54 protein-coding genes and 1 CRISPR repeat array (1 of these 55 running past the window's edge) are annotated in these 57,671 nt (G+C 40.8%); of the genes, 24 read left to right on the top strand and 30 right to left on the bottom strand.

Annotation, left to right across the window (positions count from 1 at the left end; genetic code table 11):
- Positions 1–98: 98 nt before the first annotated feature.
- A CRISPR array of direct repeats spans positions 99–418; the repeat unit is 36 nt; unit sequence CTTTGGCTTTTTATAAGTCGAATCAAAATGGAAACT.
- A 553-nt stretch (positions 419–971) separates the two neighbouring features.
- Together F7734_RS25000 and F7734_RS25005 are read right to left on the bottom strand one after the other, a co-directional pair.
- Positions 972–1,376, bottom strand: coding sequence for a type II toxin-antitoxin system PemK/MazF family toxin (locus tag F7734_RS25000; protein WP_155747308.1), 405 nt, complete (start codon positions 1,374–1,376; stop codon positions 972–974).
- A complete protein-coding gene (locus F7734_RS25005; RefSeq protein ID WP_155747310.1) occupies positions 1,361–1,642 on the bottom strand; it encodes a hypothetical protein in 282 nt (93 codons plus the stop codon). Before F7734_RS25005 ends, F7734_RS25000 begins: the two co-directional genes overlap by 16 nt.
- A gap of 555 nt (positions 1,643–2,197) precedes the next feature.
- Between F7734_RS25005 and cas1 the strand changes: the two genes are divergently transcribed.
- The 6 genes from cas1 (at position 2,198) to F7734_RS25035 (ending at position 5,597) form a co-directional block, all read left to right on the top strand.
- Positions 2,198–3,238, top strand: a complete 1,041-nt coding sequence (gene cas1 / locus F7734_RS25010; RefSeq protein WP_155747312.1) for a CRISPR-associated endonuclease Cas1 — start codon at positions 2,198–2,200, stop codon at positions 3,236–3,238.
- Between the two features lie 2 nt (positions 3,239–3,240).
- Entirely contained in the window at positions 3,241–3,519 is a 279-nt protein-coding gene (cas2, locus tag F7734_RS25015; protein WP_155747314.1) for a CRISPR-associated endonuclease Cas2, read from the top strand.
- A gap of 368 nt (positions 3,520–3,887) precedes the next feature.
- Positions 3,888–4,160, top strand: coding sequence for a hypothetical protein (locus F7734_RS25020; RefSeq protein WP_155747316.1), 273 nt, complete (start codon positions 3,888–3,890; stop codon positions 4,158–4,160).
- Positions 4,161–4,194: 34 nt separating this feature from the next.
- The gene (locus F7734_RS25025) at positions 4,195–4,488 is read left to right on the top strand and encodes a hypothetical protein (protein ID WP_155747318.1); all 294 of its coding nucleotides are present in this window, start codon (positions 4,195–4,197) and stop codon (positions 4,486–4,488) included.
- A 465-nt stretch (positions 4,489–4,953) separates the two neighbouring features.
- Entirely contained in the window at positions 4,954–5,208 is a 255-nt protein-coding gene (locus F7734_RS25030; RefSeq protein ID WP_155747320.1) for a hypothetical protein, read from the top strand.
- 173 nt (positions 5,209–5,381) lie between these two features.
- On the top strand, positions 5,382–5,597 hold the full coding sequence (locus F7734_RS25035) for a hypothetical protein (protein ID WP_155747321.1): 216 nt from the start codon (positions 5,382–5,384) through the stop codon (positions 5,595–5,597).
- Between the two features lie 31 nt (positions 5,598–5,628).
- Here the strand turns inward: F7734_RS25035 and F7734_RS25040 are convergent, their stop codons facing one another.
- Complete coding sequence (locus tag F7734_RS25040; RefSeq protein WP_155747323.1) at positions 5,629–7,347, bottom strand: hypothetical protein; 1,719 nt, start codon at positions 7,345–7,347, stop codon at positions 5,629–5,631.
- On the opposite strand from F7734_RS25040, the gene F7734_RS25045 reads away from it, so the two are divergent.
- Positions 7,310–7,645 (top strand): DUF2887 domain-containing protein, encoded by a 336-nt coding sequence (locus F7734_RS25045; RefSeq protein ID WP_155747325.1) that lies wholly within the window; start codon positions 7,310–7,312, stop codon positions 7,643–7,645. The two genes, F7734_RS25040 and F7734_RS25045, sit on opposite strands and share 38 nt — an antisense overlap.
- Positions 7,646–7,952: 307 nt before the next feature.
- Here the strand turns inward: F7734_RS25045 and F7734_RS25050 are convergent, their stop codons facing one another.
- From F7734_RS25050 to F7734_RS25085, 8 genes are all read right to left on the bottom strand, one after another.
- Complete coding sequence (locus tag F7734_RS25050; RefSeq protein WP_155747327.1) at positions 7,953–9,788, bottom strand: RAMP superfamily CRISPR-associated protein; 1,836 nt, start codon at positions 9,786–9,788, stop codon at positions 7,953–7,955.
- A gap of 124 nt (positions 9,789–9,912) precedes the next feature.
- Entirely contained in the window at positions 9,913–10,332 is a 420-nt protein-coding gene (locus F7734_RS25055; RefSeq protein ID WP_155747329.1) for a hypothetical protein, read from the bottom strand.
- A 73-nt stretch (positions 10,333–10,405) separates the two neighbouring features.
- On the bottom strand, positions 10,406–11,242 hold the full coding sequence (gene cmr4, locus F7734_RS25060) for a type III-B CRISPR module RAMP protein Cmr4 (protein ID WP_166482134.1): 837 nt from the start codon (positions 11,240–11,242) through the stop codon (positions 10,406–10,408).
- A 2-nt stretch (positions 11,243–11,244) separates the two neighbouring features.
- A complete protein-coding gene (locus F7734_RS25065) occupies positions 11,245–12,486 on the bottom strand; it encodes a type III-B CRISPR module-associated Cmr3 family protein (protein WP_155747332.1) in 1,242 nt (413 codons plus the stop codon).
- Positions 12,487–12,565: 79 nt separating this feature from the next.
- Positions 12,566–15,697, bottom strand: coding sequence for a type III-B CRISPR-associated protein Cas10/Cmr2 (locus F7734_RS25070; protein ID WP_155747334.1), 3,132 nt, complete (start codon positions 15,695–15,697; stop codon positions 12,566–12,568).
- Positions 15,698–16,934: 1,237 nt separating this feature from the next.
- On the bottom strand, positions 16,935–18,164 hold the full coding sequence (locus tag F7734_RS25075; RefSeq protein WP_155747336.1) for a hypothetical protein: 1,230 nt from the start codon (positions 18,162–18,164) through the stop codon (positions 16,935–16,937).
- 348 nt (positions 18,165–18,512) lie between these two features.
- Entirely contained in the window at positions 18,513–19,754 is a 1,242-nt protein-coding gene (locus F7734_RS25080; RefSeq protein ID WP_155747338.1) for a cysteine desulfurase-like protein, read from the bottom strand.
- A 303-nt stretch (positions 19,755–20,057) separates the two neighbouring features.
- On the bottom strand, positions 20,058–20,741 hold the full coding sequence (locus tag F7734_RS25085) for a 2OG-Fe dioxygenase family protein (RefSeq protein ID WP_155747340.1): 684 nt from the start codon (positions 20,739–20,741) through the stop codon (positions 20,058–20,060).
- 718 nt (positions 20,742–21,459) lie between these two features.
- On the opposite strand from F7734_RS25085, the gene F7734_RS25090 reads away from it, so the two are divergent.
- Positions 21,460–22,212 carry a Uma2 family endonuclease gene (locus tag F7734_RS25090; protein WP_155747341.1) on the top strand — a complete coding sequence of 251 codons (753 nt, stop codon included), beginning with the start codon at positions 21,460–21,462 and terminating at the stop codon, positions 22,210–22,212.
- 5 nt (positions 22,213–22,217) lie between these two features.
- Here the strand turns inward: F7734_RS25090 and F7734_RS25095 are convergent, their stop codons facing one another.
- Positions 22,218–25,058 carry a tetratricopeptide repeat protein gene (locus F7734_RS25095; protein ID WP_155747343.1) on the bottom strand — a complete coding sequence of 947 codons (2,841 nt, stop codon included), beginning with the start codon at positions 25,056–25,058 and terminating at the stop codon, positions 22,218–22,220.
- Positions 25,059–25,147: 89 nt separating this feature from the next.
- A complete protein-coding gene (locus F7734_RS62225; RefSeq protein ID WP_155747345.1) occupies positions 25,148–25,294 on the bottom strand; it encodes a hypothetical protein in 147 nt (48 codons plus the stop codon).
- Between F7734_RS62225 and F7734_RS25105 the strand changes: the two genes are divergently transcribed.
- Positions 25,288–25,458: a hypothetical protein gene (locus tag F7734_RS25105; RefSeq protein ID WP_155747347.1), complete on the top strand. Its 171-nt coding sequence runs from the start codon at positions 25,288–25,290 to the stop codon at positions 25,456–25,458. The genes F7734_RS62225 and F7734_RS25105 overlap by 7 nt on opposite strands.
- 84 nt (positions 25,459–25,542) lie before the next feature.
- On the opposite strand, the gene pflA is transcribed toward F7734_RS25105, so the two are convergent.
- From pflA to F7734_RS25130, 5 genes are all read right to left on the bottom strand, one after another.
- Positions 25,543–26,310 (bottom strand): pyruvate formate-lyase-activating protein, encoded by a 768-nt coding sequence (pflA, locus tag F7734_RS25110; RefSeq protein ID WP_155747349.1) that lies wholly within the window; start codon positions 26,308–26,310, stop codon positions 25,543–25,545.
- Positions 26,311–26,422: 112 nt separating this feature from the next.
- A complete protein-coding gene (locus F7734_RS25115; protein WP_155747351.1) occupies positions 26,423–27,475 on the bottom strand; it encodes a nitroreductase in 1,053 nt (350 codons plus the stop codon).
- Positions 27,476–27,721: 246 nt separating this feature from the next.
- Positions 27,722–29,950: a formate C-acetyltransferase gene (gene pflB, locus F7734_RS25120; RefSeq protein ID WP_155747353.1), complete on the bottom strand. Its 2,229-nt coding sequence runs from the start codon at positions 29,948–29,950 to the stop codon at positions 27,722–27,724.
- 176 nt (positions 29,951–30,126) lie between these two features.
- Positions 30,127–30,561 carry a molybdopterin dinucleotide binding domain-containing protein gene (locus F7734_RS25125; RefSeq protein WP_207714202.1) on the bottom strand — a complete coding sequence of 145 codons (435 nt, stop codon included), beginning with the start codon at positions 30,559–30,561 and terminating at the stop codon, positions 30,127–30,129.
- 253 nt (positions 30,562–30,814) lie between these two features.
- Entirely contained in the window at positions 30,815–31,318 is a 504-nt protein-coding gene (locus F7734_RS25130) for a molybdopterin-dependent oxidoreductase (protein ID WP_155747355.1), read from the bottom strand.
- A 468-nt stretch (positions 31,319–31,786) separates the two neighbouring features.
- Here F7734_RS25130 and F7734_RS25135 point away from each other — a divergent pair, with 468 nt between their 5' ends.
- The 6 genes from F7734_RS25135 to F7734_RS25160 all read left to right on the top strand — a co-directional run bounded on the left by F7734_RS25135 (position 31,787) and on the right by F7734_RS25160 (position 34,529).
- Positions 31,787–32,032 carry a hypothetical protein gene (locus F7734_RS25135; RefSeq protein WP_155747357.1) on the top strand — a complete coding sequence of 82 codons (246 nt, stop codon included), beginning with the start codon at positions 31,787–31,789 and terminating at the stop codon, positions 32,030–32,032.
- 60 nt (positions 32,033–32,092) lie between these two features.
- A complete protein-coding gene (locus tag F7734_RS25140) occupies positions 32,093–32,335 on the top strand; it encodes a hypothetical protein (RefSeq protein WP_155747358.1) in 243 nt (80 codons plus the stop codon).
- 60 nt (positions 32,336–32,395) lie between these two features.
- The gene (locus F7734_RS25145; RefSeq protein WP_155747359.1) at positions 32,396–32,647 is read left to right on the top strand and encodes a hypothetical protein; all 252 of its coding nucleotides are present in this window, start codon (positions 32,396–32,398) and stop codon (positions 32,645–32,647) included.
- Positions 32,648–32,698: 51 nt separating this feature from the next.
- Complete coding sequence (locus F7734_RS25150; protein WP_155747361.1) at positions 32,699–32,914, top strand: hypothetical protein; 216 nt, start codon at positions 32,699–32,701, stop codon at positions 32,912–32,914.
- A 364-nt stretch (positions 32,915–33,278) separates the two neighbouring features.
- Positions 33,279–33,803: a hypothetical protein gene (locus tag F7734_RS25155; RefSeq protein ID WP_155747363.1), complete on the top strand. Its 525-nt coding sequence runs from the start codon at positions 33,279–33,281 to the stop codon at positions 33,801–33,803.
- Between the two features lie 66 nt (positions 33,804–33,869).
- Positions 33,870–34,529 (top strand): DUF1232 domain-containing protein, encoded by a 660-nt coding sequence (locus F7734_RS25160; protein WP_155747365.1) that lies wholly within the window; start codon positions 33,870–33,872, stop codon positions 34,527–34,529.
- Positions 34,530–34,551: 22 nt separating this feature from the next.
- Here the strand turns inward: F7734_RS25160 and F7734_RS25165 are convergent, their stop codons facing one another.
- Positions 34,552–35,763 carry a pentapeptide repeat-containing protein gene (locus F7734_RS25165; protein WP_155747367.1) on the bottom strand — a complete coding sequence of 404 codons (1,212 nt, stop codon included), beginning with the start codon at positions 35,761–35,763 and terminating at the stop codon, positions 34,552–34,554.
- A gap of 485 nt (positions 35,764–36,248) precedes the next feature.
- Between F7734_RS25165 and F7734_RS25170 the strand changes: the two genes are divergently transcribed.
- On the top strand, positions 36,249–38,276 hold the full coding sequence (locus tag F7734_RS25170; RefSeq protein ID WP_155747369.1) for an FAD-dependent oxidoreductase: 2,028 nt from the start codon (positions 36,249–36,251) through the stop codon (positions 38,274–38,276).
- 109 nt (positions 38,277–38,385) lie between these two features.
- On the opposite strand, the gene F7734_RS25175 is transcribed toward F7734_RS25170, so the two are convergent.
- The 3 genes from F7734_RS25175 to F7734_RS25185 form a co-directional block, all read right to left on the bottom strand.
- Positions 38,386–39,138 (bottom strand): slipin family protein, encoded by a 753-nt coding sequence (locus F7734_RS25175; protein ID WP_155747371.1) that lies wholly within the window; start codon positions 39,136–39,138, stop codon positions 38,386–38,388.
- Between the two features lie 44 nt (positions 39,139–39,182).
- Positions 39,183–39,917, bottom strand: a complete 735-nt coding sequence (locus F7734_RS25180; protein WP_207714203.1) for a serine/threonine protein kinase — start codon at positions 39,915–39,917, stop codon at positions 39,183–39,185.
- A 269-nt stretch (positions 39,918–40,186) separates the two neighbouring features.
- The gene (locus tag F7734_RS25185) at positions 40,187–40,522 is read right to left on the bottom strand and encodes a hypothetical protein (protein ID WP_243147071.1); all 336 of its coding nucleotides are present in this window, start codon (positions 40,520–40,522) and stop codon (positions 40,187–40,189) included.
- Positions 40,523–41,132: 610 nt separating this feature from the next.
- Between F7734_RS25185 and F7734_RS25195 the strand changes: the two genes are divergently transcribed.
- Positions 41,133–41,948, top strand: coding sequence for a PEP-CTERM sorting domain-containing protein (locus tag F7734_RS25195; protein WP_243147072.1), 816 nt, complete (start codon positions 41,133–41,135; stop codon positions 41,946–41,948).
- A 114-nt stretch (positions 41,949–42,062) separates the two neighbouring features.
- Here the strand turns inward: F7734_RS25195 and F7734_RS25200 are convergent, their stop codons facing one another.
- From F7734_RS25200 to F7734_RS66245, 4 genes are all read right to left on the bottom strand, one after another.
- Positions 42,063–43,436: a glycoside hydrolase 100 family protein gene (locus F7734_RS25200; protein ID WP_155747375.1), complete on the bottom strand. Its 1,374-nt coding sequence runs from the start codon at positions 43,434–43,436 to the stop codon at positions 42,063–42,065.
- 320 nt (positions 43,437–43,756) lie between these two features.
- On the bottom strand, positions 43,757–44,959 hold the full coding sequence (locus tag F7734_RS25205) for a sorbosone dehydrogenase family protein (protein ID WP_166482135.1): 1,203 nt from the start codon (positions 44,957–44,959) through the stop codon (positions 43,757–43,759).
- Between the two features lie 129 nt (positions 44,960–45,088).
- Positions 45,089–45,211, bottom strand: coding sequence for a hypothetical protein (locus F7734_RS65485; protein WP_279239758.1), 123 nt, complete (start codon positions 45,209–45,211; stop codon positions 45,089–45,091).
- Between the two features lie 216 nt (positions 45,212–45,427).
- On the bottom strand, positions 45,428–45,805 hold the full coding sequence (locus F7734_RS66245) for an SDR family NAD(P)-dependent oxidoreductase (RefSeq protein WP_347566280.1): 378 nt from the start codon (positions 45,803–45,805) through the stop codon (positions 45,428–45,430).
- Between the two features lie 645 nt (positions 45,806–46,450).
- Between F7734_RS66245 and F7734_RS25215 the strand changes: the two genes are divergently transcribed.
- From F7734_RS25215 to F7734_RS25240, 6 genes are all read left to right on the top strand, one after another.
- The gene (locus F7734_RS25215; protein ID WP_155747377.1) at positions 46,451–47,170 is read left to right on the top strand and encodes a hypothetical protein; all 720 of its coding nucleotides are present in this window, start codon (positions 46,451–46,453) and stop codon (positions 47,168–47,170) included.
- A gap of 134 nt (positions 47,171–47,304) precedes the next feature.
- Positions 47,305–47,556: a hypothetical protein gene (locus F7734_RS63835; protein WP_155747379.1), complete on the top strand. Its 252-nt coding sequence runs from the start codon at positions 47,305–47,307 to the stop codon at positions 47,554–47,556.
- A gap of 14 nt (positions 47,557–47,570) precedes the next feature.
- The gene (locus F7734_RS25225) at positions 47,571–48,602 is read left to right on the top strand and encodes a hypothetical protein (RefSeq protein ID WP_155747403.1); all 1,032 of its coding nucleotides are present in this window, start codon (positions 47,571–47,573) and stop codon (positions 48,600–48,602) included.
- A 248-nt stretch (positions 48,603–48,850) separates the two neighbouring features.
- The gene (locus F7734_RS25230) at positions 48,851–49,234 is read left to right on the top strand and encodes a response regulator (protein ID WP_155747381.1); all 384 of its coding nucleotides are present in this window, start codon (positions 48,851–48,853) and stop codon (positions 49,232–49,234) included.
- Positions 49,235–49,264: 30 nt separating this feature from the next.
- Positions 49,265–50,680 (top strand): ATP-binding protein, encoded by a 1,416-nt coding sequence (locus F7734_RS25235; RefSeq protein ID WP_155747383.1) that lies wholly within the window; start codon positions 49,265–49,267, stop codon positions 50,678–50,680.
- Positions 50,681–50,799: 119 nt separating this feature from the next.
- On the top strand, positions 50,800–51,921 hold the full coding sequence (locus F7734_RS25240; RefSeq protein ID WP_166482136.1) for an AI-2E family transporter: 1,122 nt from the start codon (positions 50,800–50,802) through the stop codon (positions 51,919–51,921).
- Between the two features lie 15 nt (positions 51,922–51,936).
- Here F7734_RS25240 and F7734_RS25245 read toward each other — a convergent pair whose 3' ends face one another.
- Positions 51,937–53,166: an HhoA/HhoB/HtrA family serine endopeptidase gene (locus tag F7734_RS25245; protein WP_155747385.1), complete on the bottom strand. Its 1,230-nt coding sequence runs from the start codon at positions 53,164–53,166 to the stop codon at positions 51,937–51,939.
- 532 nt (positions 53,167–53,698) lie between these two features.
- On the opposite strand from F7734_RS25245, the gene F7734_RS25250 reads away from it, so the two are divergent.
- Positions 53,699–54,949, top strand: coding sequence for an MFS transporter (locus F7734_RS25250; protein ID WP_155747387.1), 1,251 nt, complete (start codon positions 53,699–53,701; stop codon positions 54,947–54,949).
- 136 nt (positions 54,950–55,085) lie between these two features.
- Here the strand turns inward: F7734_RS25250 and F7734_RS66250 are convergent, their stop codons facing one another.
- The 3 genes in view from F7734_RS66250 to F7734_RS25260 are tightly spaced (at most 18 nt apart) and all read right to left on the bottom strand, a layout consistent with a single transcriptional unit that may run on beyond the window.
- Positions 55,086–55,778 (bottom strand): hypothetical protein, encoded by a 693-nt coding sequence (locus F7734_RS66250; RefSeq protein ID WP_347566281.1) that lies wholly within the window; start codon positions 55,776–55,778, stop codon positions 55,086–55,088.
- Positions 55,718–56,317, bottom strand: a complete 600-nt coding sequence (locus F7734_RS66255; RefSeq protein WP_347566282.1) for a protein kinase — start codon at positions 56,315–56,317, stop codon at positions 55,718–55,720. Before F7734_RS66255 ends, F7734_RS66250 begins: the two co-directional genes overlap by 61 nt.
- Positions 56,318–56,335: 18 nt before the next feature.
- Positions 56,336–57,671, bottom strand: partial view of a VanZ family protein gene (locus tag F7734_RS25260; RefSeq protein ID WP_155747389.1) — the 3' portion only. Its footprint extends 197 nt past the window's final position; 1,336 of the gene's 1,533 nt are visible here — the last part of the coding sequence; its start codon lies off the right edge, out of view — the gene reads right to left on this strand; the stop codon is at positions 56,336–56,338.

Raw genomic sequence — 57,671 nt, forward strand, 5'->3', positions numbered from 1 at the left:
AACTAATTTATATTTAATTATACTTTGTCTTTCTATATCTAAATATAAATATTATTCTTCATCTTCATATGTTTATTTGTGGGTCATAATAGATACAGCTTTGGCTTTTTATAAGTCGAATCAAAATGGAAACTTGAATCAGGAATATTATTAAATACAATATTTTGTCTTTGGCTTTTTATAAGTCGAATCAAAATGGAAACATTATAAGTAATAATGCTAGCATGCAGAAAATATAACTTTGGCTTTTTATAAGTCGAATCAAAATGGAAACTGTCTTCATTTAAAATACCAAGCCAACGCATAAAATCTTTGGCTTTTTATAAGTCGAATCAAAATGGAAACTAATCAGAAGATTATTTACGGCAAGCAGTTTTAACGGCTTTGGCTTTTTATAAGTCGAATCAAAATGGAAACTTACTACATGTACTACGCCCGTTCCACGAGATAATTTATTTCTTGGAAAGCCCTTAGCTCAACATTTACCTAGACCGTGGGAGCGCTATTTAAAACCTCATTATGATAAGATTGTCACTTCAAGTACGTATAAATGTGCGAACCCACAGTTTATTATGTGTTACGCCAATAGAACTACTAGTTAATTCAGCATCAACAGTGCGTGGTAGGGTAATTTCTTCATAATATTTATCTTGCTCGTCCCAATAACCGCACACTTTATAATTACATAAAGAGAGATGTTATTTAACAAGTGTAGTGAATCTATGTTTTGTAATATATCAGTCAAATCATGCCAAACTGGGTGATTTTTTAATTCAATATTACTCATATCTGATTTGGAATTAATGTTCTGTTGCTAAACCAGGACAGTACAAGACTCCATCTATAAATTTGGCATGAAACCGAAGATCGCCGCCTTTACCAAGGTTCATAACGATACGGCTGAAGCCGTTAAGCGAAGCTTAACGCGCTTAGTAGAGAGCTGTATCTTGGATATTATCACCGCGATCGCTTTACGATTTCGGGCGGTTACCTCGTTCTAAAGCTTTTGACGTTGGAGGTGGAGGTTCTGATGGCTTCTGTAAAATTTCAATGATTTTGTTAATAACTTCATTAATTTTTTCATCCTTAAGATTCCCTATGTATCGAATGACATTGCTTTTCTCAACCGTTGCAATAATGTTAGGGCGAATATAGCAAGGACTTAAGTTAAGTTGACCGACTCTGAAGTCTTGGTCTTCTAACTTAATTTCATAGTCTCTACCTGGTTTACTGGTAATCGGACAGACTATAATATTGTTGCTGTCTGATTCTGCAACAATCAAAGCTGGTCTTTTTTTTGTTGCTGATGCATTGGAAAAGGGGAAAGGAACTGAAATTACATCCCCTCGGACAAAGTGTTCTATAGATCCTTCCAAGCTTCGTCTTCCTCTGGATTGAGCCAAATTTTGTTTAGTGATGTCTCACTCAACTCAAGAAAATCTTTCACTAATTCTTGAGAATCATCTGAGTCACTATCTTGTAAGCCGTTCACTCGTTCAAGTGATAGTCCTGTCAATTTTGCAACTCGATCTTTATCAATTCCGTCCCGTAACATATTGAGTGCAACTTGGTTTAATCCCTGTTGCAAACCTTGTTCCCATGCTTCGCGTAACGTTGCTCTTTCAATTACAGAGTCCTGCATATTCGTTAGTTGTTACTTTGTCGTGCTCTTTTCAATATCTTGGATGTTACTACCACGATACTCCTTCAAAGTGGTTTTCGACCATCGTATTTACCAAGGTTGATAGCGCAGGCTAAAGTAAACGCCATCATCCTGAAGATTATTACCCCCAGGGCAAACGCATCTAAATTCTGTAATCCATGCCCAGCAAGGGTTTCAAATTTTAGTTACAAAACTAAACAATGGGTGAAACCTTTGCTAAGTAAGGATTCTAAAAATAAGATGCCTTTGCCCTGACTATAATTATAATCCCTAAATCCATATCAGGGAAGCAGTGACTGATTAGTAAGGGTGAGTTTTTCATGACTTATCCCAAGTCATATAACTCATATACAAACTCATATAAAAATCGTTTTTACTCAGATACATACTCATATAGGCATCTGAGAAGATGGAATTAAGTCAAAAGTAAAAGATAAAAGGTCGGTCACTGGAATGAATTTCCCCAAATCAAGCTAGCGACAAACCTAAAAACTCTTTCTTCCTTTGACTTTACACTTTTACTTCACCAAACTCATGTCTACCATATACATTACAGATCCAAACGCCTCGTTCAAACTTCAAAACAAGTATTTGAAGGTCTTTCAACAAGAGAAGCAGCGTTTCTTAATCCGCATTAGCAACATTAGCCAATTCATCATCTTTGGTAATTTGATATTACCAAAAGATATCGTGCAGATTATCCGTTTAAATCAAATTCCAGTCTTGTATTTAACCCAAACGGGTGAATATATCGGACGTGTAGAAAACCCATCTCCAGTCCAAACGAAATACCTAAATTACCAGCGCCAACGCTTGCGCGATACTGAATTTAACCGCGCAACTGCAGAAAGTATAATTTGGGCAAAACTGCACAATCAACACGCTTTTCTGCAAAATTGGACTCGTCAGTATACATTGCAAAATACCGACCCCACCATCAAACGTGCATTAAATTATTTGGAACTGTTGATGGATAATCTATCAGTTGCACCATCTATTAATGAATTGCACGAGTATATTCAAGAAGCAGACAAAATCCACTACTCTGCTGTTGCTTACCTACTTGCATTCCATAACCAATGTCCCCACGTAACTACAAAACAAATTAATAAATTCTTAAATCTGGGACATCAACTGCTACATCAATATATTTACACCCATCTCCAAACCGCAGGGCTTCACCCAGATTATGGAATTTTACACTGCGATCGCGATCGCGAACTTCCCTTAGCATGGGACTTGAGTGCAGAATTTCACGCCCCCATTGTTGACGATATGGTGTTGTATTTTACCCGTCATCTTGCTAACGCTAATGGGAATGGGAATAAATATTACACTCCCATCCAACGTTTTCTGCAACATTGGGAAGGAAAATTGAAAACTTGCGTGCTGCATCCCTATGCAGGAGAAATCACTTACCGCCAGTGTATAGATTTGCAGGTAAAGGAATATATTTCATCCTTGCTAGGGGATGTGGAATATTATCGCCCCTTGGCATTGAAATTTCACCCAAATCCTCACAATTTCACCAACATCGTTGAAACCCAGAAACCGATACTAACCTTGGTGAAGTAGTTATGTTTTATCTCGTTTGCTACGACATTGTTAGTGACACCCGTCGCAATAAAGTATCAAAACTTCTTGAAAGCTATGGGTTGCGGGTACAAAAGTCTGTGTTTGAGTGTGTCTTGGATGAGAAACAATTTGAAAGCTTATCCAAATATCTGAAACGACTTGTGAACCGACGCGAAGACCAAGTGAGATTTTATCCCATGAGCGCACACAGTCGTTGCAAAGTTGCAGTCGTAGGGACACAACCCGAATTGAGCATTGATGATGCAGCATTTATTGTTTGAGTAATACCATTTTGGATTTTAGATTTTAGATTTTGGATTGAGAAAGTCATATCTAGACTGGGTTTGGGCTAACTACATATCAGAAACTTACTTCTTTTTCCACAAGATTACCTATTTACAGCAGTTTTCACCTAAGTGAACCACACTATGCTCTTGTAGTCTATTAACCGGAAAATTGCTGTAATTAACCTTACTAGGCGCAGAGGTCACAGAGAAAGGAGTTAGAGAGATATAGGATGTAGAAACGTTGCATACAATGTCTCTACAATCCAAAATCCAAAATTCACAATCCACAATCCAAAATCCAAAATCTAAAATCCAAAATCATTTGGGCTTTCGGTCAAGTTTGGATATATGGAAACAATTGAATGCAAATTCAATCTGTCAAGTTTTGTTTGATTTTTGCTCCTAAAGCCCAAAAACAACTTGATGATTTACCAAAAAAAGACCGCAAGCAATACGACAAAGCTTTTGAATGTTTCGCTCATAATGGTCCTGCTTATCGCAGTTTGAGAACCCATCGCTATCGTAACAAAGACAGTAGTGATATTTGGAGTTCTTCTGCATCTATGGCAAAGCGGTTTTATTGGCGTTATGTCAAAGGAGAAATGATTGAGGTAACACACATAGATTCACATTAGACATTCCAATCTCTCACTCATTACGCTACTCATCATGTCCAATCCCCGTCAAATAACTGCACGCGAACTGCATTTAATTCTACTTTACAGTCATTGGGAGTTCGGTATGTCACCAGCAGAATTTTATTCAAAGTGGGATGTCAGTTACGAACAGATAGCTTTGATATGTTCCCGTTCTGATTCTACTGTACGTAGTTGGTTTAGGAAAGGTAAAAAACAACGCCATCCAACGCGCAATGATTCGCTACACCTGGCTTTTATGGACTTATTGCTCGAACACTTTGAGGAGATTCCCCATGAAGTACTGCAATGGTTACATTTTAATTAGCCTTGTATGCACTGATTGAATTATTTGTCAATAGCATCTTGCTCTGTCTTTACAAGTTTGTGCTAGCTAGAGTGGTGTGAGTTAATTCAAAGTTAGCGATCGCGAGTAATTCGCATTGTTGAGCGAGTTCTCAGGAGTGTGAAATACTTCAGAAACATCGTATTTGGATTAACTGGCTTCACTTGAAGTCGATGTAATGGAAACGGAAACAAAATATCTCAGTTTTTACTGATATTAAATCTTGTGGGGTGGGGGAGGACGCCCATTTTATTACGTCCTCGTCCGCCCGTTTTATTACATCCTCGCCTGCTTATTTCGTTGACTATGTCTATAAACAGGGCGCTGAAGCGCAACTACAAACCTAAAAGCCCCTCTATGCTCTATCTGCGTTTTTTCGACTGACTATGCAGTATCATGAGAATATATAGGTAAAAAATCGCTCTCGTTGCTTTGGGAAGTGTGGTAATGACAGAAAAGACAATAGAGATTATTCAATCTCAATTGCTGGAAATATTGTCTCAATTGCCTTTGTCTTCGCAAGAGGAAGTCTTAGACTTTACTATTTCTCTGTATCAGAAAAAACTGACTCAGCAATGGAACGCTATTTCTGATGAAGAAGCAGCAATGCTAAAAACTGAGTTCGCTGAGGAAGATTTAGCTTTTGCACAAGCCGCTTTAGCTGACTATCTTCTCCTGCTTCAGAATTCACAACAACAGTAGTAGTTGTTCCTGTAACTAGTAATTTGCGACGTGCTAAAGTACTAGGTACATTGATACAGAGAGTTAAAGCACAACTACACATCCAAACATTATCTATGCTTTAGCTTAGTTTTTTCGTATAATAATATTACCTTCAGGCGAAAGTAGTTTTACACAAGAATCTGTGGCTATCTATGGTGTCTCATGAGTTAGTAGAACAATTACGCAGGCTCAATCGCGTAGATAAACTAGAAGTCATTCAACTCTTAGTTGCGGATCTAGCTTCTGAAGAAACTAATCTTATCAAATCTGGGGCGTCATATCCTGTTTGGTCTCCCTATGATGCGGTAGAAGCTGCTAATATCATGTTAGAAGCATTAAATCCGGAAACTTCTCGAAATCATGGGTAATTCAGCACGATATTCTTTCAAAGCTTGAATTTCAGCAGAGGTTAGCTGATGAGTGAAGTAGATTTCGAGTTTCAATTAACTGACTGACTACCCAATCGCGAATATCTGAGTAGATATAGTAAGATGTATTATTAAGACCAACAAATTTATTTTTAGGCTGATTGAGCATCCATGAAGTTTGATTGCTAATATTAGTTATTTCTACTAATATTTCATCTGGCTCGCAGGCTACGCTGGCAAATTGTTCATCTTTATTGAGATTTTTCTTATCCCGAGCTAATGACTTCTGCATACTTTCTAGAGAAACACCTTTGGCACTATGAACAATTTCGTTTCTCTTTTCAATCCAATAATCTAACTTTGTTAAAGACTCAGTGATTTTCTGCCAAGCTGTTTTTTCTTTTAAATTACCTCTATATTGAATCAGAGCATTGACAAAATTACGTTTACTAAATCTTCCGGGTAAGCGATAGGGAAATTTATTATTACATTTGCTTCCCTCGTTCTTTTCAAATTGTTTCCATAAATCAGTCTCAACCTTACTTTTATTCAGGAACCAATCATCAGGATAATTAACTTTATCAAAATACTGCAATCCTTCTAATCCTTGGATTAAGTCATGTAAAGTTTCTTCACAGAAAGAGGCTAGTCTAGATAAGAAATTGGCAATTTGATTAAGCTCCCAATAGATACGACATTGAGTATAAAGATTTAACAGTCTATCATAATTATTATCTGCTACTAAGTTAAACAATAATTTGCGGAAAGGATGACTTTCTGGTCTTTTCAAATCTTGACTTGCTTTGAAATTATCCAAATTAAAGCAATCAACTGCAATTTCTAAAGCAGCAATAATCTGTTCAATCTTGACTTGGCTGTTGTTGACATTAGAATCGGCGATATTTTCTTGAATTAAAATTTGTAAGTATCTTTGCCAATCCTGAAGTAATTGAATCGAACCATCAAAATCCCAACGTTGTAATAGCTTGTTTATAGCTTGATATTTTTGACTGCGAATATATTGCCAGTAAGCATTTAATTTACAAGATGAGGGTTCTCCATTTAAAACCTTGATAATATTTAACTCCGGTTCTAAATTAGCTTGAAATTCAACCATAGATGCCATTGCTTGGATTCGCAAAGCAGTTTGCATTTGTCCCGTACCACCTTTAATACTAATCAAAATCTTGTTTTGTCCTGGGCTAACTCTACTAAAAAACTTATAGTAAAGATTAAACAAAGCATCTTGCTCCACTGCTTTAGTCTTAATAATTTCTGAATGAAGTGTTAAATCTGGTATTTCTTTTTTTAACCACTTTTGTAAGATGTTAAATAAATATATCGTATCTTTAAGACGACCAGATTTTTCCTCTTCAGATTGGTCTGTCACGAAACAATAAACTTCTGTTACTTGAAATTTCTCTATTGCAGTCGTTATAATGCCCCAAATTCTACCAGGACGCAACCTCTGATGCCAAAAGTCAGGATTTTGTTCGTAGGCTTTGAAGATTTCTTGAGTCAAATCTCGAAAAGAAGCAAATTTATCCAATTTTAATTCTTCGCATAAAAATTCTTGAACAAAAGCTTCGCGTTGGTTCCATAATGCTTCCTCGTTAGAGCCGGAAGGAGGTAATATAATATTCGGTTCGTAGCGGTCAAAGTTGATAGGAAAATAGTATCCTTCTATTTTGACAGATAGGTCGGAAGTGCAAATGGTAACACAAGCAAAACAATTAATTGAACGGGTCAAGGCTTCTGAGCCAAGCACTCTCCCGAAGGATGACATAATGGAGGTAATCACAACCATCGCCGTTTACAAGTTTATTAATCTGAGTCGTGTTGAGGTGGAAGCCATGTTGGGAATTGATTTAGAGCAAACTAGAGTTTATCAAGAAGCAAAAGAAGAAGGTCGTCAAGAAGGTCGAGAAGCATTAACATTGGAACTGGTATCGCGAATGTTAGCACGCGGTATGACACAACAAGAGGTAGCAGATTTACTAGGGTTAACTCTTGCACAAGTCCGACAAATCGTCCAAGCAGAATCTTAAGAACGACTGAGGTTCAAGGCGTTATTCGCGACCAGATTATTTGACGAAATAATCATTAAGAAGGATTGATACTTAAAGAATTTGTGCTGGTGCGATCTGAGTATGCATTGTCCCAGCCAAAGGTTGGGAACCAGAGAAAGTGCAAATACGAACTTTTAATTAACTGGTAGGAATCTAAACTTACGTGAGTTCGACGATTTACCCCCCTTAATCCCCCCTTATAAAGGGGGGAAATTGAATTTCCAATTCCCTCCCCTTTACAAGGGGAGGGTTAGGGTGGGGTCGCTTTAATTTCGTCGAACTCACATTAAACTTCTCTAGAGTCTGTCACGGGAGATTGTTTTTGCCTTAACTTGTCAAAATAGCGTTGGCGACGGGGGTTGTTAACTCCAAAAATCGTCACAACATCAAAACCTTGATTGCTAAAACCTGTCTCCTTGAAAGGACTACCAACACGCGCAATCCAAATAGGCGATCGCTCGTTAATTGAACCGCACAATTGGCGATCGTAACCGTTTTCTCCTCTTGCTTCCTGATGCAATAATGCTAAAGCTGGAGGTTTACCACCCATCATGTTACCTTGAACGCAGATAATACGACAATTGCTGTCAATCGCCTCAGCCCAATGACCATTATTTTCTGCTGTTCTAGGTTGGGTAGAATTGCAAACTAACCCTGTTAATGTTGACAGATGTGTATAAAAGTAATTCAGACGACTGCAAAAACGTTTCTGAAAACTATCTAACTGCGGCGGACAAAACCAATAGTTATTTTCTTGATTTAAGCTGATTAGCTTAACACTCGAACCACGCCACCAAGGAGCAAAATCTCTATCTTGTCGGGAATAACAAGGTCGTCTTGCTCCTTGACCGACACCACCCATATGAAATGTCAACCAAGTTAAACTGGCTAGGAGATTGGTAAGAGCATTTTGCTGTTCTGGGAGCAATTTTTTAAACACTGGTGATTGTCGTACAATCAACGTCCCTGTTGCAAATCCGCACTCCTCTTCTCTATCGCTCGCGTTATCGCGTACAACTCTACCATCAGGAATTTCTAACTGAAACATTCCCATTCTAGCTTCAGGGTCAATACCTCCAAAAACTCTTAATTCCCAATCTTTAACTGCACTTGCATCTAAGACTCCCAGGGCTAACGTCCGGAACCAGTAACGCAATATGGAACGAAATGCAGGAGGACGAACCTCCGATTGTGCAATACCTGGAGGTTTCCACTCAGGTCGATCTCTTTTTTCTTGCCAATTACTAAAATACTGTCTCCCGTGAATTAATTGTCCGCGCAGTTGGAATCTTACCGAGAGAATTTCTTTAGCTTTCTTTGGCTGTTCCTGTTGAGCGATAATTTCAAACGTTCCGTAACCGCTATTCACTCTAGAACCAATACCTTGAGCAAGCCCTTTAAACAACCAGCGCTGTACGTGTTTGAGAATAGTAGAATCTGCTCCACTCGCCAAACGCAATCCAATGATAAATCTGGGTTTGCGAAGCGATAAAAAGACATTCGGATTCGCCCTGTACTGCGGAATGCGATCGCTATCCCAAGTCCAGATAGAATTTGCCATATCAGGTACCAATCCTTCCATCTCGTCTTCATCTTCCGTATCCGCAAACGGTAACGGATAAGCATCTAAAAAAATCACCCTTCCCATACAAGCCGTAGGTTCAATCTCGCCAAAAATATCCCGGACTTGTTCTGGAGTCACGCGAGGTGCTTTAGTAGAGAGTTCGCGCTCCGCCATTTCTCGCGCCACCCCTTTTAAAGTTGTACTGGGGATATATGGTATTCCCAAAGCATCAAAAGCAGGTAGCAACATTGACTCCGGACCCCGCATTCCACCCACACGAACCCGCCAAGTTGCTTTCACTTCAAAGTGTACTTCAGCCATTCGTCGCGTTCGTTCTGTAAGTTGTAGCAAGCGATCGCGATAATCGCTACGACTCAGTAATTCATCCAAGAGTTCTAGAACTTCACCATTATTGACCAAGCTAACTTGCGAATTGTTATTAGGATTTTCTCGCAAAAGCCGCATCCAGCGCAGATATTCAACAAAACTTGCGTCACTTCCAGGATTGGGATTGCGATGTAAAGGATGATTTAGCCAAGGGTTTGTGGGAATTGGCATTGTAACTCCTAAAGTGTTGATTAAACCTCTTGCAAAAATCTTTTTAAAAATCACGCAAAGTCGCAAAGTCGCAAAGATTTTCTTAGCGCCTTGGCGTCTTTGCGTGAAAATTCATGATAATTATTCAACCGGACATGATATTACTTGTTTTCTGTTTGGCGTATAATGACTCCGCCCAAAATGAAAACTCACGCGCCACCTGAAGCGCTACTCCTGTCACTCCCAAGTATTCTGAAGCTGACATTCCAGTGAGTCTCTCTAAACCGGCTGAACCTTCAAGTGGGTTTGAGCGATCGTTAGGAAAGACTAATTGGTTTAGGGTTTTAAAGAAACACCTCACAACCTTCTGCTTTTGTGCTTGATTGACTAATGCAGCATCTTCACCTTTTAATCGCAATAATCCCCAAGTAGAAATATAGGTATATAATTCAACGGCTTGATTTTTCTGTTCGTCGTGATGTTTGGAATCTTGGGTGCTATCTTTGACTTCTTTGAGGTTTGTATAAACCTTTATGGAAATTTTACGAGGGTCGTAATTTATCATTTGTTTTCCTATTTGTAGTTACTCTTTCTTCTCCTCTTTCTCTGCGCTCTCTGCGTCTCTGCGGTTCATTTAATTAAGTAATCTTCGTTCGAGACAAGAGTAATTCTGGTGTCCACAATTCCACCAAACCTCGTCCCAGACTTTCTTGTCCGCCAAACTGCCAAATATTTTGGTTGTCAAATACTTGCTTTAATTCAGTACAAGCAGTATGACCGTTACCATTAGCAGTTGTTGTACTTCCCCAAGGAAAATACATCAAAGTTTCTGGTGGAATTGCTTCCTCGTAGCGAAAACCCGCATTTTCTGCAAGGACTTTACCTTCTCCTAAATTTACCCGTACTTGCTGCCATAAACTTGTTTGAATGAGAACTTTACAGTCAGTATTGGAGAGAATTAATGCCTTATCAATTGTCTCTGATACCGCATTTCCCTTGGGAATGTAATCTTTCCAATTTGACCATTCATGAAGTTCTATAGCTTGGAAAATTGCATCTTTTAAATAAAGTTGATTCCTATTACCACCGCTAAAACTATTTGCTTGAGGTAAAGGTAAAGTTGGATCGTGCAATCGCAGCCAGCGTCTTAGTAAAAATGGCGATGTAATCCACACAATACCGTGACTGAGGGAAGGAATTGGAAACCAGAGAATTGCAGCATCTCCAATCCAAAGTGCTCCTTGAGTTAAGTTATTATCTCCATGTTGCTGTACGTCCTCAATTGTGTTTCCCCATAAAATTTTCTGTCTCTCTTTTGGGGTACTCGCACGAATTCTCCCCCTAATTCCACCCCCAGACATATAAGGTAAATCTGTATGTGCTTCGCGAGCAATTCCAACTGTATTCCCTTCTTGACTTGCTCCTCCAGTGTGTAATGGTGATAACAGATATATATAAGATAAGTTAGTCTTCACAGTCACTTGCTCCAAAGTAAAATTCCGTAATTTAAACTAGCTAGCGTATCCAACCACTTCCACTCAGGCTGAGTCTCCATCTGAATTTTCGCCCGTTCCTGCGATCGCAACTCATAACTTGGCAAAACGCGACCAATATCACCTACCCCATGCTTAAAGCAATACACTGTACCGGGTGGTACAAACGCCCTTTGGGGTAACATGGGTGTTTTCGCAAAGACAGATTTACCGCCCCAAAGAATTGCGCGATCGCTCGCACAACCCACAAGATATTCACCCCAAGCATGGGGATAAACACCGTATATATGTTTTTCTGGGTCACTTTGAGCAAGCCCTGGAGTCAAAAGGTAAGCTTTGCGACTCCCATCAGATGGTTGTCTAAAGGATTCAATCTTCTCCCAATCGGGTAAACTATCAAGAGGAAACACCAAAGCATGGTGTCCTTCACCGCCCAATCGCACAACAGATGATTCAATTGTGGCATCCATTGCAACAACCAATTGCCAATGAGTGTGCAAGCGGACTGCAACTTCAGTAAAATAACCATCTTCATCTTTTACCTGTCGCTGACCTGGTTCCATTTGAATGTGCGGTAACACTTGGATGCTCCAAGGGTCAGAATGAAAATCTTCAGGGTTGGTTAAACTTTCTCCTTGGAGGTAACGAACTAAAGCAGAAGCCTTAATCCAAGAAGAGGGACGACCGCTAATCCATTCATCCTTTCCCCTTTCTGCAAGGCTATTGCTTGGGTTCTCATTCTCGGAAACTGTGGGAGGAACCATTGGTAAAAGTTGTCGTTTGGGCTGAGTTCCAGATTGATTGTGAGAAAGGGAACCCGAACCACAAGTAATATATTGCCACTCCGGGTTACCAAGATCTAATGGTTGCAAGCAAACAAGACGCGACCATTCCTTCAATTCTCCAATTTTGTCATATTCTGGATTTTCCTCCGGGTTCTGACTGCGTTGCTTCAGACACAGCAAGTCTTTGGGAGTTGGGAGCCAAAGTTCTTTCCCTGATAACGTATCGCGCAGCAAAAATGGTCCCAGAAATTGCAGCTTTAATTTTGACGGTTGCTTATCCGCGATCGCTTCACCGGAATTAACAACCCAACGTAACGCTTGAAAAACCGTATTTGGCATTGGCGGAAACATTCCCTTCGCCCAAGCACCTTCCCCAGGGGAAAAAGGTTTTGCTTCACGAAAGAGTAAGACATTGAGTGGCTCAATTGCGTACAATTGCATAATTTGTCATTTGTCATTGGTCATTTGTCATTGGTCATTTGTCATTAGCAATTAGCCATTAGCAATTAGCCATTAGCCATTAGCAATTAGCCATTAGCCATGCAGTGAATCTCAACAACATGGCAATATCTTGGGGTTGACTTCCTAAAGCGAGAGTTTTGCTTGGGCGAGTGGTTTCTCTCGTACACCAAGCCCACTCTTCCCATTCATCCAACCACTTCAAAAGTGCATCTTCCACTGCTTGGGGAATTTCTACATCTCTGCTGGATAACACCACCTTGGCAACTTTTTGAAATAGGCGATCGCTTGAAGTAATCTCAGCATGACGGGGTAATTCCTCCGCTAAACGATACAGTACCGGACTCAGATCGAGGTTGTCGTACCTTTGACTTGCTTGGATAAAATCCCACCACCCTGACAGTAAATGACCTTTCATAAATGCTTCCAGAGTATTACCCGAACCGTAAATGACTCGGAAGCACAAACCATCTTTGTCAGGAATTTTTTTCCCTTCACCAGAGTTTTCTCTATTGGGAACAACTCCACCTACCAGCTTCTTCGCTCCTTCTTTTTCCGCATCCCATAGTTTTTCTAACACGGTTGGTAACGGAACGCTTTTGTGAGCAATGACGATTCCCAAACTCATTGTTGCATCTTCACCCATTGTAAATAACGGACGGAGGGGAATAGCAGATGGTTTTTGATTTATATTTTGTGTATTCCATTGCCAATAACCACCTTTATCAATAAACTCTCCTTGTGGGTCTTTTGCACCGCACCAAGCCGCACGAAGAGAAAGCAAAAACCCTGGTAAATCTGCAAGGGGTAGAGCAACCATTACATCATCACCACCACTATAAATCACCCTTCCGCAAAAACGCTGCTCGGTAATATAAGGGACTAAACGGTTAGAGAAATCTAGTAAAGCTCGATTGAGTCCAACGTGAGTTGCTGGTCCCATGCGTTTGCGAGTTTTTTCAAGTAATTCCTTTAAATCTTCATCGTTGATGTTGCTTCTATCCAATAAATCCTCAACAAGATATTTTTGGTAACACTTTAACTTACGTCCGTTAACATAACCCCCCATCCCATCACCATCGCCAAGTACCAACACCCACCAATCTGCAGGACTCGCATCACCAAAGTGTTTTTTTTGTACTTTATCGATCGCACCTCGCAGTGTGTTTGTTTCACTTGGATTTAAATTCATGTCATCAGCCAGCCACTTGCTAGAAAACATGACCCCGTTATAACCATTACCGTAATTTGTCCTCTCTTTTAAAGCCGCATCTGCACGTTTGACTTGGAAAGGACGACGGGTGCGAGAACAAAATATATCGTGTTTTAACTTGAGTTCTTTGTAAATTTCGCGTCGTAAATCATCCCAATATTCCTCAACTTTTTCGGGATAATCGGTAGCAAAACGTGCAGCAGCTATGGAACAAAGATTGGGAAAACGAATCAAATTTTCATAGTTATCTTCGTTGTTGTTCTCGCTATCATTTAGAACTCCCAACGATTCTGCGACACCACCGTGTTTCCAAGACATCCGCTTAGTTAATTCAATAGCATTCAATTTTTCCGAACCATTAAAGAATCCAGGATAAGCAAGTCCCATGACACGCCAAAATAAACGTAAGGATTCTGAAGGAATTCCCAATCCATTTTGAAACTGTTGGTAAACAAACCGAGGATGCACTGCACTATATTGACCGGAGAGAGTTGAACGTTCCCCAGGTGCAACGGGAATTTGCCAAGCACGAGTGTTTTTAATAGCTTGAATTGTATTACCAAGACGCGCTTGTAAGCTTCCCCATAAAGAACCAACATTAATTTTATGATAAGCTTTAAGTTCGGCTTGGCTGGGGATGTCGATAATTGGTCTGGCAATTTGATTTTGTAATTTTACCCATTCTGTTATCAATTGTTGGCGTTGATTTTCCTCCAAATTTGTTGTATCAATTTCTAAGGGTTGTTTGGGATGTCCTAAGGGAATGCCAACAAAGTACGTTTCCCAAGTATTTTCAATTTGAGCATCCCATAATTTGTTCCATTCCCAACATCCTTGTTGACGAAACTGCTTGAGTTCTTTCTTTAAATTTTCTAACTCAAAATTTGGAAATTCGCTAGATATTTGATGACAAATTTCTTCAATAGCATTTTCCTTATCTAGTAAATTTCTGACTTTTTCTTTAATACAGGCTCGTACTTTCTGGCTCATCTCAAGCCATTTTGCTTTGAGAAGTTCGTCAAGCGTCTTGCCTAATTCAGCGACACTTTTTTGATTGGGAACTAAAACAGTGATAACATTGGGAAAACCTGCTGTACTTAAACTTTGGGCTTGTAAATTATCTTTAAAATGAGTCGCAGGGTCATGATATTGTGTAAAATTCTGAATTTTTAGAGTCTCATTTCTAAATATGAACGCATCAATAATTTCCTGATTCCACAGGGAAGGAGTAATCACTGCATCAGGTCCATAAACTTTTGCGGCTTCAAAACAAAGTAATGCACTGAAATAATGCAGCAAAAATGAACCAGCCCAAAAGTCAAGAAACTTCCGCGAGGATTTGATAAATTCTTGGACTGGAGAAAAATTAAATAAGAGTAAATAGGGAAGTTGATTCAACGTCTCTCCAGGTTTTTCCACAAAAGGAATAGAATCCGTTGAATTTCCTTCTTCCTGTTCCTCTGATTGAGCTGGGGTTAAGTTGGACTCGTGAAAAATTGCTCCAGTGAGTGCAGAAACTGTACTCTGGTAACTGTGCAACGGACAGTCTGGTAAGATGCGGTGTGTGGGAATCAGCAGAGCATTTTCTGAATCTTGACGTGCGAGTTGTTCGGGAAAGTACCGCCAAAACCACCAAAATACTTTGATGACATCCTCTTCGCCTGCAATTGTACTGATATCTATGGGCGTATTAAATGCTGAAACATTAATATTTTGTTCCTGTCCGCTAATGGGGTGGCGAACTGCGATGTTATTTTTCTGTCCATAGGCTGCAGTAGAATTCAGGTTAATTCGATCTGAGGAACTACTAATACTTGTCGTTGTCTGAGCGCCTACACTTTCCCACCAGTCCTGCAATTCCTGTAAATATGGTGCCAAACACTTTAATCTCTCATAGATATATAATGTATCTGTACCAAGCCAATCGACTGTTTCAAGCGATCGGACTAACGCATACAGCTTGCGGTGATAAACATTCATGGTTATTACCAGTGACTTAATTGCAATTTATACCATTGCCTTGCAATTCGTTCTCGTTTTTATGCGAATGACAAATAAAAGTATATATTTATACAAAAATTTTGACTTTTGGTTACTTAAGTATTATTTAAGGTTTAGAACCATACTATGTTCTTGTGGTACAGGCGAGGACGCCCACTCCACACTCTGGTTGTCTATAATTCCTATCCCGCTCAACTATTACTTAATTAAATGAACCGCAAAGACGCGAAGTACACGAAGAAAGAGGAGAAAAAGAAAGCCAGTTAGAGGATGTTTGAAAAGTCATGATTGATGTATCAAATATTTTTACCCCACCCTAACCCAGACCGATGTATTAGTCCGGGAACCGGATTTCTCTTATTTCCCCCCTTTCCAAGGGGGGACTAAGGGGGGTAATAATGTGATTAAAATGACAACAAACCACTTTTCAAACAACCTCTTATAGCAGTCCTAAATCATTTGTAAAATAAATTAACCGCAGAGGGCGCACCAGAGCGCAGAGAGAGGTATCAGAAATTTTTACGACTCGTTTAGGATTGCTATATAAAAAGCCAAAGTTTGTTTGTGGAAAAGTGAAGCCGCAGTGTTGCATTTCATTTCCATTTTAATTCGACTTATAAAAAGCCAAAGCCTTTATAATGCTCACACTATCAAAAATGGTAATGATTTCCATTTTAATTCGACTTATAAAAAGCCAAAGTCTACCGCTCAAAAGCATTGCCCTGAGCCAATCCTACAACAGTTTTTCGTGGGATGCAAATTTTTCGAGAGATAATTGACAATATCTGTCATTAAAGACCTTCCAAGAACGCCTCAAACTGTTACCTGGAGAGTGATTTGTGGGATAGAACGAGAGAATCAGGGTTTCAGCCATTGTTCCTATCCCACGAAAAGTCAATGAAAATAATAAATTAAGTAACAAAATGTGAGAAGTAAAAAGTAAAGAAAAGGTAAAAACAAGACCCCTAACTTCATTGATGATGCAGTTGGTTAATGGTAGGTGACTATTTTTTACGTCTGGTTCCGGTAGTTCTACCTGGGAATGTAGACTGCGTGGCTCTATAGAGCGCTTCTTGTAATGTACACCGGAGGCGGAGCCTCTAGTAAGGCATTCCCAGGCTCCGCCTGGGAACGAGGTGGGGGGTTGGGGGGTCTAACTTTTTATTTGCTAACAGCATCTATTGAGAAGTTGGGGAGCTAAGTCGTGATGTATGCGCTAAAGCGCTACTACGAACGGTAACTTAACAACGATGGGACAAGAAGTATCTTGATATATCTCTGCTCTTAATGGTTTGTGTATGAGTTCATACCAAAGATGACCTACTCGTGCATCGAATCCTTCTGGTTGACCTCTCATAAACAGATGTACGCACTTAGCATAATTGCTGGGTAACAACTGCCACGAAAAATGGCTTTTATGACCAATGTGTGGATGAGTTAAAAAATTTAAATGCACGTTTGTCATTAAACCGTATGCTGGATAGGGAGGCTCGCTAGACCCAATGGCAAACCAATCAAATACGGGAAAAACTTGCTGGATATCTTCTGTCCGTCCCATGTTCATATGGGCAAAGTAACGAGCAGCAAAATCGGGATAAACGACTTCTTGCCGATCGCTAACCGTGTCTTGTTCTACCCTAGGCTTTCCTTTAACATAAAGTTCTTCAACTAAGTAGTTTGCACCAGCGTATAAGCTAATAACTCTGTAGAGTTCGCAAATGAAATGCCGCTTACTGCCTGTTGTTGGCTCTGCACGGATATAATCGAAGGGTTCTGAGGCAATAGTTATGCTTGCTCGTACTGAACCGCTAGAATGAGATACCAATCGGTATGAATGATTGAACAAGCTGATATTGTAGTATTGCGATGCAGGATGAAATTGTTCTGGTAACAAGAGTTCATCGACTTGCATACAGCGCTTTTCTGGATCTTGTCCGATCCATTCTCCTTTTGCAGCCCGGAATGGATCGAGAAGTTCTTGGTAGTCAAGTTGTACGCTTGTTGCTGAACCAGAAAACCAGTTTTGGGAATTATCTTCGGGTGCGGGTATGAGGTTGAACCAAATGACAAGGCGGCTGTTGGAGAGTCTGACTCCTCGCGCCTGTCCTGATGCACTGTAAACAACTTCTAAAGATGGCTCAACTAACCCTGAGAAAACGGGTTTGCCTCGATCCAGTCTGACAAAGGTTGAAGCTAACACTTCATCTTCGGAACCAGGTGGAATGACTTTTGGTAAAGAAAAAACTAAGGTATCGCGAGAGGAATCCTCTGGATCGATGCGATCGACTTGAGCATTGAGTGGTGTGTGTGACAGGTCACGCAAATCGCTTAAAACCAGTTCTTCAGGTAATATTTGAAATTGCTGGTAGATAGGTTGCCAGGGAATTGTAAAGTGACCTCCCCGCCAGTAATTGGAGGGGTTGAAAATAGAAAGTAGGGATGGCATGTTATTGGTTAGTGGTTAGTGGTTGGTGGTTAGTGGTTGGTGGTTAGTAGTTAGTAGTTAGTGGTTATACCGTTTTCAGATGAAGATGCTTAGAAAGAACCTCACCGCCTCTGCCTTTATCTTTCCTTACCCCCCTTAATCCCCCCTTATAAAGGGGGGAAACAGGAAATTTAAGTCCCTCCCCCTTATAAAGGCTACGGTGTACACGTAAGTCGAATTTACCCCCCTTAGTCCCCCCTTGGAAAGGGGGGAAATTGAATTTCCGATTCCCTCCCCTTTCCAAGGGGAGGGTTAGGGTGGGGTAAAAATAATGTGCGGCTTCATAGAACAACTATCAACTAACAACTATCAACTAACCACTAACAATTCATTCAAAAAACGATGAATTTCTTCAACAGTGTTGTAGTGTGTCAGCCCGATCCGCAAGAGTCCTCCGCTTGACTCGACTCCCAATTTCTCGGTAAGACCAAGTGCGTAAAAGTTTCCGTTCCAGGTAAAGATACCGCGATCGCCTAAAGTTTTCGCAACTGTCTGAGGGGTGCGTTCAGCAAATCGAATTCCAACAGTTGGTGTTCGCCAGTCAAACCTGGTTGGATTGGTAATACCATAGAGAGTTACACCGGAAATTTGTAGCAATCCTGAAATCAACTCGTGGCTGAGTTCTTTTTCGTATTGCTTAATTCCCAACATGCCTGCTACTAGAGCTTGTCGGCGGTTACCAACATCTGGTAAAAGTTGGTGACCTATTTCCGCTAGGTAGTCAATTGCTGCTACCATCCCCGCCAATCCTTCAAAGTTTTGCGTCCCAGTTTCCCAACATGTGGGAATTTCTTCTGGAGCGGGTTGCACTTTGTAGGGACGCAGGCGAGTTAGATGTTCGCGTTTTGCATACATAACTCCGACATGGGGTCCGAAAAATTTATAGGCGGAACAACAGAGAAAGTCGCAATCGATCGCACGCACGTCTATTGGTCCGTGAGGTGCATAGTGAACGGCGTCTACAAAAACCATTGCTCCAACAGCACGAGCGAGTTTTACGATTTCTGCAATGTCGTTGATTGTACCTACCGCATTGGATGCATACCCCACTGCTACCAGTCGCGTCCGTTCGTTGATTTGCTGCTTGAGATGGTTCATGTCTAGGGTACAGTCTTCTACATTGATATCAACTGTACGAATGACAGCACCTTGTTCGGAAAGTGCGTACCAAGGGGAGACATTAGCATAGTGGTCAAGTTTGGTAACGATGATTTCATCACCGGGTTGCAGTTCTCGACCAATGGCTCGACTGATGGTGAAAGTGAGTGTAGTCATGTTAGCACCAAAGACCACTTCGTCAACATCACAGCCTAACAAATCGGCGCTCGCTAAACGTGCCGATACCACAAGTGCGTCTGTTCTCTCACTGGTGGCAAAAGCCCCATGTGCGTTAGCATTTGACTTTATCAAGTATTCTGCGATCGCATTGACTACTGGGCTTGGGACTTGAGTACCACCCGGTCCATCAAAAAAGATCGCGGGTTGACCATCAATCTGTTGGGAGAGAGCGGGAAAGCGATCGCGTATCCACTTTAAATCTAGGTCAACCATCGTAGAACACTCCTTTATACAATTTTGCATTCACCTCGTTCCCAGGTAGAACCTACCTCGTTCCCAGGCAGAACCTACCTCGTTCCCAGGCAGAGCCTGGGAATGCCTTGGAGCGGAGGCGGAGCCTCCTGTACCGATTGACGCGAGGCGGAGCCTCGCAGTATGCATTCCCAGGTAGAACCTGGGAACGAGAAAACGAGAAAAAACGAGAAAAACGAGAAACTATTCTTGAAGAAGTCAGGGATCTGAGCGTGGGATGGGCGTCCTCGCCTGTCCCTTATATAGGAACTCACTTCCCAATCCCTAATCCCCTTTATTATCCTCAGGATTTAACCCCGGACAAGTTATCACAAACACATCCCTCACCCCAATTTCTGCAGAGAGTGCTTTGATAGCCGTCGTAAAGTGGAATAAGTTGCGATCGCTAAACACTACCAATTCTCCAGGATTGAGAATTTTGGTAAAAATTGGATTATCGCTCTTAGATTTATAGAGATGAGTTTCGCCTCCTTCAATTCCCTCTCTATTCACCGCAAAAATCCCAATCATATCAACTCCGTCTTTGTGAATTCCCTCAGGTGCTGGATTTCCGATTTTTCCTGGGTAAGCAACGATTCTAATTTGATGAACTGCCACTTCTGTATGAGTTGAGCAAATTTTACAGAACTCAAAAAATTCCAACACAATTCTTTGGAAGTCTTTAACCTTGATAAGTTCATCTTCAAGTTCTGCAAACTCTCTGACTACATTACCCAACAAAGGATTGTATGTTTTTGCCTGATAAAAAGCTCTATGAGGTAATTTGACCAACCCCTCTTCTACAACCTTGAAATGAGATAAGCGCCTAAAGCGGTAATTATCTTTTATATATGGATCTACAGGCAGATTGTTATAAAACGGCTTTATGTTATGCACATTGACAGCTGCAACACTGTCCAAAGCATAGCTAGTGATGCAATCAAAAACTTCTTTTCTTAATTCCAACATATGATTATCCTCCTTGGCTGAATATTAAGTAGCCAAGTTAACAATTAAAAGATTGGGGTTGGCTCTATAGTCAGACCCAAAGCCAAAAAATTCAGTTAAAATTCATACGCTTTCGCTACCAATAAAAAATTTCTGCAGAGCAAATGGTTATGAGTGATGCTCGACTTTTATTGGTGGCTAGACGACTCAAAGTGTCGGTTTGACTTGGAAAAAGTTAAAGTTTCTTAACTTTTAAATCCAAATACTGTTTAAGTTTATTTAACCTTGTTCTTTGCCCTCTTTTCTTGCGGTGCTCTTTTCATACACCTTTACCCTTAATTATATGCAAGGAAAAATTGAGTTGCAACAGAGGTCTAAATATTGTTCATAAATTCTTTATCTTGAAATTCCTCAGTGAAATCTCTGATCCCCAGTAATTTTAGTAAAATTATCTATCTGTTACTTTAGTGAAGGTCTTCTCAAACAAACCTTTCTCTACAAGATTAAGGCAATCAAATGCTATTAAGAACGAGCTACCCATGCCTGACAGTAAATTCACTCTTAGCAAAGTTATATAGTAATCTTAAATGATTCATAAAAAATTTTAAGTACCCTAGGGTAGGGATATGACATAAAAATCATGCTTTTGGTGGGCATTGCCCAACGCCGAGCCTTAAAGAAACTATTCCCTGAGCTAGTTATAGGGGAGTAAAATAATATAACTTACCACGATGTCACCATGTCTCAGCAATTGTTTCACATAGAAGAAATCGCCATCCCTGACATTAACGACCTAGTCATTGAGGATGATACCCCAGTGGACAACTTTCAGTCAGAAAAGCAGCAACGACTGCTTGTGGAACCGCTTTATAGCTCGCGTGTGCTGCCAGCTCCTTTTATTGTCGCTGCCAATGTGGGAATATTCTATGCCGTTAAGCAAGATCCTGTGGTTCCAGATGCTTTTTTAAGCTTGGGCGTGCAAATGCCAGCTGACTGGTCGCAAAAGAAAAACCGCAGTTACTTTGTGTGGGAATTTGGCAAAGCCCCAGAAGTGGTTATAGAAATTGTTTCTAACAGGGTTGGAAAGGAACTGGATAGCAAAAAGAACACCTACGCAAAAATAGGAGTAGCCTACTACGCAGTATTTGACCCCTTACGGCAGATTCAAGAGCCAGAACAAATGAATGGGGAACTGTTACGTGTCTTTTCGTTAAATGCAGGTAAGTATGTGGAACTGACACAACCTTGGCTAGAAACCGCCGGGCTGGGATTAACGCTTTGGGAGGGTGAGTTTGAAGAACACCCAGGAACATGGCTGCGCTGGTGCGATCGTAATGGTCAGGTGATTCCCACTGGAGCTGAACGGGCTGACCATGAGCAACAACGGGCTGACCGCGAACGACAAAGAGCCAATGAAGCTGAATTGAGAGCGCAACGGTTAGCTGAACAGCTACGAGCGATGGGTGTTGAGATTGACCCTAGCCAACTTTAAATATCTTACTCCCCTACCAACTCTTGAAAACGCTTATCAGCCGCAATGTCATCAAAATCTATGTCACTGGCTGCTTGTTCCTTAAAGTTAGGATTGAGGTTGATTGCTTTTTGCAAATTTTCCACAGATGATTTAACCTGCCTCTGCATGGCAAAACAGATCGCTTTGTTATAGTAGGCATTGGCATAATCCGGTTTAATTCCCAATGCCTTATCAAAGCTTTCAATTGCTTCATCATCTCGCCCAAGCATAACTAGAGAGTAACCTCGGTTATTCCAAGCTTTATGAGAGTTAGGCTTAAATTTGATAGCTTTATCAAAACAAACAACAGCGTCCTCATCCTGTTCTAACTCTTGCAACGCCAAACCCCGATTTAACCACGCCACTCCATCATCTGGTTTAACTTTCGTAGCTTTTTTAAAAGCAATCAAAGCTTCTTTATGTCTTCCCAAGTATCCCAGTGCTACACCGACATCAACCCAAGCTTGGTGGTAATCGGGCTTAAGTTTCAAAGCTTGCTCGTAGGAATCTATTGCTTCTCTATATTGTTTTAATCTTCCTAAAGTCATGCCTCGGTTTAACCAAGCTGCAGGGTTGTTTGATTGAATCTCAATTGCTTTGTTGTAAGCAGCAAGTGCATCTTCATAGTTCTTTTGGGCAAAAAGAACTTCTCCCTGTTTGATATAATCATCTGCTTGAGAATCCGTTTGAGTGTCAGGAGATGCTGGAACTATTTCAATTAAGCGATCGCTAATCGGTTCTGTACTCACAGTAGCAATAACTTCGCTGCTCACCTCTTGCGGTTGTTGCAATATCTCTTGTACTTCTTCCTGTACTTTGTTCTCCACCACAGAGGTTACAGGTTCCACAGTCACTTGAGAAGCAATATCAGATATCTGTTCGAGAATTGCGTCTTTTCGCTGTAGCGCATCTTGTTGCAATTCAGAGAGTTGAGAAACAAATTCCGATTCCAATTTTTCTAGTTTTTCCAGAGCGATCGCTTTTTCTTGTTGAGCATCTTTCTGTAACTCAGAGAATTGATAAGTCAATTCATTTCCCGATTTTTCTAAATCTTCAAGGATAATTTGTTGTTTCCGTTGAGCATCTACCCGTAACTTAGACAGTTGTGAGGCAAATTCCGTTCTCAGCTGCTTTAAAGTTTCAATAACTTTATTTTTTTGTTGCTCTATATCAGACTCAAATCCAGATGCATAGGATTTCAGTTGATTTTCCAACTCTTTTAAACTGTCATGAGTTGCATTCTTTTGGTTTTGAGCACCAACTTTTAATTCAGCAAGTTGAGAAGCAAATTCTGTCTGCAATTGTTCCAAATTCGTCAGAACTTGATTCCGGTGTTGTTCTGCATCTGAATGCAATCCTGAAACTTGTGATGTAAACTCTAACTGAGATTTTGCCAAATCTTCCAGAGCCATATCTTTTTGCCGTTGTATTCCTGACTTCAACTCTGTCAATTGAGAAGCAAATTCTGCCTGTAATTGCTCCAAGTTTGCCAGAACTTGATTCCGGCGTTGTTCCGCATCTGAATGCAATCCTGAAACTTGTGACGTAAACTCTGACTGAGATTTTGCCAAATCTTCCACAGCAATATCTTTTTGCCGTTTTATTCCTGACTTCAACTCTGTCAATTGAGAAGCAAATTCTGTCTGCAATTGCTCCAAATTTGCCAAAACTTGATTCCGGTGTTGTTCTGCATCTGAATGCAACCCGGAAACTTGTAATGTAAACTCTGACTGAGATTTTGCCAAATCTTCCAGAGCAATATCTTTTTGCCGTTGTATTCCTGACTTCAACTCTGTCAACTGAGAAGCAAAGTCTGTCTGTAATTGCTCCAAATTTGCTACAACTTGATTTCGGCGTTTTTCTGCATCTAAATGCAACCCGGAAATTTGGGATGTCAACTCTGACTGAGATTTTGCCAAATCCTCAAGTGCGATATCTTTCTGCTGTTGTATTCCTAATTTTAACTCTGCCAATTGAGAAGCAAATTCTATTTGTAACTGCTCCAAATTTCCTATAATATTATTCTTTCTTTGTTCTGCCTCTAAATGCAATGTCGAAATTTGTGAGGAAAACTCTGACCGAGTTTTTGCCAAATCTTCAAGGGCGATATCTCTTTCCTGTTGTACTCCCGATTTCATCTCTACAAGTTGAGAAGTAAATTCATATTCCAACTCACCTAAATTATTCAGAGTCAGGTTTCTTTTCTGTTGAGCTTGAGATTCAAACTGAGATAAGTAAGAAGCAAACTCGGATTCTAAAGTTTGTACCTCTTGTTGGGATTTTTGTATTAAACCTGTGATTTCCGCTAATATCCGATCTTTAGATTGAGAGATTTCAAATGGAACTTTGGATAAACTTTCTTGTTCTATTTTGATTTTTTGTTGTAGAGTTTCCGCTTCTTTTTCCAGTTCAGAGGAAACGTTTTTAATTTCGTATATAAGTTTTTGTGATTCTTGCTTGACAGTAACTAGTTGTTTTTCTAATTCTTCGAGTCCTTCTAGCCGTTCCATGGCTTTGTCCACAATTGCACGGATTGCCGCCCGTCGCAACAGCAGGAGTGAAGCAATGACTGTGACTGGAACAAGAGTAATTATACCCAGCCAAACATTGAGTAGTATAGTTGTACGTACAAAGGAACGTTGTTCCTCTGACCATTGTCCACCTTGTCCGCGATTTTGGCTTAACACTGAGGAGGTGGGCGCTACTTCTGAGGAGGAAGATGGTGGTTTTTGAGCAGTAGCAACACCAACGGACAATAAAAAAGGTGAAAAGACAATAGCGCTTCTCAACAGTAAGCTGAAGATAATTGGATTTTTGCTCTTCATAAAAACATTCTCTTTCCGTTGGTAAGTTCTCAAGCAGCACACTTATCCAATTTAGCAGTCTTCACCCTATCCTTGGGAGACGCTTTAAATTAAAAGGTGAGAATGTTAAAGCTTTTGGCGCTTGTAGTAGTACTACTGTTGTAGTACTTAAACGATAGATGTACTGACTCGTAGAGTCGATCGCGTTGAGGAACAACTTCAAAGAACTGACCAACAAATATCAAACCTGGTGGCATCGCAACAATCACTGGTGGAGTCTCAACGTTCTTTGCTTCAAAGCATGGAACGGTTGACTGTCGTGGAACAACAACTCCCCGAACAACAAGTCTCCACTAATGCCTCTGTAGAACGTTTAGACCGAATTTTGGATTATTTAATTAGACGTGATGGCGAGAGATAGTAGGTTGGGTTTCGTTCCTCAACCCAACCTACACAATATATTTGGCGATTTAAGATTTATTTTATAAATGACCTCTTAAAGCAATCACACAACTGCAATCCCACGGCTTTTGAAAATATCTACAGCTTTCTTTAGCTGTTCGGGTGTGGGCGGTAGTTTATCTTTAAGCTTGTATTCATAACCGAGTTGCTCCCATTTATATTCGCCCATTTTGTGAAAAGGTAAAACTTCCAGTTTTTCAACATTTTTGAGTGTCGCAACAAAATCAGCTACGCCCTCTACATTTTGTGTTTCATCTGTTAGCCCCGGCACTAAAACATACCGAATCCAGGCTGGTTTGTTAATATCACTTAAGTATTTTGCCAGAGCGAGTGTTGGTTCAATAGGAACGCTCGTGACTTTTCTATAGGTTGCTTTGTCAAAAGATTTGATATCTAACAGCACCAAATCAACAAATTCTAAGACAGGTTTTGCTATCTCTAGTTCACAAAACCCAGATGTATCTAAAGCAGTATGAATTCCTAACTCTTTACAGCGTTTCAAAAGTTCTTGAACAAAATCTGGTTGAAAAAGCGGTTCTCCTCCACAAATAGTGACCCCTCCTCCAGAAGCTTTCATGTATGAAGTGTACTTTTGAATTTCTGCAATCAATTCATCAACACTTGTTTGTTTCCCATTTTCTATGTGGCGACAATCGGGATTTGCACAATAAAGGCAACGAAGGGGACATCCTGTAGTAAATACCACAAAACGTATACCCGGACCATCTACGGTTCCACAAGTTTCTACGGAATGGATGTAACCCAAGGTACTATTGGAGTTGGTTGTTGTTTGGGGAGACTGGCTCAGCATACCTCTGCCTATAAATGTGCTTATTTTGACGAGATCTTGCTTTGACCTCTCATTTCAATTTATAGGTTAGAAGTTTGAAGAACTTGTGAGGGGTTAATTTGAGTGGTTTACACTACTCATGGCGAAGCACTTCACTGACTATCCTTCGGGGTGTTGGTTTGACTTCAGTACCATAACCAAAACGCAGCAATATTTGGGGATAACCCGATGTGTTGAGAAGATTTTTGAGTTGTGGACGCAGTTCGGGAACTTGTATGGGTTGGTTTAAGAAGGATGCAGAAACACCAACTACTTGTCCGAGCAGTAAAAGTCTTTGTAACGCCTGTCCCGCATCAAGCCAGCTTGCTGTGGTTTCTTCTTCTGTACCCAACACCGCAAATACTGGCGAACCATCAGCTAATTCATGCTCTTTTGCTGCTTGTCCCCTGCCAGTATCAAAGGTACGGTTACTGTGGGCTACTATAGGGGTAGTAAAATCTAGCAGTTCTCCAATGCTTTGAGCATAGGCAGGCATACCATCATGAGTGGCATAACGGCTTGAATGTAACCATGCTGCTAACTCACGACGAAAATGTGGATTTGCTAGTTGAATGCGATCGCCTTCTGTAATGAGATCGGCTACCGCATTACGAAGCTCTTGCTCTTGAATCAGATGAAGCCATGCACCTTCTTCAAGTGTTGACTTCTGCATAATAGAGAGCAGGGTTTCCGGGATTGGTTTATTTTGAAAAGCCAATCGGTTTGTGTGCCGTTGCTTAATGGTGGCAAACAACAAAAACTCTTCTTCTGTTTGCTCTCTACGACTTCCCAACCAGATATGAGCTAATAAATCTGGATCTTCTGGATTGGGAAAAGTTTTGACGACATCAACATAACCAAAGTGTCTGATAGCTAACCTTAAATTATACAGTGCTGCACCGCAACTCATAATCAATTCCCGATCTTGGGGGTCAATCACGGGCAAAGCACGAGTCCTGTCAGCATATAGCTCAATGGTTTCGTGGGCAATCTTAAACAACCAAGGTTGAGCGTTGTATTGTGATGGAGCCAGAACGGCGTAGTTCAGTAGAAAATCCAGCTGTTCGGAAGGACTACCGCGTTTGGGAAAGTCAATTTCTGAAACGTTCCAAGGACTTAAAGGTTCAGACGATATTATCTCTGACATGATTTTTTGTTTAATAATTTCTTTATAAATTTTAAATCTGTTTAACAAAATAATAAATATTGTTAGTCATATAATACACAATCTAAAAACTACGTATAGTTAAGATTTACTATTTGTATCATAAAGAGTCTAAAACCCACGGAAAAATCCGTGGGGCATAAGTAATAAGTTTGTTCGTAGTTGCGCTATGGCTGACGCCAAGCTACGCGAACAGCGCCCTAAAGCGCAACTACGAACCTATCAAGATTACATCCGTTCGTGGAATGTACGTTTAATTACATCAAGCTGCTGTTCTCGCGTTAGCTTGATAAAATTGACAGCATACCCGGACACGCGAATTGTTAATTGTGGATAAAGTTCGGGGTGCTCTATGGCATCTAACAGCATATCCCGATTCAGAACGTTAACATTGATGTGGTGACCGCCATCATGGAAGTAACCATCTAGCATCCCCACTAGGTTATGGATCTGGATATCTTCTGTTTTGCCCAATGCAGACGGCACAATCGAGAAGGTGTTAGAAATTCCATCTTGACTGTGTTGGTAAGGTAATTTGGCAACGGATGCCAGAGATGCGATCGCACCCTTGGTATCGCGTCCGTGCATGGGGTTGGCTCCAGGAGCAAAAGGTTCTCCGGCTTTTCTTCCGTCTGGGGTATTGCCTGTTTTCTTGCCATAAACCACGTTAGAGGTAATAGTCAGCACAGACTGGGTGGGAACAGCATTCCGGTAGGTCTTGTTCTTGCGGACTTCATTCATGAACTTGGTAACCAAGTGAGCCGCAATAGTATCTACACGGTCATCATTATTCCCATATTTGGGGAAATCTCCCTCTATCTGATAATCTACTGCCAAACCGGCTTCATTTCTTAATATTTTTACTTTAGCGTATTTTATAGCAGAAAGTGAATCAGCTGCCACAGATAATCCTGCAATGCCACACGCCATGGTACGAAGGACATCCCGGTCATGGAGTGCCATTTCCAAGCGCTCGTAAGAATATTTATCGTGCATATAATGGATGACATTCAACGTGTTGACATAAGCCTTAGCTAACCAACTCATCATCCGTTCAAACTTGCTGAGAGTTTCTTCGTAATCTAAATACTCAGAGGTAACAGGCGCATAAGCAGGACCAATTTGTTCACCTGATTTTTCATCCTTACCACCGTTAATTGCATACAGCAAACACTTGGCGAGATTCACCCGTGCGCCAAAGAACTGCATTTGCTTGCCAATTCGCATTGCCGAAACACAGCAGGCGATCGCATAATCATCGCCCCAGTAAGGACGCATCAGATCGTCATTTTCATACTGAATGGAACTGGTATCTTTAGAAACTTTAGTACAGAAGGATTTAAACTCAAGAGGCAAACTTTCCGACCAAAGAACAGTTAAATTAGGTTCAGGTGCAGGTCCCAAATTATAGAGAGTATTCAGGATGCGGAAACTATTTTTGGTAACCAAAGATCTGCCATCTTCACCCACACCACCAACGCATTCTGTTACCCAAGTGGGATCTCCAGAAAAAAGTTCGTTATATTCTGGTGTCCGTAAAAAACGAACCATCCGTAACTTCATGACAAAATGGTCAATGAATTCTTGCAATTGGGCTTCTGTGAAAACGCCCTTCTTCAGATCGCGCTCAAAGTAAATATCCAAGAAGGTAGACACCCGTCCCAAGGACATAGCAGCACCATTCTGTTCTTTGACTGCACCCAAGTAAGCCAGGTAAAGCCACTGCACGGCTTCCTTAGCATTACTAGCAGGACGGCTAATATCAAAGCCGTAATTCACAGCCATTTCTTTCAGTTCAAATAAAGCACGAATTTGTTCGGAAATCTCTTCCCGCAGTTGGATAACAGGCTCATCAATCGCGTCAACTTCTAGAGATTCGAGTTGTTGCTTCTTATCCTCAATCAAGCAATCAACCCCGTAGAGAGCGACACGACGATAATCACCGATAATTCTGCCACGACCATAAGCATCGGGTAAACCAGTAATAATTCCAGAGTGCCGCGCCAATCTCATTTCGCGAGTATAGGCACTAAAAACTCCATCATTATGAGTTTTGCGATACTTAGTAAAAATTTCCTCAGTTTTTGGATCGAGTTTGTAACCGTAAGCTTCCAGAGAAGTTTTCACCAATCGAATCCCACCATAGGGCATGATAGCTCTCTTGAGAGGTTTCTCGGTTTGCAAACCAACAATTTGTTCTAAATTTCGGTCAATATAGCCCGGACTGTGGGAAGTTATGGTAGAAACCACTTCAGTATCTGCATCCAGAATTCCTTTATCACGTTCTTCCTTCATTAACTGTGCGACTTGGTTCCAAAGCTTCTGAGTTTGTTCGGTTGCCTGCGTCAGAAAGGAACCATTACCATCATAAGGAGTGTAGTTTTTTTGGATGAAGTCACGTACATTAATTTCCTTCATCCACGTGCCTGCTGCAAAACCTTGCCACTGCTCAAACATATCTTATTCATCGCCTCCCGACGGATAGGGGAGATAGGAAAGATGAAGGAATGGAGGGAGAAAACATCATAATTCCTCATTCCTCACCCCTCACTCCTCACTCCACTCTCCTTTTCAAGTTCAGTTATAAAGAGATATTTTGAGGAAGTTGTGAAGACCACTAATATCAGGTTCGGTTAAACACTCATAATATATGTCTGATTTTTCCTTACTCGACAAGCAAAGCATTTATAAGCTTGTTGTCCGGAAAGAGTGTCGTAAAATTGGTCGTCAAGCAACACATTGGCAGGTTCGTAGTAGGGAGTTCCCAGTTCTTCTGCCATTTTTTGCATGGGGCCAAAGGAATTGGGTACAAAAATAGTGTCCTCTCGAATTCCTTTCCAAAGAAGTGCTGTGCCTGTAATTGAACCTCTGGGGCTTTCGACAACAATCTTATCCCCGTTCTTAATTCCAGCTCGGGCAGCAACTTTAGGATGAATCTGAATCTGGCGAATACCGTTCATCTGTTTGCCCGTGTAAGTCCATTGGGTTACACCTGCAAAATGCACTACACTGGCTCTACCAATTGTACCCATTAAGGGATAGTCTTTATGAACTTCGCTTTGAGACATCCCTCGTTTTACCTTTTTAGTCAAGGCTTGAGGATTAACTGGATTCTGGGCAAATTCATTTATATACTCAATCGTGGGATTGTGGCTCTTGCGTACTTAGCGTGCTATTTTTAGGAGAAAATTAGCGGAAAACTCTTACCTGAATTGTATTACAGCCATTATTCCCTTCATAACAGTATTCTTTTCTAAAATTGAAACTATAAGTGTCTGTAAGCCTTGCAAATAAAGCATAATTATAAATTTTCCGGAAAATTTAGCACGCTATGTCCGAAAGAACCGCAATTGTTGATAATGCCTCTTCCCAAGAAATGGGTTCAAACCGAGAGTCTGATGCACCCTTCTGTCCTGAAACTCGTTTCATTGGAGTTTTTAAGCGGAAGCGGTTGTAAACCAGTTGAGTCATCATCGGTCCTTTAACACACAAACCCCCTGCTTGCACTGGATCGTTTGGTTCACCAAGGACATCAATAATTCGTCCGTCCTTGATATGCACTTTTAGACGGCAAAGTGAATTACAAAACTGACAAGCACTGTCCACAATAGCATCTGGTTGCAAGGCACCGGATTGTTGCGTGAAGTCATACTCCGTGGTTGGGGTGTTGGTTGCGGGGTAAGAGCCATCATTGGTTGCTGCGGCTTTCTCAGACGCCAGCAAGTGACTGCTACTGACGGTAGTTACACCTATAGCTGCTCCTTGTAAAAATCCCCGACGAGAAAATCCTTTCCGCACCCCTTTATGTTTCTCCAATCTGGACATGAACGATGAATGCCTTTCTACAGGGTTGGCGATCGGATACTATCTCGATAACTGCAACAACTAGATAATGCCCTAACAATAATTATCAATTTTAGATTGTAAAGAAGCGTAAAGAAAAAACACGCCTGCGATTGAAATCGCCGCTATACCAACAAAGTCCACCTACGTGGACTTAATATGAAGTCCTTGCCTTGCGAACTTAGATTGTATAGCCCTAGAATTCTATTCTGAGGGCAATATGAGCTCATTGGGATGCTTCCGTAGTTGCGCTGTCTTCACCCATTTTTCAAAACCTGCATAAGTAAATTTTGCTGGAACTTATTAAAAGGTGTAAGGAAAGAACATCAAAGTTACTTGCTTATAAAAGCGTAATTTGGTTGGAATTTTCCTCAAAATTACTTGAAAGTAAGCTAACCAATCATTACTCATCTTTCAATTTTAACAATTCGTTCAATAAGGATAAAAACAATGTCTGCTTACAACGTTGACTCTTATCACAACGGCTGCGAATTTACCGTGCCTATCAAATTAAATATTCCCATCCACATCGAACCAAAAGTGGCAATCAAAACACCTAATGCTGTGCGTGAGAAAGTTGCTGTTTATCTCGAACCAGATATTAACCTCAACCCAGAAGTCAAAGCACTGCCTTCCGTGTGTCATCCCCAAAATGGCTATGACAAATACCAGTTGCCTGCTGAACAAACTGCATAGGCAACATAACTCTTATCTTTCATTCACACCATTCTCTAACTAATTAAAGGAGTCAAATCAATGTCTGAATACAAAGCTGATTCTTACAAAGCTTGCGAATTTACTGTACCTATCAAGTTGAATATTCCCATCTACATCGAACCAAAAGTGGCAATCAAAACACCTAATGCTGTGCGTGAGAAAGTTGCTGTTTATCTCGAACCAGATATTAACCTCAACCCAGAAGTCAAAGCACTGCCTTCCGTGTGTCATCCCCAAAATGGCTATGACAAATACCAGTTGCCTGCTGAACAAACTGCATAGGCAACATAACTCTTATCTTTCATTCACACCATTCTCTAACTAATTAAAGGAGTCAAATCAATGTCTGAATACAAAGCTGATTCTTACAAAGCTTGCGAATTTACTGTACCTATCAAGTTGAATATTCCCATCTACATCGAACCAACAGTAGCCATCAAAACACCTAATGCTGTGCGTGAGAAACTTGCTGTTTATCTCGAACCAGATATTAACCTCAACCCAGAAGTCAAAGCACTGCCTTCCGTGTGTCATCCCCAGCATGGCTATGACAAATACCAGTTGCCTGCTGAACAAACTGCACAAGCAACATAACTCTTATCTTTCATTCACACCATTCTCTAACTAATCAAAGGAGTCAAACTAATGTCTGAATACAAAGCTGATTCTTACAAAGCTTGCGAATTTACTGTACCTATCAAGTTGAATATTCCCATCTACATCGAACCAACAGTAGCCATCAAAACACCTAATGCTGTACGTGAGAAAGTTGCTGTTTATCTCGAACCAGATATCAAACTTAATCCAGAAGTCAAGGCATTACCTCCCATTTGTTATCAAAGTGACTACGACAAACACTAATTTTCTGGATTAAGGCTGTACATTGTTGGCTATGGTGCATCTATAGCAATTCTATTTGATTTGTGAAATTTGTGTAAGGGAAGCATCCAAAAAGCGTAGGTTTCCCCGCGACTAGAGGAGTGGCGTTGGGGATTGCCCATCACATAAAGTTTTTGTGTGACATAGCCCTACCTACAGTAGTTAAAATTTTTCATAAATGATTTAGGATTGCTATATACCAATTAATAACCTTTTTCAATCTGTCATCTGATTTTAGAAAAAGGATATAAACTGTGCGATCGCAATCGAAAGGAGGTAGGCTCTTCAACTACCTTCTTTCTTATCCAAATTTTAAAAATCATAACTTTCTAGTTGAGGAACACCGATGTCTACATCACCTGCTGCAATCAGCCCTTTAAATAAAAGCAAAATTAATATCTCTATGATGTTAAATTTGCCTATTGATATTGAGTTAGAAGTTGTGGGAATTTCTCCGAATCAAGACCAGCAAATAGAAGACAAAGAAAATGTCAGTTTGGACAAAAAATCTGAGTGCCAGGTGAGAGTGAGTGGGATGAATTTATCAAAAATAGAAGACTCTCAAGCATTACTCAATCAAATTGTAAGTCAGCTTCAACAAGAAAACAAAATTTTTTCTACAAGATCCCAAGCCAACTTTGAGGAAAATAACATAATAGAGGAAAAAGAAAGTTTGCCACAGGAGCATGAGCTTACAAATACCTCGTCATATTTTAAAGACTTTGCCATTATCCCAACTCAGGCACCACTACCTCAGAAAAAGTTTAAGTTACGTTTCAGCGAAACACTGAATGATAGTCTGACCTTTGCTCTTAACTCTGTAGGAGCAATTCTATTTCTGGGAAAACTTGCTAACTATAGCTGGGAGTAGAGCAAAAATTTTCTGTATTGTGTTAACATAGCGAGTGGTAATTTTTCTATTGCATTTTCCTTAAGTATGACAGGTAATATTCCTCCCCAAGAAATACAAAAACAAACGGCAAGCAATTTCTACATAATAGAAAGCCAACCTGAATTTCCTGCAAACTTATTGAAATTTAAAGAATATAATGTCATAAAAGCGATCGCTATTTTTATCCTGTTGTTTACTTTCCTGTACACTCTTCTTGGTTTCATTGGATTTGTACAAAGGCACTATGATTTAGGACCAATTCAATTACGCGAATGGTACTCTCCCATACGAGCCTTTTTTGGTGCTTTCTCCTCAATTTTTAGTAACCTACTTAACATCATTTCTTTAATATTTATACTGGTTCCTTTAATTTTAGCTTGGTTACTTGCTTGGGTTGTTTTCGATCCCAGGGAGGTCAGTAATGTTGTTTTAGGAATGACCAATATCATTTTTGGAGTGATGGGAATTATAAATCCAGTAGATCTAATTCCTGATTTTGTCCCAGTTATTGGTACGGCAGATGATGTGTTTAGTGGTGGTTTAATGGCTTTAGGAGCGCTACTCCTGACTTTAGGTGCAAAACGTAAAGGGGATATAAATACTATTATAAAACTGATGAAAGAAGGCAAAATCGACGAAACAGAAGGATTGAATAAACTGCTGGAAGACAAGGGTATTTTAGTGAAAAAGTTTACAGACAAGTAAGTTAAATCTTATCATTTTATTGTTAATTACCTATTGGTTCATTAGATAACTCTTGATGTGTCACTTGTCGCCTCACACTATGCTGAACTTGACGTGATACCTGTTGTACAGTATCTGAAATTCTCTTCAAAAATCCATCTTCTATTTGTGCGTTATTGAAATCAGTTTTATAAATAGAACCATCAGGCATAATGGCTCCTTCTAGTTTTGCATTGTCTAATTTTGCACTTTCTAGAATAGATCCAGTCAGATTAGCTCCTATCAAGTTTGCTTGTCTCAAATCTGCATAGCTTAAGTCAGTCTTTACAAGACTAGCATAGCTCAAAGTAGCGTTTCTCAAATCTGCTTGTTGTAATTGACTATTACTCAAATTAGCTCTATCTAGATCGGAGCGATTCAACTGAGTGAATTTTAAATTTGCATTAGTCAAATTAGCATTTACCAGAGTAGATTTCCGCAAATCTACACCTGCTAGATTAGCTTCTGTTAAATTAGCTCCTTTAAGATTAGCATTTCGTAAATCTGTTTTTTCTTTCTCATTTTCACTATTAAGATTAGCATGACTCAAATCAGCTTTTACCAAATTGGTATATTGCATATTAGCTCCTCTTAAGTATGCTCCTTTAAAACTCGCTCCATTCAAATTTGCATTTTTTAGATTAGCTCGATAGAGGTCAGCATTACCTAAATTAGCACGAGATAAATCGGCATTATTTAAGTTAGCCCGATCGAGGTCAGCTTCTTGAAGATTGGCATCAGATAAAGTAGCATTAATAAGATTTCCTTCATTGAGGTTAGCCCTACTTAAATTTGCTCTGTTTAATTGAGCTTCTTTAAGATTGATACGAACAGCAGTAATTTGTGAAAGATTTGCATCAATCAGGTTAGCGTTACTTAAATTAACTTCATTAAGGGAAAGACCACTAAAATCCGTCATGATCCCATTGGCTTTTTGAAGATTCGCCTTATTTAAGTCAATTTTTTTGTAACTTAACTTTTTTAAGTTAGAAAGATCGCATTGAACGCATTGCTTGGTATCGACAAGCTTAGTCAAATCTTCTTCTTTATAGGCAAAAACAGGAGATTGCCATCCAAAACAACTTATAAAAATGAAAACTAGCAAAATAAGAATTTTGAGGATAAGGAAGTTCATACCTTTATACTGGTTTGTATTCTTCTTGACTAAAAATAGCGAATCAATTCCAGGATAAACCACTAATTTGTGAATTGTCATCACAAATTGACTCGTTGTCAGTTCTATACCGCTTCTCACCCGTCGTCACTTCAGTCCGCACAAGAAGGACTTTGTTTGTATAGTCGCGATTTCAATCGCTACAACAGAAACCAAGAACATTTTTGGCGTTATAGCGTCTTCGACTACTGATATAGTACCTAACATTGGCAATACTGTCTCAACGACTGGTTCGATTTTTCCTCGCTCGTTTCCAACCTCTGGCTGGGAATGCAGACGGGTGGACTGCTGCCTCGCTTAGCAGATCGACACAGGAGGCGGAGCCTCCATGAAGGCATTCCCAGGCGGAGCCTGGGAACGAGGTGAGGGGTTAGGCTCACCATTCGCCAACAGTATCTGTAAAAGTTGCTGGGGATTTTTTTGCACTCCCAAGCAGGTTTTGTTTGTCTAGTTGTGTACAAATTGCCAAGCTGCTTAAAAAAATGCTTTCAAAGCTGCTAATGGAGTTGAACGGAATTTTACTGAACATGAAGCGCCAACACGCATCGCTTATTTCTCTGACTCTCATCTCATCTTTTATCGCACCATACTCGGCTATTGGCGCACCCCCAAGAAATCCGGATAAAACGGTCAATTGTGACATCCTAGTTGTGGGTGGTGGGCTTTCTGGTGCTGCTACCGCCTATGAAGGGTTACTTGCAGGTAGAACAGTTTGCATCACCGAACTTACCGATTGGCTGGGGGGACAAATTTCTTCTCAAGGAACTTCTGCTTTGGACGAACGCCCAACCCAGCGAGCAAAACAATTTTACTCCCGTGGTTACTTGGAATTACGCCAGCGTATTGAGCGTCAGTATAAAGGAGATCTCAATCCGGGTGATTGCTGGGTAAGCGATTCCTGCTATTTACCTCGCGATGGTCATGAAATCTTGAGCGCTATGCTTAAGGATGCTGAAAGGAAGGGGCGAGGGAAACTGGAGTGGTTCCCCAACACGGTTGTTAAAGATTTGGAATATAGCAGTGATGGTAAACTGATTAACGCTGCGATCGCTATCCAACATCAGCCAGCCAAAGGAGCGCCACCCCTAAACACATTCCCGCTCTCTCAAACTATTGAAGACGCCTACACCTACGAAAACTCCTCTCGGTTTGCGAAAAACATCATTCGCCTTGTCCCCAAACCAACCAAAGCCAAAGGAAATACAAATGCACCAAACTGGTATGTCGTAGACGCTTCGGAAACGGGGGAAATTATTGCCCTCGCTGATGTTCCTTACCGATTGGGTATTGATGCTCGTTCTTACTTAGAACCTTCTTCTTCCAGTGCCACCAATGACCCCTACTGTACCCAAGGCTTCACCTACACCTTTGCAATGGAGGCTACCGAGCAACCGCAAAATCAGACAATGCCCCCATTCTATCCACAGTATGCACCATACTACAGTTATGAACTCAAAAGACTGGCAAGTTTTCCATTAGTATTTACATACCGTCGAATTTGGAGTCCAAGAGACGGGGAACCGATGGAATTTGGAGGAGTCAAATTTTCTGCACCCGCCCCAGAAGACATTTCCATGCAAAACTGGACTTGGGGTAACGATTATCGTCCGGGAACTTCTGCAGACAACCTGATTTACACCCGCCCGCAGTTACAAGCCTCCGGACAGTTAAAACCGGGCAGTTGGATGGGTGGACTGCGAACAGACGCTTTACGTAAAGGTGAAGAAATTTCCCAAGGATATTACTATTGGCTAGTTGCTGGAAAAACGGATTCCCAATTAGGTGATGGAGTCAAGCAGCTGCATCCCAATAACCGCTATCTCTCTGGATTAGATTCCCCAATGGGAACAGCACACGGCTTATCAAAACATCCTTATATGAGAGAAGGAAGGCGCATCATTGGACGCCCTAGTTGGGGACAACCCCAAGGCTTTATGATTTGGGAAATAGATATTTCCCGCCGCAACTACGACGATGAGTTCTACCGCAAGACACTACCAGCAGACGAATATCGCCGCTTAAAAGCCGCACTTGCAGGATTGGAAGCAACAGCCGTCCTTTCCGGACAGCAAAAACCCGATAGCGTAGCCCGACGGACTCGTTCTACCATTTTCCCAGATGCTGTAGGTATCGGTCATTACGCCATCGACTTCCATCCCTGTATGACAAAAAGCCCTCCAGAAGCACCAGGTAACACGGAACGAGAGGGGGAAAGACGCGGTGCGGGACAAGCTTATCCCTTCCAAATTGCTTTAAGAGCAATGATTCCTCAAAAAATTGACAATTTGATAGTTGGTGGTAAAAGCATTGCCACCAGTCATATTGCTGCCGCCGCCTACAGGGTACACTCCTTTGAATGGTCTGCTGGTGCTGCAGCCGGAACAACAGCCGCTTTTGCCCTAAAAAATGGTGTTGCACCATACCAACTGGTTGACGAATTACCCAAACCAGAACCGCAACTCCAAATCTTAAAACAGTTGTTGGAGAAAAACGGTAATCCCACTGCTTTCCCCGATACCTCAATTTTCAACCAAAATTGGGAAGACTGGAAATAGAATTATGAAGTATGAATTATGAAGTATGAATTATGAAGGATGAATTATGAAGGATGAATTATGAAGGATGAATGCTCAAACTTTCAATTCATAATTCATAATTTATAATTCATAATTTTTCTGATAATTTTTGCGCTAAGACAATTAAATCAGAAGGCATCATTACCAGAGTTGTTGTGTTATTTTCGGCTCCTATTTCTGTAAGCATTTGCAACCGTCGCAATTCTAAAGCTGCTGGATTTTTCGCAATCAGTTGAGAAGCTTCTGCTAATTTAATCGAAGCTTCCTGTTCTGCTGATGCTTTAATTAAACGGGCGCGTTTTTCTCGAATGGCTTCTGCTTCTTTTGCCATTGCTCTTTGCATTGCGGAGGGAATTTCTACATCTTTGGTTTCTACTCTTTCAATGACAATTCCCCAAGGTTCTGTGATTTCATCTACAATTTCTTGTACTTTAGTATTAATTTTATCCCTATTTTGCAACACATCATCTAAAATGTTTTGCCCTACAACATTACGTAAAGTCGTTAGGGCAGTTTGATAAACAGCCATTTGATAGTTCTCAACTTGATTGATGGCTTTAGCGGGATTGAGAATTCGGTAGTAGAGAACAGCATTAACTTTAATTGTGACACTGTCAGCAGTCACAGTTTCTTGAGGTTCAATGTCTACTGTTTTGGTGCGGATATCTATTTGAGTCTTTTGATCTATTATGGGAATAATCCAATACAATCCGGGACCTCTAACACCGCTAATTCTACCCAAGCGGAAGATAACTCCACGCTGATATTCCTTGTCTAACTTACATCCTGATAGTGTTAGAAATATTAAGAAAGTAAAGAAGGCACCTGTTAACGCTTCCATATGTATGGTCAAGTGAATAGTGTTGAATTGAAGAAAAACTGAAACTACTTCCGTCTTCTGCGAATTGGTAATTTGAATGAAGCCAAGCGCCGGAGAAATCGGTAACTCTTGCGAACAATATCTAGAAGAAAGTAGGGAATTCGTAACCGAAGCGGGCAAAGAATAGGACGGTACAGCCAGTAGTAAGCTTTCTTCAAGTCATTCCACTTGGAACAGGTTTCTTCATGGAGGAAGTCTGAAATGTCTACGACTAGCCCCCTACCTTCATGCATCATCACATTGCGCCCGTGGACATCATGAGGGTAAAGCCCTCGCTTGCGGGCATAGTCTAGAGCTCGGTCAATATCCCGTATAACCTGTACTGGAATCTGTAAGCCAAGGTGCATACAGTCATAGAGGGTGACTCCATACAGCCGTCTTAGGATTAACAAGCCGTTTTTGGCATAATAACATTCGGAAAAAGCAGGATGGGAACCCAAACGTTGGTAAACCTCTACCTCCTCCTCAAAGCCCGGTCGTCCGGGTGCATAAATTTTTACGACTTGATTTGGGTAGTCAGGGTGATAGACGACAGCAGCGTAATTTCCTGCTCCCAGGAGTTGCCAAGGTTGGGGGATATACTTGACTTTCACTGGATCGTGAGGATCGACACTCTCAATTTGCAAGTTGGGGAGTAATTCCTGGTGGATACTCTCAATTAGGCGTTCTATTTGCGCCCTATCTGCACTGGATTTATAAAGGGGATCGGGATACCCTTGTGATAGAGATTCATCAATCATTGGGATTCCTCGGTAGAGGGATACTTCACAGGAACATTGAATTGTTCGTAACAAGCACTTTAACGTTTCCACAAGGGAAGAAAAATTTTACTATAAATTTTTTAAAGTTGCTCGAGCTAACTAGCAGTCAGTACAAGATTCTACAATCTTAGGACTCATTAACGTTAGCACTTACAGCTCCTACCATTAAGATTCCCAATTTAATGAATAAACTTAACAAAGGGATTGGCGATTGGCGAAGAGGAAACTAGTTCCCCAGCCTCTAATCCCTAGCCCCCAATCCTTTTGCCTGTATAAACTTGCTCAATCCAAGCAATCACATCAGCCTCAGAACCCGAGCAAAAATGCTTATCTGTGATGGAGTCATATGCTTTCCAATAGGTGTTCCCGTGACGATCGCGTTTTTCCCAAACTTTTAATTCGTTTGCACTCGCAAGTTCTTGAATCAATCTTTGCCAAGTTCTCTGCAACCATGACAACAATAGCGAGTGGGGATTTTCCGATGAATGACTGTCTTGTAAGTTTTTTGTAAAACTTGTGTTTGGGGTATCTGATTTCAAACTGAGACCTTTCATGACTGTGTTCTCCAAAGCTGCAACGGGCATAAAATTCTCACAATACCATTGAAGCAGCGTAAGTCTTAAATACTAAAGCGCTTCGGCTTAAGAAGTTAGAAATCAATACTTGTCGGTTAAGCCTAAAAATACGAAAACACGTAGGTTGGGGAGCCAGCCCTGAACCGTGTGCGTGGCGCGAATGCGCCATAGGAGGGTTTTCCTCCGCACCTTTACTGGCGTTTGAGGAACGAAACCCAACATTTATTAGGATTTGTTTGGTCTCGCTGTCGCTCGACCCCTACTACAATTTCCGAGAGCCCTTGCAGTATTGAGTCAGAAATTAATTACTTTTCCGCAAAACCTCAGTATAAGCACTAAAAAAATAAAAGTCATAATTAAAACTTTTTTATAAGTCAGTATAAATCGGTAAATAAAAAAAAGATATAGGATATCGTTATGGCAAGGATTATGTCTTCTTTATATTTTTGCTTATCCAGAAACTTTATATAAAAATGTGATAAAAACTTTACACGTATCTGAAAAGCTTGTGACAAAATATGTAAGATAAGTTACATGATGATGCAGTTGACAAAAATAGTTTTTTGACTGCTGTTTCACTACCCAAAGTTATTTCCTTTAAAAACAAACAATTTGAGCGATGAAGAAAAAAACTGGTTCTACATTATTAAGTTCTGTTTTATTCGCCACTGGAGTTACAGTTGCACTCATGGCTGCACCAGCACAAGCAGGAAACAACGGCAACGGCAACGGCAACGGTAATGGTAACGGCAACAGCGCTGGCACGACTACAGCCAACGGCAACGGCAACGGCAACGGCAACAGCACTGGCACGACTACAGCCAACGGCAACGGCAACGGCAACAGCACTGGCACGACTACAACCAACAGCAATACTCAAGACAACAATACAGTTAGTGCAATTTGTAGCGTTAATAATGTTTCACTTGGCGGTATTTTTGCGACAGCTTGTAAGGGTCCTTTTAGTGGCAATGACACTGGCGAAAAAGGTACTTTGCTCAGCGATCTGAATAATGGTCTTTTCGCAAGCAATGTCGGTTCCGATGTTACTTCTTGGTCGTTGTTAGGTAAATCAGATGAGTCAAATAATTACTTAACAGCAGCTAATGATTTCAGTTCTGGTGCATGGAGCCTGAAAAAAGCACTTCCCAGTGATACTTTTGTACTTAGCTTAAAAACCAGTACAGCATATAGTACCTATTTGTTCACTGGTATAAATTACACAAATTTACAAGGATTCTTTAACACTATTGGTGTTGAATTAGCAGGAAATGGCAACCAAGGCAAAGCTTTGTCTCATGCTTCGCTGTTTGTAGCGAATAAGAAACATAATGAAAAACCACCTGTTAAGAAAGTTCCAGAACCCGGTAGTTTACTCGGTCTTGGCTTGACAGGAGCTGGAATGGTTGTTGCTCGTCGTCGCAAGTCCAATTAGCTCTCACACCCAGAAGTCACGACTGCACAAACAAAAATAATGTAGAGACGCGCTATGGTACGTCTTGAGAGGGTGCAAAATCTCACCAAAAATTCTTAACCAAACTGTATTGTGCTATTCGTGACTCTCAAAGCTGAGTAAATCTAAGTGCTGAGAATTTTCTACGAACGCTTTCGCGACTAAAAAGCCTGCAACAGTCCAAGTTTGATATTTCCTGGCTTCTTTACCAATTAATCTACCATTTTTACCATCATAATACTCAGGCCAGGAATCTTCAACTAAACGTTTCTCAGCCAGTTTCATTGCTTTACGGGCTAGTTCCAAGCGATTTGTTTTTTGAGATGCTGCTGCTAGCAACCAGAGTAAAACAGGCCAATTCCCACCATTGTGATAAGACCAAGGGGTGTTTTTTGGATCGCATCCCGTGACAATTCGCCACTCCATACCCTCAAGTGCAGGAAAGCAAATTTTCATGGGCATATTTCCTACCAAATCGTTCCAGCGAAATTCAATCAAATTCATAATGCTTTGAGATTCTTGAACGCTGGCAAGAGAGGTGATAATTGCCATTAAATTCCCCACAGTAAAAAAACGAAAATCCATACGTCCGGGACCTAAGTTACCTGCAAGATAACCACCAGTGTCAGGCAGCCATTCCGTCAGCCAATGAGGAATTGAATCAGCATATATATTGAATTTATTCGCAACTTCTTTGCCAAATTCATCACCTTTGTATCGATAAATTTCATTTAAGCGCTTGAGATCGATCCAATAGTATTCTCGAAGATGATAGGTCAGGCTTGCCAAGCGTTTGTGAACGCTATTGTAAAGGTTGCAAGTGCTATCATCATTTCTTAACAGCAAATCACCTGCTGCACGTAATGCTGTATAAAATAAGACTTGAATTTCTAAAGGATGCTCGTAAACCCCCATACGACGGTCAATCATAAAAGAGCCATCGGGAACTAACATTGTTGGATACATGGCAAACCGATGGACAAGGCACATTTGTAGAATTAATTTGATTCCTTTTTGAAAGTGTTTTTGGTGAAAAAGTGAAATATCACCTGTTGCTTTGACATATGCCCGAAGTAAAATAAGCCACCACAAGCAAGAATCAACGGGCGGTACTTTTGCGATCGCGTGTTCTCCAAAATCAGCCGTCAAATACTCGCGCCCATTCTCTGATTCTACTTTAAAACTAGCTGGCATAAGTCCCGGTCCTGGTTTAAAGGAGTCTATTTGTGGCTCCTGACTCTGCAAACTCAGAGTTTCTATCAAAAAGTTACGTACAATTTCCGGCTTACCTTTAATTAAAAAAGCGAGTGCTGATAAGACAAAATCCCGAATAAAACATTGGTCGTAATTCAGTGCATCTGAACCAGGTTCGATAGCAGCTACTGTTCCAATCGGACGACATTGATAATAAATAATGGATCTTTCAAGTAATTTCCATGCTTCTGCTTCTATATCGTGTTTTGCTATCATGAATTACGTGCCCCCAACATAGTTCTGTGATAGTATGTCTACCTAAAATTGTTGTATTAGAACTCTTTTACGTGGAGATTCACCAAACGCAAAAGAGTAAAAATTTACGCATCATTTTAAATAGACGCACTAGTAGAATGTGTTAATGCCACTTAACACACCACACCCAATATAAATATTGCCTAATAAAATATATGGTGCGTTACACTTAGCCCTAACGCACCCTACATACAGTGATAATTTTCCTAACCTAAAGGGAGTAATTTGTTGTATTAGCTCGCTTTAGATCCCCGACTTCTTAAAGAAGTCGGGGATCTGTGCTAGCTATCTTTACCTGTATATGACACTCTGTAAATCACTCCATTTGTGTCATCTGTAAATAATAGTGAACCATCAGGCGCGATCGCTAGACCCACCGGTCTGCCAAACTGAGTTAAGGCAACTTCGTTCAAAAACCCGGTGATAAAATCCTCAAATTCCACTGGCTTGCCATCTGCATAACGCACCCGTACAACTTTATAACCAGAGGGAGGGTTACGATTCCAAGAACCGCGCATGGTGACAAAAGCATCGTTACGGTATTCTTCTGGAAACTGAGATGCCTTGTAGAATAACATTGCTAAGGGCGCACTGTGAGCTGTATAGGTAAGTACGGGCGGTTGTGTATTGGCGCAGTATTCTTCCTTGCTTGTGCCAGGAGGATTTGTGCTCAAGTATACATCAGGGCGACGATCTGCAAAACAAAAAGGCCAACCGTAGTTTGCACCCTCTTCTAAAAGATTTAATTCTTCGGGTGGTTGTTCATTACCGCGCCAATCAGAACCATGATCCATAGCCCACAGTTCCCCTGTTTCCGGATGCCAATCAAAGCCAATGGTATTTCGCAACCCCTCGGCATAAATCGTTCGCATACTACCATCAGGTTGCGATCGCAGGATAGTCGCGCTTTCAGGATTAGTCTCATCACAGGCGTTACAAGTGCTACCTACAGTAATGTAGAGCATTCCGTCAGGACCAAACGCTAGAGTGCGGTTGGGGTGTTGCCCTGCATCAGGTAAATCGTTAATCAACTCTTGTACTTCGCCTATTGTCCCTCCTGAGTTCAAATCTGCGGCATAGAGTTCTTTATCCGTGACAAAGTAAAGACGATTTTGGTAAATTGTGATGCCGTTGATGTATTGGTAGCCTGATGCAACCGTTAGTATTTCGTCAGCGTACCCATCATTATTGGAATCCCGTAGCGCTAATATATCACCTTGTTGGCGGCGAGTCACGTAGATGGTACCATCAGGAGCAACTGCTAGCATGCGGGGATTACCCAAATCTTTGGCAAATACGTTAATGCGAAATCCTGGTGGCAACTTGAGTTGTTGCAAAAGCGATTCGTCAAATTTCAGTTGTTCGGGCGTGACTAAATAGCCCTCAACTTGCTCGATCCTTTTTTCCTGCGTTTGTTGTGCGTTGCCAGGAAGAGTTATGCTCAGCACTAAAACACAACCAATGAGTAAGCTTTTAGCTTTCACGGCATTTTCCTTAATATTGAATTGGTAAGAAAAAACTCACGCTTTGGAAGGCAAAGGGATAAAGCACAAAGTATGAAACTGCTTTATCCATGGATTGAAATTAATACTCGGACAGTAGTTTAAAACTAATTAAGCGATCGCCACATCTTTCCAACGAAGTAGCGATATATACTTTATTATTGTTTTAATGCTTTTGATTTCTTGCCATAAATAATTCTCTAGATAGATATAAAACCACTGGTCACTGGTCACTGTATCTCTCTCATGCCAAAAACTCGCCGTATAACCGATTTCATCAAGCCAGGAAATACATGAAAAGCCGTTGTCCAAAATTTTGCTGTACCAAGCAATACATCACACTACTGATACTTCACAGCATACCAAATTGCCTTCGCCACATCTTCAGGCTTCTCTAGTAGGGGGCTGTGGAATGCTTTGTTTATCAATTGATAGTTCCCTTCTCTCGTTCTAAAAAATAGGGTAGGAGTGGCTGAATAGTATAAATGTACCCCAAAGATTTGTATCCATAATTTGCTGCCAATCACTCAAAGAACTCTCTTCCACAGGTGCCATAAAAAAAATTGAAGCATTATTAATCAGTACATATATGTGACCAAAATAAGCAAGAGATTTCTCAACTAAGTTTTTGACTTGCCCTGAGTCTCTAACATCAGTAGAGACTGCAAGAGCGTCTCGACCTAAGGCACCTATCTCACTTGTTGTAGCTTCTAAACGTTCTGTCTGACGTGCCGCTAGCACAATATTATACCCATTACGAGCAAATAAAATTGCTGTTGCTTTACCGATACCTTGAGTTGCCCCTGTAATCATTACTGTTTTAGCCATAAAATTTTGAAAAAATTTGCTACCCTTTTCTGTATTTGGCTCTAATTTGCACTCTAAATCTTAAGAGCATTAGTCACACCTATCTTGGGTCTGTTTTTTTATTGAATCAACATATCTCGTAGCAATAGGGGAAGTAAAGTTCCGGAGCCCAAGGTCTAAACTTGTTAAAAAGGATTAACAGGATAAAATCTTTTTGTCTGTAAGTGGCAGCTTAGGGTGCATAAGCACAGTTGACAGAGGGTGCTGTTTAACACCAGAAGCTAGTAAAGCAACATGAGAATTTGTCGTTTTTACAGAGGCTGAACTTGGAATGAGCAAACTGGGAATTTGTAATGCTTTAATTGAAATAATACATAAATATACCTTTTTGAGTTGTTAACGCCCGTGTTATCGCATAGTATTGATACCTACGCTCTATTCAAGCCTCCAGAAAACTTACAAAAAGCAATGTTGTACAAAGGTTCTATTTTCAAGAGTAGGCTCATGCTCTAGTACTCCTATAACTGAAGCTGTCTCTCCTCGATCGCTATGCTGAGGGCATTCGGGAAGAAAAAGTTTTAAGTATAGCTAGCTATAGTAAATTTGTCTAAGTCTTTTATTATTGCAGAATAGGTTTAATACACACACTAAGGAGGTGAAACTGAGATGGCACAGAAAACTGAAAACAAAGCAGGAGGTTGGTATCTTGTTAAAGACGTTACGGAATCACTGCTAGGTGTTATGTTTGAAATCGCCGCATATCTTGGTTGTCTCCCCTTTGATGGTGAAAATCAAAGTTGCATTAAAACCTTAGTTGACATCATGACCTTGCAGTTACTGATAAATATTGATAATGTTGTTTATAAAGACTTGTCTATCTCCATTGAAATTGGTGACAAAAAGCATTTCAAGCGCACTCGCAGAGAGTTAAACCAGTTTTACAAGAGCGTGGTAGTCAAAGCTCTGAAAACTGTACTCAAGTGCTTTGACCAAGTGTCCGTTGCTTTTAACGTGGCTCACACCTCGCAAACTGATTCAGACCTGGATCTGCTTGTGGGAAAGCGTGACAGGAATCGATTCTACCAATTTTGGAGAGGTGTATTTGGCGTCATACGCAATGCTAGATGGAATGTTAGGCTTCGAGGAAGTGGTTCACACACCCTCCATACAAAACACTCTAAGATGTTTTGTAGTATAACCAAACATACCGTCAGGTATTTAGTAGACGTTGTTGTAGATCGGTTGCAGGTACTTATAAAAAGTACTAACCTCATCGAAGACAATGGGAAGAGGGAAGAAAGCCTTCTTCAAAGTTTAGACAAGCTTTCTACTGGGTACGCTTTCTGTGCCTGGGTTTTATTCAGACCCAGCCCTAACAAACAGTAGCAGTAGCTAGTCTGCTTTTTGCAGTGACTGGTCTGTTGCTTCAATTGCGATCGCTTGCCACTAAAAATGTCAAGAATGCAATTGCTCCTGCCTGAAGAACTATATTGATAGGACAAAACTCACAACTTACAACTATGGCCACCAGCAAAGTCATTAACGTTAGAGAATACACCGTTAGAGCACACAAACGCTTGATTCATACACGGGTTTTTAACTTTGTCTGTAAAGAGTGCGGTACGTCAACGAAGCGCGAGACCTTTGGACCTCGTCCTTTGTATTGCGAACAATGCCGCCCTCCTCAAGCACCCAAAAAATCGTTAATGAAGCCCTCTAATAAGGCGAAACCCAGACCAATGACTTATAAATCTGATACTGAATTAGGTTGAGATGAAACCATATGATGACAAAACCACACTTAGAACCACCTCCACAAGCCTTGATTGAACCACTGCTCGAATTAAGAGACTACTATGCAGCTCTTGTGGAAGAGTACGAACGTCTGAGTACGCAGGCGCGATCGCAACTGACTCACGTAGAAGCTATCTTGTCGAATTATTCACAACCAAACGTACTTGATAACCAAACAGCGATAGTTGAAACACTCTCGTTTCCTCCCACTCCTTCTCAAGAAGCCTCTCACTTACAACAAGTACCGGATAACGTCTCTAACTTTAAACAAGAAGAATTTATCCAGCTTGAGTTAAAAGACAATGGGCAGCAAGAGATTGCTTTCAACGAGGTTGCTCCACAAAATGCCAATGGTGCAATTGCAACAGTACCTACAGTCATATTCTCACCGCAACGCATATCGTTCGAGAATGACGATCGCACGCTTCCAGGCTCAGATGTTCCAATGCAACCTCAGTTTCATGGATTGCCTCGATTGGAAGCAATTGAAAGCATCCTGCGAGAAAATATGGGGACTGTTTGTCACATAGATTTCATCGTGCGAACCTTGTATGGGGATTTAGAGTCAAGTGTATTCAAAGTCGTCAAGAGTAGGGTGCAATCCTCGCTGACACACGGTAAAGAAAAGGGTTACTGGTCAGCCGTTCCAGAGGAACCCGGTTGTTACACTCTGGATATAAGTTTAGTAACCCCACAGAATGGGAAAGGCAAATCCAAAGCTGTTAAACCTAAAAAGAAGAAACCCTTTTTGCTTCCCAAAGCAAGACGAGTGCCAATGTTGGCGGAATTTGAAGGTAAGTTTCTTATTGATGCCATCTGCATACTATTGCAAAGAAATTCAGGGAGAATTTTCAGCGTAGGTGATGTCATTACAGGCTTGTATGGAGACTTAAATGCCGAACAACTCAGGGAGATAAAAACTGCTGTCCATAATGAACTTTCTAGAGGTCACCGAATTGGCAGATTCTCTAGAGTTCCTAACAAGCTTGGTTATTACACTTGGGATTTAAGCAAGATAAGGTAGGCATCTGGGGATTTGTCATTTGTCAAAAGTCATTTGTCATTAGCAATTAGCCATTAGCAATTAGCCATTAGCAATTAGCCATTAGCAATTAGCCATTTGCCATTTGCCATTTGCCATTTGTCATTTCCCCTTTTCCCCAATCTCCAATTCCTATCTCAAGTCGGAAGCAATTTGTATCCCGAGAGAGATGTGTAAAAAAAAATACCAAGTATACGCTAAAGATAACGCTGTTAAAATACGAGAAAACAATGGCTCACGTATTATTAGTGGATGATGAAGAACCTTTAAGGGCAAGCCTTTCCTACAGTTTGCGAAAAGAAGGCTACACTGTATCAACAGCAATAGATGGTCATGATGCCATCAAACAATTTCACAAGCAAGTACCAGATGTGATACTTTTAGATCTGATGTTGCCTGAAGTTAATGGCATGGAAGTTTGCTGGCGAATTCGAGCATTTTCTGACGTGCCGATTGTTATGCTAACTGCAAAAGACCAAGACATTGACAAAATTTGGGGTCTGGAGGCTGGTGCAGATGACTACGTCACAAAACCCTTTAACACTCGCGAACTGCTAGCACGTATCAAAGCTGTTTTGCGTCGTCGTTCTGAAAAACAGTCTGGCTCTACCTAGTGCTTTCTTCTTGAATTGGAAATTTGTTGAATGGGCTGGATACCTCAAATTAAAAGAAATTCCATTCACACTAAACTATTGGCAACATACCTGTTGCTAACGTCTTTAGCGACATCCTTGATGGGAGGATATATTCTCTGGTCTTTCCATGCTTACTTTAATAAAGCAAGGCAGACGGATTTGGAAAACTGGAGTACTGCTATCGGTGAAAGTGTTGCTGATGCATTGGAAAAAAATGACTTTAAGCGAACCGAGGTTATTGTTCAACGTTTTGGTGCAGCTGAAAGCATAACTATACGAGTTTTAGATAATAAAGGTAACCTCCTTGCCTCATCTAGCCCGCAACAAGATCGACAAATACCAAATTGGTTGGAAATCCCTGGGATGAGAGAAGCCTTACAAGGTGAAGCACAGCAAGGTTTTGCAAAAGGGATTTTAACTAACGATGATAGATTGTTCATTGCCCGACCGATTACGCGTGAAGGTCAAATTTTAGGCGCATTGAGGATGTCGGTCACTTTACAACAGTTTCAAAGGCAATTTGCCACAATTGTTGGCACAGTCGTGGGGACTCTCATTTTTACACTGCTCCTTTGTACTATCATTAGTGAGGCGTTAGCGCGTAGCTTGTCCCGTCCTATTGAAACAATGAGAAATTTTGCAATTCAATTGGGGAGCGGGCATTTTGGTGGTAAACTTCAAATCCGTCAGAGTAACGAGTTAGATCAACTCGCACTGGAACTTAACCGCATGAGCGAACGTTTAGCTTCTCTCGATCAAGAACGTAGAGTGTTTTTAGCAAACGTATCTCACGAGCTCCGTACCCCAATTAGCAATGTCTTGGTCACTGTTGAAGCCCTTCGATCTGGTGCTGCTTCAGATCCTCAGGTCAGCGATCGCTTCTTTCAAAATGTAGAAGACGAAATTAAACGATTATCACGATTAATTGATGACTTACTAAATTTGGGACGATTGGAAGCAGGGGTGACAGTCTTAGAACAGCAAACAGTACATTTGCATCACTTGATTGACCGTGCTGTGAGAGCGATGGAATCCCGAATGAAAAATTCGCAAATTTCAGCACAGGTTAATGTCACAGATATGCAAATACAGGGTGATTCGGAGCGTCTGTTGCAAGCTATTCTAAATATATTAGATAATGCCATCAAGCACTCATCCCCGAATTCTCAAATTTCTATCGCTGGGTACAAAGAAGGTAAGCAAGCAGTTGTAACGATTCGCGATCGCGGGCAGGGGATTAAAGACACTGACCTCCCACATATTTTTGAGCAGTTTTACACTGCCGATCGCTCGCGTAAAGGAAAGGGAGTGGGATTGGGTTTAGCGATCGCCAAGCGGATCATAGAAGCCCACGGCGGTAGCATTACAGCGAGTAGTAAATTTGGCGAGGGAGCCAGCTTTAATATTTATTTGCCTTTCTCGTAAGTCAGTCGGCACAATTAAAATACCACTTGAGAGGCTTTTTTGAAATCAAAGACATAGCTAAGTTTAAAAGCATAAGATTCAGCAGGATTGCTGGAATAGCAAAATCTGGAGGCAGAATTGTGCGTTTCGGGCAATGGATAGGGTTGTTTGCTCTTGTCGTATCTCTTTACATTCTATGGCAAATCCGGCAAGTTGTTTTAGTCGTCTTTGCATCTATTGTTTTAGCTACAGTTTTAAACCAATTTGTACTATTTTTACAAAAATTCCGGATTAAAAGAGGTCTAGCGATCGCGATATCATTCAGTCTTTTACTGATTATTATAGCAAGTTTTTTAGCATTGATTGCACCACAAATTGTTGACCAACTGCAACAATTTACGGACTTTGCACCTAATGCCTTAGAAAGAATGCGGACGTGGAATAACTGGTTGCAGAACGCTATTCCAGACCAATTATTAGAAAATATTCGCGGTCTTAGAACTCTGACTCAAGGTTTACAATCTTGGTTAAATCAGCTAGTTAACAACTTTTTTGCCCTATTAAGTAGGTCGCTAAATATAGTTTTAACTTTACTGCTGTTTTTAGTATTAACCATTATGCTATTAACAGACCCTGCGCCATACCGACAGGGCTTTATCCTGCTGTTTCCTGCATTTTATCGACCTCGGGTGAGTGAAATTCTTTCTGAATGTGAAACATCTTTAGTCGGTTGGATAAAAGGTACACTCCTGACGATGTGCCTAATTGCTTGCTTGAGCTATGTTGGTTTGCTAATTTTAGGCGTGCGCCTCCCTTTAGTCAATGCACTTTTGGCAGGATTACTAGAGTTTATTCCAAATGTTGGTCCAACCTTGAGTTTGATTCCACCTTTACTGCTAGCACTGCTTGATGCACCTTGGAAAGCTGCTGCGGTGGTAGCACTCTACTTTGGAATTCAGCAGGTTGAAAGCTTGATAATTGTACCTTTGGTTATGAAGTCTCAGGTTTCTCTACTACCCGCAGTCACCATATTATCTGTAGTGATTTTCGCCCAGTTTTTTGGATTTTTAGGGTTATTTCTTGCCATACCTCTAGTCATTGTCTTCCAAATTTGTATCAAAGAAATTTTGGTTAAGGATATACTCAACAATTGGCAAGGAAACACGATAAGTAAACGCCAACTAAAAAATGAAGACAATGGTAGCGCCAACAGAACTCTTGAAGGTAGTACTGTTGGCGCAAGATCGGATACCAAGGAGTGAGGATGTTTGTCAAGTCTAACTACCTTGAGGCGTGGGAAGTGCTCCCGGTTGCACTGAGACTTGCAAACCTCTACCATTGCGTTGCAGTTCTATTTGCATGGTGCTACCAACGCCTGTTTTCTCCACTATCTCCTGTAATGCGTCAGTTGTAGTCACAGGTTGATTGTTAATTTCTTGAATCACATCCCCAGCACGCAACCCCGCCCTATCGGCTGGAGAACCAGGAACAACGCGAACAATGAGAATACCTCGGTCTGCTTGCACTGGAAGATTCGCATTGGGGCTATTGTTAATTCGTTGCTTGAGTTCAGGTGTAATCTGTACCATCTGAATACCCAAATAAGGGTGTTCAACTCTGCCTTTAGTAATTAATTCCTGAGCTATGCGTTGCGCTGTGTCAATGGGAATAGCAAAGCCTATTCCTTGAGCACCGCTAATAATAGCCGTGTTCACGCCAATGACCTGACCGCGAGCATTGAGCAGGGGTCCACCTGAGTTTCCAGGATTAATTGCTGCATCCGTTTGAATATATCCAATGCGTCTGTCAGAAGCACCGATATCGCTTGCAGAACGGTCCGTTGCGCTAACCACACCCACTGTAACGGTTTCTTGCAAACCTAAAGGATTGCCAATTGCGATCGCCCACTGTCCTGGTTGCACTTGTTGAGAATTTCCCAATTCTACAACAGGTAAATTATTGGTGGGAACTTGAACCACTGCAATATCCGTCAGGTTGTCTTGTCCCAACACTTTACCTTGCACGGTGCGACCGTCAGAAAAGGATACTGTTACTGTATCTGCATCATTGACAACGTGAGCATTGGTAAGAATTTGACCGTTAGAATTAATCACAAAACCAGAGCCAACACCGCGAACAACTCTATCTCGTGGCTGTGTCGGTATTCTGTCACCAAAAAATCTTTGAAAGAAAGGGTCATTTAATGCTTCTGGTACTTGGCTTGTGACAGTTCTCTCGGTGTTGATTTGCACGACTGCGGGTTCTACCTTATTGACAACTGCAACAACAAAATTGGTATCCTCGGCTGTTGGTACGAGCGAACGATTATTGGAATTTCCTGTTTCTTGAACTGCTTGAGCAGATTCTTGCAAAGGTTGAATTCTTTGAGATGTGACTGTTGAGCAACCACTCAAAAATGCTATTCCTACTCCTACAAATGGTAATAATAAGTATTTGGCTAATTTTTTAGCCAAGAACCGCTCGGTATTTAGATTTATTCTTTCCATATGACTTATCTATTTTAGATAACTGTAAATTGATAGGACAATCCTTAGATAAATTATTATATTTTCTTGACTTATTGACATCTGTCATAAGAAAGCTTTTGATTCTTACTCCCTTTCCGCTCTAAAATTCCACTCCTGCATATAGGTAGGGCTATGCCATACATACAATGTTGTGCGGCATAGCCCTACCTACGGTCATAGGTAATAGAGCTGCCGTTCGGGAGTCAACTATACATATATTAGTTAAGTAAAATATTTTACACATAGCTTTCGGACTGCGCGTAGCCCCCCTCAACTTTTAACCCATAAAAATGTTTAACCGTCATAAAGAGTCATAAAGAGTCATAAATAGTCTTTCATTTATTCAAATGGCTGAAAGTTTTACGTAAAAGGCCAAGCAAGATTGATTAATACAAACAGAGACAAACGCAATAACGTACTTCCTAAAAGAATATCAAAACTGCGATCGCTAATATATTTTAGCAATTTAGCCACAAAAAACGGCAATCATTTTACTTTAAGGAGATAATACATGGCTTCTTCAACTAAAGTACTTAAAAATCAAAAAGATTACCATCTAGAGATTAATACCAATCTTATTTTGATAGTTTGTATATCACTTACAGGAATTGTTGGCGTAATTGGTATTAATCCTGCCATGCCAGATATAGCGAAAGCCCTCAACATCCCCAACGAACAAGTTGGACTGATAGTTACTAGTTTTTTGATACCGTCTACAATTGGAAGTTTAATGTTTGGGGCGCTAGCAGACCGTTTTGGCAGGAAACAAATCCTCGTTCCGTCACTGTTAGTATTTGGACTGGGTGGAATTCTCTGCGCTTTGACGAATAATTTTCGCAGTTTACTTGAGTGGCGGTTCCTAGCAGGTATCGGTGCTGCCAGTTTAGAACCATTGGAACTCACGCTGCTTAGCGATTTATATAGCGGTCCAAGGCTTACGAGTGCAATGGGGTTTAACGCTGCAATGATTGGTATTACTGCCACAATTTGTCCTATCATTGGAGGGGCATTAGGAGGTTTAAATTGGCGATATCCATTTTTACTATCGCTCATAGCCTTTCCAATGGCATTATTGGTTGTTACAAAGCTGAAGTTACCAAAACTACCAAGCAAGCAACACAATACCCAGAATATTCCTTTTAACGTCTATCTCAAAAATATCTGGATCAACGTTAAAAATCCTCAAGTGTTTGGGCTACTGTTTGCACTGTTTTGTATGTTTATTATTGAGTTGGGAACCTTTTATACCTATGTCCCCATCCTAGCAGGCACGACTCTGAAAGCTTCTGTGGCAGAAATTGGTATTATCCTTTGTTGTGAATCCATCGCTTTTTCCTTAGCAGCTTCACAGTTAGGATTATTAGCACGCCATTTCTCAGAAAAAAGCTTAATCGTTGTAGGTTTTCTTATCTTTGTAGTATCATTACTGATTGTTCCTGCAATTCATAACTCTTGGTTATTGATCCTTCCCTGCGTTTTATTTGGTGCGTCACAAGCACTGGCTTTCCCAACAATGCAAGCAATGTTGGCTGGAGTTGCTCCAGAAGGTTACCGTGCTGGATTTATGGCGCTCAACGTCACAGTTCAATCACTGGGAAGAGCACTTGGTCCGTTGTTTGCAGGTTTTGCTTATAGTGTTTGGGGAATGGGAGGAGTTTTCTATTCCAGTGCTGCTCTTAGCATCATCGCAATTGTTGTATTTGCTCTCATGACGACCTCCAAAAAGTTAAAACGCCTGACTAGTCATAATCCAGCACATTAATTTTGAGGCGGTTTACGTCAAAACCCTGACTTCTCAAGATGCTGTTAGCAAATAATGGATCCTACCTTCCGCACCTCGTTCCCAGCCTGAGGCTGGGAATGCCTTTTTAGGGGGATCTGCCTCAGGTAACCAAGTACTACTGGCAAGTATTCTTTGTCCGACTCTTCCAAATCCAACCCGGTTCGGGGGCGCTGAGTTCGATCCAACCACCTTCTTCTCTTCCAGTGGCTGTCACTCTAGTACCTGCTTTAATAACCTTTCCTGTTCTTCTGCGCCCGGAAACAGAGCGTACATTTGATGCGCGAGTGACAATAAAACAGTTATTGAGTTGATTCTGTTGGGAAATGTTGTCGGGTGTACTTTTTTGTGTATTTGTACCGTCTGCCCTTTGTGTTTCTTGAATTGTTTTCTCTTGTGTAGTTGAAGAAGGTTTCTGTTGAGGAGGATTTGCAGAAATTACACTCAGCGCAACTAAAGCAATAACACTGGTTCCGCAAACAATGAGTTGCATTTGGCGAGGGGATTTAATTGGAAAACCTTTGGGAGACGCAGAAGTGTTGGATGCAGTTGGTTGATTGCTGTGAGGAATGAGCACTGTACTTTGTGCATCTGGCACTTGAGAATTAAGAGTGGTTGGTAGCTGTGTGGCATCCGGAGTTTTTGTATTTTCTGTTGGAGCATAGCAAGGTTTTGCCAATTCTTGTAGCGATCGCACCATCTTAGTTGCAGAGGCATAACCTTCTCGTAGATAGTTCCGCAGTAAATATTTCACAGCAACAGCCACAGCTGTGCGGGTGCTGGGAGTGGCGATCGCAGTGAGTGCTTCCAAAGCCTCAGTTGCAGATTCATAACGATACTTAAGGAATACATTTGGATTTGCTTAACAGCACCAAAATCAACTAGCACCAGTCTGTTATCGGAATGGCGACGTATGATATTTTGAGGTTTTATGTCGCGATGGATAACTTCGTTATCGTGAAGAAATTCTAGAATTGGCAGAACTTCTTGCAGCAAATGAATGGTTTGACTTTCATCCCAACGTTGTCCCAATGGCAATTCTGTTGCCAGTTGGTGTCCCTCAATATACTCCTGTACGAGAAAAAATTCTTGCTGTTCCTCAAAGTAAGCTAAGAGTCGCGGAATTTGGTCATGGTTGCCTAATTTTTCCAAGGTTTCCGCTTCTCTACGAAACAAGCGTCTTGCAACTTGTAAAAACTCTAAGTCATCAGTAGCAGGTTTGAGATGTTTAACAACGCATACAGGATTTCCAGGACGCCGAGTATCTTGTGCTATGTACGTGTGACCAAATCCACCCATACCTAATAGCTCAACTACCAGGTAACGCTGGTCTAGTAATCTGCCAATCATCTAAAACCTTCCGGGACTCTATACGGCTGTTTTTTTCAATACCATCAAAGCACGTAACCTTAACACTAGCATAGTACCCGTAGTCAAGAATACACTCAATAAAAAATTTTTGAAGTTGATACTCTTACCGTTTTCACTCACCAAAATACTTTCCAGTATCAAAGAAGGTAATAGTATTCCACTGAGAAGTAAAAACCTATACAGAAATATCTTTCTTTTAGCTAAAATGGTAAGAAGCGTCAAACAAATTCCCAAAGGAATAAAGGTGATAGCGTAGTAAAAAAGTTGCTGCTCCTTGGGTATTAAGTCCAATAAACGGAAAGAATAGAAATGACTTAATTTATCGATGTAGACTTGAAGCTTGCCTTTAGAATACGCCAGTACTATATGATGAGGTTTGGTATCTGTAAAAACATTAGGAACTCTCATCTTTAATTCTGAACCATTTTCTCCAGTAATGGAAGTTCTAATTCGTAAGTCCAAAGCGGTTCCCTCCTGTCCCAAAGTGAAATTGCGACGAAGCGGTCCGTTGGAAACTGAGATAATGCGAGCGGGTCCGGTTTGACCTATGTCAGAACTAGCAACAGTAGTACTTATAGTGAATTCAGAGGTTTCACGAATTCTTTGGTTTAAAGAGGTGACAGGATTTGCTGTTTCCAACCAATTACCAGGGCTTAAAAACACTCCTTGACCTTGCTGATTTTCTGACAACTGTTCCCACCAAAGTTTTTTCTGTAGTAACTTGGGACTTTTTACAGTTTCTTCTGGCTGACAACACTTTTCAGTAAATTGGTACGAAGTAACCAGAGAGTCTCCCAGTGTCTTCAAATAATTTTCATCAGCCAATACTTTTTCTACTTCGTTTTTTGAAATAGCCCTATCGGCAATATAAATTTTAGAGATATATCCTTGCCAAGGTCTATTTCCTGTTCTCTCATTACCAAGTATTAATGGATAATTTGGATTCCAACCACTTAAATCTGTTGTTCCCAGCCAGACAATTGAGATGGCAAATGCTAGCAATATATATCCGCAAAAGAACAATGTTATTTTCTGTGTAGAACGTCCTAGTTTACTATTTTCTATGCTAGTCAAGATACTAGTAACCTGTTGAGAAGCACACAAATAAAAACAGAGCGATCCGACTAATCCACTGATACTATTATTAAGTATATCGGCAGGAGTAGGTTCTCTAGACGGTAAAAACATCTGCAAAAGTTCAACTGTCAGTGATAATCCAGCACTCCCTAATAAAACCAGTAAAGTTTTTCCTATTAATGGTATTTTGCTTTTTTGTAAAGCACTGCTGAGACTGAATCCTAAAGGAACAAATAATAAAATGTTATTGATTTGG

The organism is Scytonema sp. UIC 10036 (genome assembly GCF_009725235.1).

What these genes read in the sequence shown, in the direction of transcription:
- F7734_RS25005 (WP_155747310.1), bottom strand. Translation starts at nt 1,642, where the DNA reads ATGCAGGACTCTGTAATTGAAAGAGCAACGTTACGCGAAGCATGGGAA.
- cas1 (WP_155747312.1), top strand. Translation starts at nt 2,198, where the DNA reads ATGTCTACCATATACATTACAGATCCAAACGCCTCGTTCAAACTTCAA.
- cas2 (WP_155747314.1), top strand. Translation starts at nt 3,241, where the DNA reads ATGTTTTATCTCGTTTGCTACGACATTGTTAGTGACACCCGTCGCAAT.
- F7734_RS25020 (WP_155747316.1), top strand. Translation starts at nt 3,888, where the DNA reads ATGCAAATTCAATCTGTCAAGTTTTGTTTGATTTTTGCTCCTAAAGCC.
- F7734_RS25025 (WP_155747318.1), top strand. Translation starts at nt 4,195, where the DNA reads ATGTCCAATCCCCGTCAAATAACTGCACGCGAACTGCATTTAATTCTA.
- F7734_RS25030 (WP_155747320.1), top strand. Translation starts at nt 4,954, where the DNA reads ATGACAGAAAAGACAATAGAGATTATTCAATCTCAATTGCTGGAAATA.
- F7734_RS25035 (WP_155747321.1), top strand. Translation starts at nt 5,382, where the DNA reads ATGGTGTCTCATGAGTTAGTAGAACAATTACGCAGGCTCAATCGCGTA.
- F7734_RS25045 (WP_155747325.1), top strand. Translation starts at nt 7,310, where the DNA reads ATGGTAACACAAGCAAAACAATTAATTGAACGGGTCAAGGCTTCTGAG.
- F7734_RS25050 (WP_155747327.1), bottom strand. Translation starts at nt 9,788, where the DNA reads ATGCCAATTCCCACAAACCCTTGGCTAAATCATCCTTTACATCGCAAT.
- F7734_RS25055 (WP_155747329.1), bottom strand. Translation starts at nt 10,332, where the DNA reads ATGATAAATTACGACCCTCGTAAAATTTCCATAAAGGTTTATACAAAC.
- F7734_RS25065 (WP_155747332.1), bottom strand. Translation starts at nt 12,486, where the DNA reads ATGCAATTGTACGCAATTGAGCCACTCAATGTCTTACTCTTTCGTGAA.
- F7734_RS25070 (WP_155747334.1), bottom strand. Translation starts at nt 15,697, where the DNA reads ATGAATGTTTATCACCGCAAGCTGTATGCGTTAGTCCGATCGCTTGAA.
- F7734_RS25075 (WP_155747336.1), bottom strand. Translation starts at nt 18,164, where the DNA reads ATGCCATCCCTACTTTCTATTTTCAACCCCTCCAATTACTGGCGGGGA.
- F7734_RS25080 (WP_155747338.1), bottom strand. Translation starts at nt 19,754, where the DNA reads ATGGTTGACCTAGATTTAAAGTGGATACGCGATCGCTTTCCCGCTCTC.
- F7734_RS25085 (WP_155747340.1), bottom strand. Translation starts at nt 20,741, where the DNA reads ATGTTGGAATTAAGAAAAGAAGTTTTTGATTGCATCACTAGCTATGCT.
- F7734_RS25090 (WP_155747341.1), top strand. Translation starts at nt 21,460, where the DNA reads ATGTCTCAGCAATTGTTTCACATAGAAGAAATCGCCATCCCTGACATT.
- F7734_RS25095 (WP_155747343.1), bottom strand. Translation starts at nt 25,058, where the DNA reads ATGAAGAGCAAAAATCCAATTATCTTCAGCTTACTGTTGAGAAGCGCT.
- F7734_RS62225 (WP_155747345.1), bottom strand. Translation starts at nt 25,294, where the DNA reads ATGCCACCAGGTTTGATATTTGTTGGTCAGTTCTTTGAAGTTGTTCCT.
- pflA (WP_155747349.1), bottom strand. Translation starts at nt 26,310, where the DNA reads ATGCTGAGCCAGTCTCCCCAAACAACAACCAACTCCAATAGTACCTTG.
- F7734_RS25115 (WP_155747351.1), bottom strand. Translation starts at nt 27,475, where the DNA reads ATGTCAGAGATAATATCGTCTGAACCTTTAAGTCCTTGGAACGTTTCA.
- pflB (WP_155747353.1), bottom strand. Translation starts at nt 29,950, where the DNA reads ATGTTTGAGCAGTGGCAAGGTTTTGCAGCAGGCACGTGGATGAAGGAA.
- F7734_RS25125 (WP_207714202.1), bottom strand. Translation starts at nt 30,561, where the DNA reads ATGTCTCAAAGCGAAGTTCATAAAGACTATCCCTTAATGGGTACAATT.
- F7734_RS25130 (WP_155747355.1), bottom strand. Translation starts at nt 31,318, where the DNA reads ATGTCCAGATTGGAGAAACATAAAGGGGTGCGGAAAGGATTTTCTCGT.
- F7734_RS25135 (WP_155747357.1), top strand. Translation starts at nt 31,787, where the DNA reads ATGTCTGCTTACAACGTTGACTCTTATCACAACGGCTGCGAATTTACC.
- F7734_RS25140 (WP_155747358.1), top strand. Translation starts at nt 32,093, where the DNA reads ATGTCTGAATACAAAGCTGATTCTTACAAAGCTTGCGAATTTACTGTA.
- F7734_RS25145 (WP_155747359.1), top strand. Translation starts at nt 32,396, where the DNA reads ATGTCTGAATACAAAGCTGATTCTTACAAAGCTTGCGAATTTACTGTA.
- F7734_RS25150 (WP_155747361.1), top strand. Translation starts at nt 32,699, where the DNA reads ATGTCTGAATACAAAGCTGATTCTTACAAAGCTTGCGAATTTACTGTA.
- F7734_RS25155 (WP_155747363.1), top strand. Translation starts at nt 33,279, where the DNA reads ATGTCTACATCACCTGCTGCAATCAGCCCTTTAAATAAAAGCAAAATT.
- F7734_RS25160 (WP_155747365.1), top strand. Translation starts at nt 33,870, where the DNA reads ATGACAGGTAATATTCCTCCCCAAGAAATACAAAAACAAACGGCAAGC.
- F7734_RS25165 (WP_155747367.1), bottom strand. Translation starts at nt 35,763, where the DNA reads ATGACAATTCACAAATTAGTGGTTTATCCTGGAATTGATTCGCTATTT.
- F7734_RS25170 (WP_155747369.1), top strand. Translation starts at nt 36,249, where the DNA reads ATGAAGCGCCAACACGCATCGCTTATTTCTCTGACTCTCATCTCATCT.
- F7734_RS25175 (WP_155747371.1), bottom strand. Translation starts at nt 39,138, where the DNA reads ATGGAAGCGTTAACAGGTGCCTTCTTTACTTTCTTAATATTTCTAACA.
- F7734_RS25180 (WP_207714203.1), bottom strand. Translation starts at nt 39,917, where the DNA reads ATGATTGATGAATCTCTATCACAAGGGTATCCCGATCCCCTTTATAAA.
- F7734_RS25185 (WP_243147071.1), bottom strand. Translation starts at nt 40,522, where the DNA reads ATGCCCGTTGCAGCTTTGGAGAACACAGTCATGAAAGGTCTCAGTTTG.
- F7734_RS25195 (WP_243147072.1), top strand. Translation starts at nt 41,133, where the DNA reads ATGAAGAAAAAAACTGGTTCTACATTATTAAGTTCTGTTTTATTCGCC.
- F7734_RS25200 (WP_155747375.1), bottom strand. Translation starts at nt 43,436, where the DNA reads ATGATAGCAAAACACGATATAGAAGCAGAAGCATGGAAATTACTTGAA.
- F7734_RS66245 (WP_347566280.1), bottom strand. Translation starts at nt 45,805, where the DNA reads ATGGCTAAAACAGTAATGATTACAGGGGCAACTCAAGGTATCGGTAAA.
- F7734_RS25215 (WP_155747377.1), top strand. Translation starts at nt 46,451, where the DNA reads ATGGCACAGAAAACTGAAAACAAAGCAGGAGGTTGGTATCTTGTTAAA.
- F7734_RS63835 (WP_155747379.1), top strand. Translation starts at nt 47,305, where the DNA reads ATGGCCACCAGCAAAGTCATTAACGTTAGAGAATACACCGTTAGAGCA.
- F7734_RS25225 (WP_155747403.1), top strand. Translation starts at nt 47,571, where the DNA reads ATGACAAAACCACACTTAGAACCACCTCCACAAGCCTTGATTGAACCA.
- F7734_RS25230 (WP_155747381.1), top strand. Translation starts at nt 48,851, where the DNA reads ATGGCTCACGTATTATTAGTGGATGATGAAGAACCTTTAAGGGCAAGC.
- F7734_RS25235 (WP_155747383.1), top strand. Translation starts at nt 49,265, where the DNA reads ATGGGCTGGATACCTCAAATTAAAAGAAATTCCATTCACACTAAACTA.
- F7734_RS25245 (WP_155747385.1), bottom strand. Translation starts at nt 53,166, where the DNA reads ATGGAAAGAATAAATCTAAATACCGAGCGGTTCTTGGCTAAAAAATTA.
- F7734_RS25250 (WP_155747387.1), top strand. Translation starts at nt 53,699, where the DNA reads ATGGCTTCTTCAACTAAAGTACTTAAAAATCAAAAAGATTACCATCTA.
- F7734_RS66255 (WP_347566282.1), bottom strand. Translation starts at nt 56,317, where the DNA reads ATGATTGGCAGATTACTAGACCAGCGTTACCTGGTAGTTGAGCTATTA.